Source organism: Kitasatospora sp. NPDC054768 (genome assembly GCF_053612025.1).
Genome location: NZ_JBSHBN010000019.1, coordinates 37,531 through 79,019, shown reverse-complemented (window position 1 = coordinate 79,019; position 41,489 = coordinate 37,531). Strand labels below are relative to the sequence as shown.

Annotated in this window: 40 protein-coding genes; 25 read left to right on the top strand and 15 right to left on the bottom strand. The window is 74.5% G+C overall.

Annotated elements, in window-relative coordinates; translation table 11 throughout:
• Positions 1-217: 217 nt before the first annotated feature.
• Entirely contained in the window at positions 218-1,099 is an 882-nt protein-coding gene (locus tag ACWGKU_RS08680; protein ID WP_452178128.1) for a DMT family transporter, read from the bottom strand.
• Between the two features lie 277 nt (positions 1,100-1,376).
• Here ACWGKU_RS08680 and ACWGKU_RS08675 point away from each other — a divergent pair, with 277 nt between their 5' ends.
• Both ACWGKU_RS08675 and ACWGKU_RS08670 read left to right on the top strand, forming a co-directional pair.
• On the top strand, positions 1,377-2,297 hold the full coding sequence (locus ACWGKU_RS08675; RefSeq protein ID WP_387688069.1) for a serine/threonine dehydratase: 921 nt from the start codon (positions 1,377-1,379) through the stop codon (positions 2,295-2,297).
• Positions 2,298-2,565: 268 nt separating this feature from the next.
• The gene (locus ACWGKU_RS08670) at positions 2,566-4,227 is read left to right on the top strand and encodes an APC family permease (protein WP_401046632.1); all 1,662 of its coding nucleotides are present in this window, start codon (positions 2,566-2,568) and stop codon (positions 4,225-4,227) included.
• A 60-nt stretch (positions 4,228-4,287) separates the two neighbouring features.
• On the opposite strand, the gene ACWGKU_RS08665 is transcribed toward ACWGKU_RS08670, so the two are convergent.
• The gene (locus tag ACWGKU_RS08665; RefSeq protein ID WP_401046634.1) at positions 4,288-5,913 is read right to left on the bottom strand and encodes an FAD-dependent oxidoreductase; all 1,626 of its coding nucleotides are present in this window, start codon (positions 5,911-5,913) and stop codon (positions 4,288-4,290) included.
• Positions 5,914-6,216: 303 nt separating this feature from the next.
• Here ACWGKU_RS08665 and ACWGKU_RS08660 point away from each other — a divergent pair, with 303 nt between their 5' ends.
• From ACWGKU_RS08660 to ACWGKU_RS08620, 9 genes are all read left to right on the top strand, one after another.
• Positions 6,217-7,392 carry a SchA/CurD-like domain-containing protein gene (locus tag ACWGKU_RS08660; protein ID WP_401046637.1) on the top strand — a complete coding sequence of 392 codons (1,176 nt, stop codon included), beginning with the start codon at positions 6,217-6,219 and terminating at the stop codon, positions 7,390-7,392.
• A 27-nt stretch (positions 7,393-7,419) separates the two neighbouring features.
• Positions 7,420-7,845 (top strand): cupin domain-containing protein, encoded by a 426-nt coding sequence (locus ACWGKU_RS08655; protein WP_401046639.1) that lies wholly within the window; start codon positions 7,420-7,422, stop codon positions 7,843-7,845.
• Positions 7,842-9,098 (top strand): beta-ketoacyl-[acyl-carrier-protein] synthase family protein, encoded by a 1,257-nt coding sequence (locus tag ACWGKU_RS08650; RefSeq protein ID WP_401046641.1) that lies wholly within the window; start codon positions 7,842-7,844, stop codon positions 9,096-9,098. Before ACWGKU_RS08655 ends, ACWGKU_RS08650 begins: the two co-directional genes overlap by 4 nt.
• Before the next feature lie 5 nt (positions 9,099-9,103).
• Positions 9,104-10,342, top strand: coding sequence for a beta-ketoacyl synthase N-terminal-like domain-containing protein (locus ACWGKU_RS08645; RefSeq protein WP_452178127.1), 1,239 nt, complete (start codon positions 9,104-9,106; stop codon positions 10,340-10,342).
• A gap of 29 nt (positions 10,343-10,371) precedes the next feature.
• Entirely contained in the window at positions 10,372-10,632 is a 261-nt protein-coding gene (locus tag ACWGKU_RS08640) for an acyl carrier protein (protein ID WP_401046645.1), read from the top strand.
• Position 10,633: 1 nt separating this feature from the next.
• On the top strand, positions 10,634-11,089 hold the full coding sequence (locus ACWGKU_RS08635; RefSeq protein ID WP_401046647.1) for an SRPBCC family protein: 456 nt from the start codon (positions 10,634-10,636) through the stop codon (positions 11,087-11,089).
• Positions 11,086-11,415, top strand: coding sequence for a TcmI family type II polyketide cyclase (locus tag ACWGKU_RS08630; protein WP_401046649.1), 330 nt, complete (start codon positions 11,086-11,088; stop codon positions 11,413-11,415). Before ACWGKU_RS08635 ends, ACWGKU_RS08630 begins: the two co-directional genes overlap by 4 nt.
• 359 nt (positions 11,416-11,774) lie before the next feature.
• Positions 11,775-12,347, top strand: coding sequence for a hypothetical protein (locus ACWGKU_RS08625; protein WP_452191387.1), 573 nt, complete (start codon positions 11,775-11,777; stop codon positions 12,345-12,347).
• Positions 12,348-12,450: 103 nt separating this feature from the next.
• Positions 12,451-13,137 carry a class F sortase gene (locus ACWGKU_RS08620; protein ID WP_452178125.1) on the top strand — a complete coding sequence of 229 codons (687 nt, stop codon included), beginning with the start codon at positions 12,451-12,453 and terminating at the stop codon, positions 13,135-13,137.
• A gap of 113 nt (positions 13,138-13,250) precedes the next feature.
• Here the strand turns inward: ACWGKU_RS08620 and ACWGKU_RS08615 are convergent, their stop codons facing one another.
• The 3 genes from ACWGKU_RS08615 to ACWGKU_RS08605 form a co-directional block, all read right to left on the bottom strand.
• Positions 13,251-14,285: a methyltransferase gene (locus ACWGKU_RS08615; protein ID WP_452178124.1), complete on the bottom strand. Its 1,035-nt coding sequence runs from the start codon at positions 14,283-14,285 to the stop codon at positions 13,251-13,253.
• A 121-nt stretch (positions 14,286-14,406) separates the two neighbouring features.
• The gene (locus tag ACWGKU_RS08610) at positions 14,407-15,489 is read right to left on the bottom strand and encodes a right-handed parallel beta-helix repeat-containing protein (RefSeq protein WP_401051552.1); all 1,083 of its coding nucleotides are present in this window, start codon (positions 15,487-15,489) and stop codon (positions 14,407-14,409) included.
• 341 nt (positions 15,490-15,830) lie between these two features.
• On the bottom strand, positions 15,831-17,159 hold the full coding sequence (locus ACWGKU_RS08605; RefSeq protein WP_452178123.1) for a cytochrome P450 family protein: 1,329 nt from the start codon (positions 17,157-17,159) through the stop codon (positions 15,831-15,833).
• A 230-nt stretch (positions 17,160-17,389) separates the two neighbouring features.
• Here ACWGKU_RS08605 and ACWGKU_RS08600 point away from each other — a divergent pair, with 230 nt between their 5' ends.
• A complete protein-coding gene (locus tag ACWGKU_RS08600) occupies positions 17,390-18,382 on the top strand; it encodes a deoxyribonuclease IV (RefSeq protein WP_452178122.1) in 993 nt (330 codons plus the stop codon).
• A gap of 43 nt (positions 18,383-18,425) precedes the next feature.
• Here the strand turns inward: ACWGKU_RS08600 and ACWGKU_RS08595 are convergent, their stop codons facing one another.
• Positions 18,426-18,641, bottom strand: a complete 216-nt coding sequence (locus ACWGKU_RS08595; RefSeq protein WP_359912359.1) for a hypothetical protein — start codon at positions 18,639-18,641, stop codon at positions 18,426-18,428.
• Between the two features lie 440 nt (positions 18,642-19,081).
• Between ACWGKU_RS08595 and ACWGKU_RS08590 the strand changes: the two genes are divergently transcribed.
• Both ACWGKU_RS08590 and ACWGKU_RS08585 read left to right on the top strand, forming a co-directional pair.
• Entirely contained in the window at positions 19,082-20,482 is a 1,401-nt protein-coding gene (locus ACWGKU_RS08590; RefSeq protein WP_452178121.1) for an amino acid permease, read from the top strand.
• A gap of 189 nt (positions 20,483-20,671) precedes the next feature.
• Positions 20,672-21,319, top strand: a complete 648-nt coding sequence (locus ACWGKU_RS08585) for an HNH endonuclease family protein (protein WP_380545740.1) — start codon at positions 20,672-20,674, stop codon at positions 21,317-21,319.
• 134 nt (positions 21,320-21,453) lie between these two features.
• Here the strand turns inward: ACWGKU_RS08585 and ACWGKU_RS08580 are convergent, their stop codons facing one another.
• The gene (locus tag ACWGKU_RS08580; RefSeq protein ID WP_452178120.1) at positions 21,454-22,335 is read right to left on the bottom strand and encodes an SDR family NAD(P)-dependent oxidoreductase; all 882 of its coding nucleotides are present in this window, start codon (positions 22,333-22,335) and stop codon (positions 21,454-21,456) included.
• A gap of 81 nt (positions 22,336-22,416) precedes the next feature.
• On the opposite strand from ACWGKU_RS08580, the gene ACWGKU_RS08575 reads away from it, so the two are divergent.
• From ACWGKU_RS08575 to ACWGKU_RS08545, 7 genes are all read left to right on the top strand, one after another.
• Positions 22,417-23,094, top strand: coding sequence for a TetR/AcrR family transcriptional regulator (locus ACWGKU_RS08575; protein WP_401054492.1), 678 nt, complete (start codon positions 22,417-22,419; stop codon positions 23,092-23,094).
• A 137-nt stretch (positions 23,095-23,231) separates the two neighbouring features.
• Entirely contained in the window at positions 23,232-23,420 is a 189-nt protein-coding gene (locus ACWGKU_RS08570) for a YegP family protein (protein ID WP_359898239.1), read from the top strand.
• 109 nt (positions 23,421-23,529) lie between these two features.
• Positions 23,530-24,747: a glycosyltransferase family 4 protein gene (locus tag ACWGKU_RS08565; protein ID WP_452178119.1), complete on the top strand. Its 1,218-nt coding sequence runs from the start codon at positions 23,530-23,532 to the stop codon at positions 24,745-24,747.
• Positions 24,744-26,048 (top strand): glycosyltransferase, encoded by a 1,305-nt coding sequence (locus ACWGKU_RS08560; protein WP_452178118.1) that lies wholly within the window; start codon positions 24,744-24,746, stop codon positions 26,046-26,048. Before ACWGKU_RS08565 ends, ACWGKU_RS08560 begins: the two co-directional genes overlap by 4 nt.
• Entirely contained in the window at positions 26,029-26,907 is an 879-nt protein-coding gene (locus tag ACWGKU_RS08555) for an SGNH/GDSL hydrolase family protein (protein WP_452178117.1), read from the top strand. Before ACWGKU_RS08560 ends, ACWGKU_RS08555 begins: the two co-directional genes overlap by 20 nt.
• 27 nt (positions 26,908-26,934) lie before the next feature.
• A complete protein-coding gene (locus ACWGKU_RS08550; RefSeq protein WP_452178129.1) occupies positions 26,935-27,294 on the top strand; it encodes a DUF6210 family protein in 360 nt (119 codons plus the stop codon).
• Positions 27,291-28,442: an NUDIX domain-containing protein gene (locus ACWGKU_RS08545; protein WP_452178116.1), complete on the top strand. Its 1,152-nt coding sequence runs from the start codon at positions 27,291-27,293 to the stop codon at positions 28,440-28,442. Before ACWGKU_RS08550 ends, ACWGKU_RS08545 begins: the two co-directional genes overlap by 4 nt.
• 147 nt (positions 28,443-28,589) lie before the next feature.
• Here ACWGKU_RS08545 and ACWGKU_RS08540 read toward each other — a convergent pair whose 3' ends face one another.
• The 5 genes from ACWGKU_RS08540 to ACWGKU_RS08520 all read right to left on the bottom strand — a co-directional run bounded on the left by ACWGKU_RS08540 (position 28,590) and on the right by ACWGKU_RS08520 (position 32,292).
• A complete protein-coding gene (locus ACWGKU_RS08540) occupies positions 28,590-28,964 on the bottom strand; it encodes a hypothetical protein (RefSeq protein ID WP_359898244.1) in 375 nt (124 codons plus the stop codon).
• Positions 28,965-29,044: 80 nt separating this feature from the next.
• Positions 29,045-29,440: a roadblock/LC7 domain-containing protein gene (locus ACWGKU_RS08535; protein ID WP_359898245.1), complete on the bottom strand. Its 396-nt coding sequence runs from the start codon at positions 29,438-29,440 to the stop codon at positions 29,045-29,047.
• 82 nt (positions 29,441-29,522) lie between these two features.
• On the bottom strand, positions 29,523-30,659 hold the full coding sequence (locus ACWGKU_RS08530) for a hypothetical protein (RefSeq protein ID WP_452178115.1): 1,137 nt from the start codon (positions 30,657-30,659) through the stop codon (positions 29,523-29,525).
• Positions 30,660-30,663: 4 nt separating this feature from the next.
• Positions 30,664-31,047 carry a hypothetical protein gene (locus ACWGKU_RS08525; protein ID WP_380545757.1) on the bottom strand — a complete coding sequence of 128 codons (384 nt, stop codon included), beginning with the start codon at positions 31,045-31,047 and terminating at the stop codon, positions 30,664-30,666.
• A 636-nt stretch (positions 31,048-31,683) separates the two neighbouring features.
• Positions 31,684-32,292 (bottom strand): TetR/AcrR family transcriptional regulator C-terminal domain-containing protein, encoded by a 609-nt coding sequence (locus tag ACWGKU_RS08520; RefSeq protein WP_452178114.1) that lies wholly within the window; start codon positions 32,290-32,292, stop codon positions 31,684-31,686.
• Between the two features lie 205 nt (positions 32,293-32,497).
• On the opposite strand from ACWGKU_RS08520, the gene ACWGKU_RS08515 reads away from it, so the two are divergent.
• Both ACWGKU_RS08515 and ACWGKU_RS08510 read left to right on the top strand, forming a co-directional pair.
• A complete protein-coding gene (locus ACWGKU_RS08515) occupies positions 32,498-34,144 on the top strand; it encodes an amidohydrolase (RefSeq protein WP_452178113.1) in 1,647 nt (548 codons plus the stop codon).
• A gap of 163 nt (positions 34,145-34,307) precedes the next feature.
• On the top strand, positions 34,308-35,855 hold the full coding sequence (locus tag ACWGKU_RS08510; RefSeq protein ID WP_452178112.1) for an APC family permease: 1,548 nt from the start codon (positions 34,308-34,310) through the stop codon (positions 35,853-35,855).
• A 116-nt stretch (positions 35,856-35,971) separates the two neighbouring features.
• Here ACWGKU_RS08510 and ACWGKU_RS08505 read toward each other — a convergent pair whose 3' ends face one another.
• The 3 genes from ACWGKU_RS08505 to ACWGKU_RS08495 all read right to left on the bottom strand — a co-directional run bounded on the left by ACWGKU_RS08505 (position 35,972) and on the right by ACWGKU_RS08495 (position 39,105).
• Complete coding sequence (locus ACWGKU_RS08505; RefSeq protein ID WP_359898257.1) at positions 35,972-36,979, bottom strand: LLM class flavin-dependent oxidoreductase; 1,008 nt, start codon at positions 36,977-36,979, stop codon at positions 35,972-35,974.
• Between the two features lie 71 nt (positions 36,980-37,050).
• Positions 37,051-37,752 (bottom strand): DUF2269 domain-containing protein, encoded by a 702-nt coding sequence (locus tag ACWGKU_RS08500; protein ID WP_452178111.1) that lies wholly within the window; start codon positions 37,750-37,752, stop codon positions 37,051-37,053.
• Between the two features lie 159 nt (positions 37,753-37,911).
• Positions 37,912-39,105, bottom strand: coding sequence for a peptidoglycan-binding protein (locus ACWGKU_RS08495; protein ID WP_452178110.1), 1,194 nt, complete (start codon positions 39,103-39,105; stop codon positions 37,912-37,914).
• A 358-nt stretch (positions 39,106-39,463) separates the two neighbouring features.
• Between ACWGKU_RS08495 and ACWGKU_RS08490 the strand changes: the two genes are divergently transcribed.
• Positions 39,464-40,810 carry a DUF6271 family protein gene (locus ACWGKU_RS08490; protein ID WP_401055487.1) on the top strand — a complete coding sequence of 449 codons (1,347 nt, stop codon included), beginning with the start codon at positions 39,464-39,466 and terminating at the stop codon, positions 40,808-40,810.
• The gene (locus ACWGKU_RS08485; protein WP_401055489.1) at positions 40,807-41,304 is read left to right on the top strand and encodes a GNAT family N-acetyltransferase; all 498 of its coding nucleotides are present in this window, start codon (positions 40,807-40,809) and stop codon (positions 41,302-41,304) included. The genes ACWGKU_RS08490 and ACWGKU_RS08485 overlap by 4 nt, the downstream gene beginning before the upstream one ends.
• Positions 41,305-41,489: the final 185 nt, after the last annotated feature.

Genomic DNA, 41,489 nt, shown 5'->3' with positions numbered 1-41,489 from the left:
CCGCTCCTGCCCGGCGCGGGGGTGCCCCCCCGGCCCCGGGCGCCCGCCGCCCCCCCGCGGCCGGCCCCCACGGCCCCGGCGGCGGTGGTGAGCAGGAGGACGGAGGCGGTCGCGGCGGCCACCCGGGCCGGGAGTGAGCTGTTCATGCGGACCACGACAGCACGCCGCCGGGCCCCCGGCGACCACAGGGCGCCCGCCCGGGTGGCCGCCCGCCCGGCTACTCCCGCGCCAGCACGGCGATGGCCGCGAGCAGCAGCGCGGAGCCCGCCAGCAGGCCCGCCGTCAGCGGCTCGCCGAGGAACAGCACGCCGATCACCGCCGCGGTCGCGGGCTCCAGCAGGACCAGCACCGCGGCCGTGGTGCTGGGCACGGTGGTCAGGCCGGTGAAGTACCAGCGGTAGGCGAACAGGGTGGGCACCGTGCCGAGGAAGAGCAGCGCGGGCACGGTCACCACCGGGTCGCCACCGGTCGGCAGGAGGCCGTGGAGGCCCTGGACGGCCGCGAGCGGGAGCAGGCAGAGCAGGCCGGTGGTGAAGGCGCCGGTGCCGGCCCGGGCCGAGCCGCCGCTGCGGGCCCAGAGGGTGAGGCCGCTCTGGCCGGCGCCCGCGAGGACGGCCAGCGCGACGCCGAGGGCCGGGCGCGGGCCCGCCGCCGGGGCGGCCACCAGGAGGGCGAGGCCGGCCAGGGCCAACGCCACCGCGGCCGCCGCTCGACGGGTCAGCCGCTCGCCGAGCAGCAGGTGGGCGCCGAGGCTGGTGAACACCGGCCCGGCGCCGATGGTGATCAGCGTGCCCAGCCCGAGGCCCGCCCAGCGCACCGAGCCGAAGTAGGCGCACTGGCTGACCGCGAGGCCGAGCCCGGTCAGCGCCGCGGAGTGCCACCGGGCGGCGCCCCGGTCGGCGCGGGGCCCGCGGCTCGGCAGCAGGGCCAGGCAGAGCGCGGCGACGCCGAAGCGCCAGCAGGAGACGCCCACCGGGCCGAGCCCGCCGGTGCGCATCAGCAGCGCGGACACGGCGCCGCCCACGCCCCAGGCGACGGCGGCGGCGGAAATGGACAGGAGGCCGTGCCGGAAGGGCACAGCGGTGTACGAGGGGGTCATGCGTCGGTGCTCCACGATGAGGTGCCGGTTCGGGTCCGCCGGGTACGCGGGCGGCAGCCATCGCCCCGGCCGCGGGCAGGTCCCGTCGGGCCGGAGTGGGTGGAGTGGGCCGCCCGCTAGCGGGCCGGCGGGGGGAGGATCACAAGACGCACGGGGCCACCCTACGCCGCCCGGCCGCGGTGTTCGCGATCTTTTCCTCGCCCACGAACGGGACGTACGGTCGACCGGGCCGGGGGCTCCCGGTGGAACGCCCCACTCGACGAAGGAGCAGTACACGATGGACCAGCTGACGTACGACGAGGTCGAGGCCGCCGGGAAGCGGATCGCCGGGCGGGTGCGCCCGGTGGCGGTGGCGCCGGGGGACGACGGCGGGCGGACCTGGCTGGCCCTGGAGTTCCTCCAGCACACCGGCAGCTTCAAAGCCCGCGGCGCGCAAAACTTCCTGCTCGCGCACGCCGAGGCGGGCACCCTTCCGGACAGCGGGGTGACCATCGCCTCGGGCGGCAACGCCGGGCTGGCCTGCGCCTGGGCGGCCCGTGAACTCGGCGTCCGGGCAACGGTGTTCCTGCCCGAGACGGCCTCCCCGGTGAAGCTGGCGCGGCTGCGCTCGTACGGCGCCGAGGTGCGGTTGGCGGGCCGGGAGTACGCGGAGGCGCTGAGCGCCTGCGAGGAGTTCGCGGCCGGCAGCGGGGCGCTGTCCTCGCACGCGTACGACCACCCGCTGATCGCCGCCGGCGCCGGGACGGTGCTGGCGGAGATGCGCGCCGGGGTGCCGGGGCTGGACACCGTGGTGCTGTCGGTCGGTGGCGGCGGGCTGTTCGCCGGGGTGGCGGTGGCGGCCCGTGAGCACGGCGTCCGGGTGCTCGCCGTGGAGCCGTCGGGCAGCCGCGCGCTGAACGCCGCGCTGGAGGCGGGCCGCCCGGTGGACGTCCCGGTGGACTCCGTCGCCCAGGACGCGCTCGGGGCCCGCCGCGCCACCGTCCTCGCCGTGGACGCGGCCGCGCACGCGGGCGTCCGCTCGGTGCTGGTCGACGACGAGGCCATCGTGCGCGCCCGTCGGCAGCTCTGGGAGGACCGCCGGATCGCCGTCGAGTACGCGGCCGCCACGGCGCTCGCCGCCGCCGGCCTGGCCGAGGGCGAGCGGGTCGCCGTCCTGCTCTGCGGCGCCAACACCGACCCGTCCGATCTGGTGGATTAGCACCGCACCGCTATACGGAGACCACTATTCCCATCATCGAAAGGACCGTCTATCATGCCGCCCCACTCGGCGCCGATCGAATTCCGAGTGGGTCGATCGAATACGTAAGAGATCGGGGACAACGACGCCCCCTACCTGCAGGGACGTCCATAAAAGAATGTAAACATTCAGTAATGAAATCTGTGCAGGGGGCCCTGAAAAGTCCTAGTGTGTGGCAACTCTCATCGCTCCGCCCACCCCGGAGCCCCCACCCACAGAGAGATCGTTCATGGCTTCCCTCAACCAGATCTCGCCGCCCGACCAGGGCACCGACTCCTCCTCCGGGACTCCCCACCGCTCACTGCGCCGCCACGTCGGGCTCATCGGCCTCATGTGGGCCTCGGTCGGCTCGATCATCGGCTCCGGCTGGCTGTTCGGCGCGAAGGAGGGCGTGATGGCGGCCGGTCCGGCCGCCGTCCTGTCCTGGGGCATCGGCACGGTCGCGATCGTGCTGCTCGCGCTCGTGCACGCCGAGCTCGGCAGCATGTTCCCGGTCTCGGGCGGCACCGCGCGGTACCCGCACTACGCCTTCGGCGGCCTGGCCGGCATGTCCTTCGGCTGGTTCTCCTGGCTGCAGGCGGCCACCGTCGCGCCGATCGAGGTCGAGGCGATGATCGGCTACGCCCGGCACTGGTCCTGGGCGGGCGGCCTGCTCAACGACAACAACACCCTCACCGCCAGCGGCTTCGCCGTCTCCACCGTGCTCATGGCGGTGTTCGTCGCGGTGAACTTCCTCGGGGTGCGCGTCCTGGCCCGCACCAACAACATCGCCACCTGGCTGAAGATCTTCGTCCCGCTGCTCACCATCTTCGTGCTGGCCGCGACCAACTTCCACGGCTCCAACTTCACCTCGCACGGCTTCGCGCCGTTCGGCGCCCAGGGCGTGCTGGCGGCGATCAGCACCAGCGGCATCATCTTCGCCCTGCTCGGCTTCGAGCAGGCCATCCAGCTCGCAGGTGAGAGCCGCAACCCCAAGCGCGACATCCCCCGCGCCGTGCTCGGCTCGGTCGCCATCGGCAGCCTGATCTACACCCTGCTCCAGGTCGTCTTCATCGGCGCGCTGCCCGTCAGCGCCTTCGCCAACGGCTGGGACAAGCTCGACTTCCCCGGCATCGACGGCCCCTTCGCGGGCCTCGCCACCGTGGTCGGCCTCGGCTGGCTGGCGTGGGTGCTCTACATGGACGCCGTGATCTCCCCCGGCGGCAGCGGCCTGATCTACACCACCTCGACCTCGCGCATCTCCTACGGCCTGAGCCGCAACGGCTACGCCCCGCAGAGGTTCGAGGAGCTCGACAGGAACGGCGTGCCGTGGTTCGGCCTGGTCATCGCCTTCGTCACCGGCGTGATCTGCTTCCTGCCGTTCCCGAGCTGGCAGGAGCTGGTCGGCTTCATCACCTCCGCCAGCGTGCTGATGTACGCCGGCGCCCCGCTGGCCTTCGGTGCGATGCGCCGCCGCCTGCCCGCGCACGAGCGCCCCTACCGGCTGCCGGCGGGCGAGCTGATCTCCCCGGCCGCGTTCGTGGTCTCCAGCCTGATCATCTACTGGTCCGGCTGGCACACCCTCTCGCGCCTGGGCATCGCGATCGTGCTCGGCTACGTCCTGCTCGGCAGCTACGCCGCGTACGCGATCAAGAAGGGTCTGCCGAACGCGCCCCGGCTGAGCTGGAAGTCCGCCCAGTGGCTGCCGCCCTACCTGGTGGGCCTCGGCCTGATCTCCTGGCAGGGCAGCTTCGGGGACGGCACCGGCAACATCCCGATGTGGGCCGACATGGCCCTGGTGTCGGTGTTCTCGCTGGTCATCTACTACTGGGCGATCCGGGTGGCGCTGCCGACCGACGCGATCGAGCAGGAGATCGCCGACGTCGAGGTGGTCGACGAGGGCGGCCACTGACCGCCGACGACCGACAGGAAGGGCCCGCCGGCCGTGCGACCGGCGGGCCCTTCCGCGTCCTCAGAGGCTCAGCACCGTCCGCAGCGCCGTGACGAGCTCGGCCTCCGCGTCCTGCGCCGGGCCGGGCGAGCGCCAGGCGACGAAGCCGTCCGGGCGGACCAGCACCGCCCCCTGCGGGCCGATGCCGTGCAGCGCGGCGAAGTCCGCGCCCGGCTCCGGCGCCAGATCGTCCTCGGCGCCGTCGCCGATCCGGAAGCCGTCCAGCGGGACGGCCAGCCGGTCGGCCGCCCGCCTGCCGCCCGCCTGCCAGGCCCCGCCCTCGGGGCCGGTGAGCAGCACCATCGCCTGCTCGTACAGGTCCAGCGTGGAGAGCTTCACGCCCGCGCGCCGCAGCCACTGGTGCGGGGCCCGGCTGCCCGGTTCGCCCGCCGACTCGAACTGCTCGGGGACCACCGGCCCGGTCCGGTCCGCGCCGATCACCGCGCCCACCGGGTAGCGGTAGCCGAGCGCCACCGCCAGCACCCCGGCCTGCCGGCCCACGCCCGGCGCCACCGCGTAGCCCGGGTGGCTGTGCTCGGCGGACCGGGCCGAGGCCCGCTCTCCGGTCACCCGGGCCACCGGGAGGCGCTCCTGCCCGTACGTCTCCAGCAGCCGCGGCCCGGCCCAGCCGCACAGCACGGCGGCGACCTTCCAGGCCAGGTTGTGGGCGTCCTGGATGCCGGTGTTGGAACCGAACGCCCCGGTCGGGGACATCTCGTGGGCGGAGTCCCCGGCGAGGAAGACCCGCCCGGCGCCGTACCGCTCGGCCACCCGCTCGGCGGCGTGCCAGGGAGCCCGGCCGGTGACCTCGACGTCCAGCTCCGGCAGGCCGACGGCGGTGCGGATGTGCCGCTCGCAGCGCTCGTCGGTGAAGGCCTCCAGCGGCTCGCCGTGCTCGGGGTGCCAGGGCGCGTGGAAGACCCACTCCTCCTGGTTGTCCACCGGCAGCAGCGCGCCGTCCGCCTCCGGGTTGGTCAGGTAGCAGGCGATGAAGTGCCGGTCGCCGACCACCTCGGCCAGCCGCTTGGCCCGGAAGGTGATGCTGACGTTGTGGAACAGCTCGCCCTTGCCGGACCGGCCGATGCCCAGGCTCTCCCGGACCGGACTGCGCGGGCCGTCCGCGGCGATCAGGAAGTCCGAGCGCACCACCCGCTCCTCGCCGCTCTCCCGGCTGCGCAGCACCGAGGTGACGCCGTCCGCGTCCTGCTCGAAGGAGATCAGCTCGGTGCCGAACCGCAGGGCGCCGCCCAGCTCGCGGGCCGCCCGCCGCAGCACCGGCTCCAGGTCGTTCTGGCTGCACAGGCACCAGGAGCTGGGGCTGAACCGGGCCAGCCGGCCGCCCGGGTCGATCTCCCGGAACAGCCACTCCTGCTCGGCCCCGGTCAGCGAGGGCGCCTGGAGGATGCCGTGGTTGGGGGCCAGGATCGAGGCCGCCTCGCGGATCGCCGGCTCGATCCCGGCCACCCGGAACAGCTCCATGGTCCGCACGTTGTTGCCGCGCCCCCGCGGGTGGTGCGAGGTGTCGGCGTGCTTCTCGACCAGCAGATGCCGGACCCCGAGCCTGCCGAGGAAGAGTGAGGCCGACAGCCCGACCAGCGAGCCGCCCACGATCAGGACCGGCACCCGGTCGTCAACCTTCGGATTCATCGATTGCTCCGCCCTGTCAGGGGATTCCGCGGCCCGGCCATTGGGCTCGGCGCCGCCCTCGGCGGGCCCGCTCAGCCGGGGCCCCGCTCTTCCATCCCCCGCCGGAGGCGGCCCGTGCCGCCCCTTCGCCCGGATGGCCCGCAAATCTCGCGCCGCGCCCGGTGCGCCGCCCACGATCGACCTCAGGCCTGGCGCCGACTCGCCCGGCCGAACCGCCGTCGCACCGCCCTCCCAGGCCGGGGAGCACCCGCCGGGCACGGCCGACACGGCCCGCAGCGTGCGGCCCAGAGCAGAAAGTGGATCATGACAACTCTGTCCGAACCCCAGCCGAAGCAGCAGGACGAGGCCGACACCCGGCTGCGAGTGGTGCTGATGCTGGAGATCCAGGACGGCGCCCAGCAGCGCTTCCTCGACGTGTACGAGCAGCTGCGCCACCAGGTGGCCTCGGTCCCCGGCCACGTCAGCGACCAGCTGTGCCAGTCGATCAACGACCCGCGCCAGTGGCTGATCACCAGCGAGTGGAAGGACCAGGAGACCTTCCTGGAGTGGGTGGACAGCCCGGCCCACCGGGAGATGGTCAAGCCGATGCACGGCTGCGTCAGCGACAACTTCCGCTCGCTGCGCTACACCGTGCTGCGCGAGACCTCCGCCGCCGGCTCCACCGGCACCCGGGCACCCATGGAGGTGCCGCCCGGACTGCCGCGCACCACCCCGGCCGGGCACGTCGGCCCGCCCAAGGCCCCTCCGGGCCCGGACGGCGTGGTCCGCCACGCGCTGACCTTCACCGTCAAGCCCGGCAGCGAGCCCGAGGTGGCCCGCATCCTCTCCGGCTACGCCTCCCCCCGGGCCGAGGTCGACGAGCACACCCGGCTGCGCCGCACCTCGCTGTTCATGCTCGGCAACCGGGTGGTCCGCGCCGTCGAGGTGATCGGCAACCTCGGCGACGCGCTGCGCCACGTGGCGATGCAGCCCGAGGTGCGGGCCGTCGAGGAGGCGCTGAACCCGCACCTGGAGGAGGCCCGGCAGCTGGGCGACCCGCAGGCCGCCCGGGCGTTCTTCGCCAGGGCCGCGCTGCCCGCCCGGCACCAGGCGATCGCCAGCTCCCCCGCCTCCGCCCGGCTGCACCGGCACGCCGTGCTCTACCCGGTCCGTCCGGGCCGCGGACAGGACGTGGCCGAGCTGCTGGCCGAGCACGACAACCTGGCCACCGCCGACCCGACCGGGCCGGTCGCGGCCGCCACCGTCTTCCACCGCGAGGACGTGGTGGTGCGCCTGGTCGACCTGCGGGTGCCGGCCGAGGCCGACCCGGCCGCCGCCCTCGGGGTGGCCGACGACCGGCAGGCCGCCGTGCTCGCCGGGCTTCTGGACCTCGGACCGCAGGGCGACCTGCGCACCGCCACCGGGCTCGGCGCCTTCCTCGCCGCCCGCGCCATGAACCCGGTCACCGACCGCAGTTCCGCCGACCCGATCAACAACTGACGCTCCGTCACTTCACGGGAGAACTCCATGACCACCCAGTCCCCACGGATCGTCAGCGTCCACGACGCACCGGAGAACCGCCGCCACGGCGCCGAGCTGCGCACCATGCTCACCCCGACCAGCTGCGGCGCGACCAGCGGCTTCATGGGCCTGGCGATCGTCAAGCCCGGCGAGCGGATCCGCGAGCACTACCACCCGTACTCCGAGGAGTTCGTGTTCGTCGTCTGCGGCGACCTGGAGGTGGACCTGGACGGCGAGGCCCACCCGCTCAAGCCGGACCACGGCCTGATGATCCCGATCAACATGCGCCACCGCTTCCGCAACGTCGGCGACACCGAGGCCCGGATGGTCTTCCACCTCGGCCCACTCGCCCCCCGTCCCGACCTCGGCCACGTGAGCACCGAGGGGACCGCGGCGTCCGGACCGCCGGAACACGCCAAGGTGGTCTCGTGACCCGGCGCGTCGCCGTCACCGGGATCGGTGTGGTCGCTCCCGGCGGGGTCGGCGTCCCGGCGTTCTGGGACCTGCTGACGGCCGGCCGCACCGCGACCCGGGGCATCACGCTCTTCGACCCCACCGGGTTCCGCTCCCGGATCGCCGCCGAGGTCGACTTCGACCCGGCGGCCCACGGACTGAGCCCCGAGGACGTCCAACGGGCCGACCGCTACGTGCAGTTCGCGATGGTCGCGGCCGACGAGGCGCTCGCCGACGCCGGCCTGGACCTGGCCGCCGAGGATCCGTGGCGGATCGCCGTCTCGCTCGGCACCGCCGTCGGCGGCACCACCCGTCTGGAGCACGACTACGCCCTGGTGAGCGCGGCCGGAGCCCGCTGGGACGTGGACCCCCGGCAGGCCGAGCCACAGCTGCACCGGGCCTTCGCGCCCAGCACCCTGGCCTCCGCGGTGGCCGAGCGGACCGGCGCGCACGGCCCGGTGCAGACCGTCTCCACCGGCTGCACCTCCGGCCTGGACGCGATCGGCTACGGCTTCCAGGCGGTCGAGGAGGGACGCGCCGACATCTGCGTCGCCGGCGCCTCCGACTCCCCGATCTCGCCGATCACGGTCGCGTGCTTCGACGCCATCAAGGCCACCAGCGAGCGCAACGACGACCCGGAGCACGCCTCCCGCCCCTTCGACGCCGGCCGGGACGGCTTCGTGCTCGGCGAGGGCGGCGCCGTCCTGGTGCTGGAGGAGCTGGAGCACGCCCGCCGCCGCGGCGCCCGGATCTACGGCGAGATCGGCGGCTTCGCCACCTTCGGCAACGCCTACCACATGACCGGCCTCACCAAGGAGGGGCTGGAGATGTCCCGGGCGATCGACCACGCGCTCGTCCACGCCCGGGTGGACCGCACCGAGGTGGACTACGTCAACGCGCACGGCTCGGGCACCAAGCAGAACGACCGGCACGAGACGGCCGCGGTCAAGCGCTCGCTGGGCGCGCACGCCTTCAGGACGCCGATGAGCTCGATCAAGTCGATGGTCGGGCACTCGCTCGGCGCGATCGGCGCCATCGAGGTCGTCGCCTGCACCCTGGCGCTCGCCCACGGCGTCGTGCCGCCGACCGCCAACTACGAGACTCCGGACCCGGAGTGCGACCTCGACTACGTGCCGCGCACCGCGCGCGAGCTGCCGCTGAGCCACATCCTCTCGGTCGGCAGCGGATTCGGCGGATTCCAGTCCGCCGTCGTGCTCAACAGAACGGGGTGAGTTCCATGACGTCACGTCAGCAGGGCCGCCGGGCGGTGGTCACCGGCCTCGGCGTGGTGGCACCGAACGGGGTCGGGGCCGACGCCTTCTGGAAGGCCACCAGGCAGGGCGTGAGCGTCCTCGACCGGATATCCCGCGAGGGCTGCACCGGGCTTCCGCTCCGGATCGCGGGCCAGGTGAACGGGTTCGATCCGCAGTCGGCGATCGACAACCGCTTCCTGGTGCAGACCGACCGTTTCACGCACTACGCGATGGCCGCCGCCGACCTAGCGGTGGCGGACGCCGGGTTCCGGCCCGACCCGGAACAGCCCTTCGCGATCGGCGTGGTGACCGCGGCCGGCTCCGGCGGCGGCGAGTTCGGCCAGCGCGAACTCCAGCAACTCTGGGGCCAGGGGCCGAAGTTCGTCGGCCCCTACCAGTCCATCGCCTGGTTCTACGCGGCCAGCACCGGCCAGATCTCGATCCGCGGCGGCTACAAGGGCCCCTGCGGAGTGGTCGCCAGCGACGAGGCCGGCGGGCTGGACGCCCTCGCGCACGCCGTCCGCACGATCCAGCGCGGCACCGACGCGGTGGTGGCCGGCGCCGCCGAGGCCCCGCTGGCGCCGTACTCGATGGTCTGCCAGCTCGGCTACCCCGAACTCAGCCTGGCCGAACGGGCCGAGCTGGCGTACCTGCCGTTCACCGCGCAGGCCTGCGGCTTCGCCCCCGCCGAGGGCGGCGCGATGCTGCTGCTGGAGGACGAACAGGCGGCCCGCCTGCGCGGCGCCCGGGTCCGGGCAGTGCTGGCCGGGCACGGCGCCACCTTCACCGGCGCCTCCCGCTGGGCGGAGTCCCGGGAGGGGCTGGCGGCCGCCATCCGGATCGCGCTGGACGAGGCCCGGATCGCGCCCGAGGAGATCGACGTGGTCTTCGCGGACGCCCTGGGCGTGCCGGCCGCCGACCGGGCGGAGGCCCTGGCGCTGGCCGACGCGCTCGGGCCGGCCGCCGAGCGGGTCCCGGTCACCGCGCCCAAGACCGGTACGGGGCGGGCCTACTGCGGCGCCCCGGTGCTCGACGTGACCGCCGCCGTGCTGGCCATGGAGGACGGCGTGCTGCCGCCCACCCCCAACGTCACCGAGGTCTGCCACGACCTCGCCCTGGTGACCGGCCGCGCCCGCCCGGCCGAACTGAACACCGCCCTGGTGCTCAGCCGCGGGCTGATGGGCTCCAACTCCGCGCTGGTGGTCCGGCGCGTGCGGCCCTGAACCACCCACACCTTCGAAGGGAAACACCCGTGAGCAACACCCTCAGTTATCCGGAACTCGCCGAACTGCTCCAGGCCCGGGCGGGCGTCGCCGTCGACCCGGGCGACCTGGCGCGCCCGGGCGCGGAGTTCGACACCTTCGGCGTCGACTCGCTCGGCCTGCTCGGCGTGGTCGGCGAGCTGGAGAACCGGCACGGCCTCAAGGTCACCTCGGGCGCCGAGTCGGCCAAGACCCCGGCCGAGTTCCTGGAACTGGTCAACTCCTCCCTCGCCACGAAGGCTGGTGCCTGAGATGCCCGGACACACCGACAACGAGATCGTCATCGCCGCTCCGCTCGACCTGGTCTGGGAGATGACCAACGACCTGGAGAACTGGCCGCAGCTGTTCAGCGAGTACGCCTCGGTGGAGGTCCTGGACCGGCAGAACAACCTCGTCCGGTTCCGGCTCACCATGCACCCCGACGAGAACGGCCAGGTGTGGAGCTGGGTCTCCGAGCGGGAGACCGACCGGGACACGCTCTCGGTGCGCGCCCGCCGGGTCGAACCCGGCCCGTTCGAGTTCATGGAGATCCGCTGGGAGTACGCCGAGGTGCCGTCGGGCACCAGGATGCGCTGGATCCAGGACTTCGCGATGAAGCCCACCGCCCCGGTCGACGACGAGGGCATGACCGGCCACATCGACCGCAACTCGAAGATCCAGATGCAGCTGATCCGGGAGAAGGTCGAGAAGCGGGCGGCGGAGCTGTGACCGGCGTCCACCGGGCGCTGATCGTCGCCCGGATGAAGCCCGAGGCCGCGCCGGACATCGCCGAGGTGTTCGCCGAGTCCGACCGGGGCGAGCTGCCGCACCTGATCGGCGTCACCGGCCGCAGCCTCTTCCAGTTCGGCGACGTCTACCTGCACCTCATCGAGGCCGACCGCCCGCCGGGCCCGGCCGTCGCCAAGGTCGTCGGGCACCCGGACTTCCGGACCGTCAGCGACCGCCTGACCGCCTACGTGCAGGCCTACGACCCGGCCACCTGGCGGGAGCCGAAGGACGCGATGGCGCGGGAGTTCTACCGCTGGGACCGCTGACCCGGCGCCGCCCCGATGGGCCCGCCCCCGGCCGTGTGCCGGGGGCGGGCCCACGCATGCCCGGCGGGACCGCCCCGCCGCGGACCCGGCCGTCTCGGACCCGGCCGTCTCGGACCCCGCTCCGCTCGGAGCCCCCGCCCCGGGTTCGCCCGACTCGGATTCACCCGGATCACCCGGCCGTACGAGTGAACACACCCGCGGACTCCACCCGAAAAGCTCACTCTCCGTACCTACAATGTCACGCTCCGATGGCAATCGGGCCCACGGTGGATGACTGTGGATCAGGCGCACCCCTGCGACTCCCCTTGCCCGGCACCGTGCCGGCAGTCGCGGTCGTGCGCACCGGAAGGATCATCCTCATGCGTTCTGCACGCACACTGCTCGCCGGGGCGGCCGTCGCCGCCGTACTCACTGTCGGTACCCCCATGGCCTTCGCCGACGGCGCCGCCAACCAGGCCAAGAACCTGACCTGGCAGGAGAAGCAGGACAACCCCGAGAAGATCTCCGAGGACCACAGGGGCTCCGGCGAAGGCCGGGGCAACGACGAGCACAAGGGCAACGACGAAGGCAGGGGCAACGGCGAGCACAAGGGCAACGACGAAGGCAGGGGCTCCGGCGAAGGCCGGGGCAACGACGAGCACAAGGGCAACGACGAAGGCAGGGGCAACGGCGAGCACAAGGGCAACGACGAAGGCAGGGGCAACGGCGAAGGCCGGGGCAACGACGAGCACAAGGGCAACGACGAAGGCAGGGGCTCCGAAGGCCGGGATGAGGACCACAAGGGCCCGCACGGCGGCGTGCACACCGGTGGTGGCGGCATGGCGCTGGCCGGCGGCGGGCTCGCCTCCGGCGCGGTGCTGCTGATCGGCGGCCTCGGGGCGGGCGCGTACGCCCTGCGCCGCGGCCGCCGCGCGTCCGGCGCGGTCGCCTGACGCCAAGCCCTCTGATTCCACCGCCTCCGGGCGCCTCCCCGCCCGGGGGCAGGCGCACCGGGGGCGGTGGGCCGTCGTGGAACAGATCGAGCGGAGGACAGGAATGACGGGCGGTCCCACCTCTGGAGCATCCCGGCTGCTGCGCGCGGGGATGGGCACGGCAGCGGTCGGGCTGCTGCTGATCTACAACTCGGTCGGCACCGGCACGGACTTCGGCGCGGAGGACGGCAGGCCCGTTCCCCCGGCGGCCACCGCGCCGGCCGTCCCCGGTCCTGCGGGCGCCGCGGACGCGGACGCGGACGCGGCATCGCGCACGCCGGCGCTCGGACGCGCCAAGCCGACCCGGCTGCGGATCCCGCAGATCGCCGTGGACGCGCCGTTCACCGAACTGACCGTCAACCCGGCCGGCCAACTCGACGCGCCACCACCGAACGACAAGAACCTGGTGGGCTGGTACCGGGACGGCGTCACCCCGGGAGAGCGCGGCAGCGCGGTCCTGGCCGGGCACGTGGACACCACCACCGGCCCGGCGGTGTTCCTGCTGCTGAGCTTCCTGCAGCCGGGCAACAAGGTCGAGGTGAGCCGCGAGGACGGGACGGTCGCGGTGTTCTCGGTCGACTCGGTGGAGACCTTCGCCAAGAACGCCTTCCCCGACGCCAAGGTGTACGGCAGGACCCCAGACGCACAGCTCCGGCTGATCACCTGCGGCGGCGCCTACGACAAGAAGCAGCGGGACTACCTGAACAACGTCGTGGTCTTCGCCCACCTGGAGTCCTCGCACCCGGGCTGACCGGCGCACACGACGACCGCCGGCCCCCTTCGCTCGGGGCCGGCGGTCGTGCGTGCCGGTGGCCGTACCGCCGTACCGTCATACGGCGGATGGCGGTGGCGGGTGGCGGTGGCTCAGCCCGTCACGACGGCCTCGAAGGCGTGCAGGTAGGGGTTGACCGGGCGGACCGCGGTGACCGTCAGCCCGGCCTCCGCCATCAGCCCGACCATGCTCTCCTCGGAGTGCTTGGCACCGCCCACGTTGAGCATCAGCATCAGGTCCATCGCGGTGGTGAACCGCATCGAGGGGCTGTTGTCGACCAGGTTCTCCACCACCACGACGCGGGAGCCGGAGCCGGCCGCCTTGACCACGTTGGCGAGGGTGCGGCGGGTGCTGTCGTCGTCCCACTCCAGGATGTTCTTGATGATGTAGAGGTCGGCGCGGACCGGGATCTCCACCCGGCAGTCGCCCGGCACCAGGCGGGCCCGGGCGGAGAAGGCGCCGCCGTCCTGGAGCCGCGGGTCGGCGCCGGCCACCACCTTGGGCAGGTCCAGCAGGGTGCCGTGCAGCGCCGGGTGCTTCTCCAGCAGGCTGGCCAGCACGTGGCCCTGGCCGCCGCCGATGTCCGCCACCGAGTCGATGCCGGTGAGGTCCAGGTACTCGGCGAAGTCCTCGGCGGACTGCCGGCTGGAGGTGGTCATCGCCTTGTCGAAGACCTTCGCCGAGTCGCCCGCGTCGCTGTGCAGGTAGTCGAAGAACTCCTTGCCGAACAGTTCGGGGAAGACGTTGCGGCCGGAGCGCACGGCCTCGTCCAGCCTCGGCCAGGCCTCCCAGGTCCAGGGCTCGGTGCACCAGAGGGAGATGTAGCGCAGCGAGTTGGGGGCGTCCTCGCGCAGCAGCCGGGACATCTCGGTGTGCTCGAAGCGGTCGTCGCCGCTCGCCTCGAAGATGCCGTAGCAGGCGAGCGCGCGCAGCAGGCGGCGCAGCTGGCGGGGCTCGGTGTCGAGTGCGACGGCGAGGTCGGTGACGGTGGTCGGGGTGTCGCCGAGCACGTCGGCGACACCGAGCCGGGCGGCCGCGCGGACGGCGGCGGCGCAGGCGGCGCCGAAGACGAGTTCGCGCAGGCGCATCGCGGCCTGGGGGCTGGTAAGGGCGGGTGCGGTGGTCATGGCGGGTTCCTCGGGTCCTTGGGGGTTCCTGGGGCGGCGGGCGGCGAGGGGCGACGGGCCGGCGGCGGGAGTGGGAATGGGGAGCGACGGGCCGACGGCCTGGGTGAGGGGGCGCCGGGGCTCAGCAGCGGCCGGCCGGCTCGGAGCGCTCGCAGGTGTTGCGGGCGAAGGTGTTGTCGGCGCCGGCGTCGCGGTCGGCGAGGTCGGCCGGACCGTTGCCGCTCAGTTCGTTGTCGGTGATCACGGCGCGGGCGTTGGAGACCCCGACGACGCTCCGGAAGAGGACGATGCCGCCGGAGAAGTCCGAGGTGCCCGTGTTGTCGCGGACCTCGTTCTCCGTCACCCGGGTGTCCTCGGTGCCGGTGAGCACGATGCCGGCGCCCTGGATGGCGCCCAGGCGCGGGTTGGCCGGGCAGAACTTGTTGTTGCCGACGACGGTGTTGCGCCGGACGTCGAGGTTCCCGGCGCGGGGCACGCCCTCGTCGCCGACCACGAAGACGCCGGCGCAGTTGCCGCTGATCCCGTTGTCCTGGACGGCCAGTCCGCGCAACCGGCGGACGGTGACGCCCACCCGGTTGCCGGTCAGCTCGTTGCCCTCGACGACGGTGCCGCCGGTGTCGGGCGAGCCGCCCTCGCGGTAGGCGTAGTTGGCGAGGAAGACGCCGGACTGGCCGTTGTCGGTCGAGCGGTTGCCGCGGATGACGGCCCGGGTGGACATCTCCTGGCTGATGCCCTGCTGGGCGTTGTCGTGGACGTAGGTGCCGCTGACGGTCAGACCGGTGGTGCCGCTGGCGTCGATGCCGTTCTTGCGGAAGCCGGTGACGGCGAGGCCGTGGACGGTGACGTCGGACAGCGGGTGCTCCTCGGTGCCGACCACGCAGATGCCGTGGCCTGCGGCGGCGCAGGCGTTCTCGGTGCCGTCCCCCGGGACGATCACGCTGTTCCGGCCGGCGCCGCGCAGGGTGATGCCGGGGGTGGTGATGCGGACGCTGCCCCGGTAGGTGCCCGGGAACAGCTGGACGATGTCACCGGGCCGGGCGGCGTCGACCGCCCGCTGAATCGATTCTCCTGGCCGGACGTGGTGCAGCGGGAGGCCACCGTCGGCGCGGGCCGCGGGGGCGGCGGCCAGGGCGGCGAGGACGGTGGTCAGGGCGGTGGCGGCGGCGGTGGCCGCGGCGAGGTGGTGGACCCGTCGCGTGGACATGAGTGGTGACCTGTTTCTTTCGGCGCGCGCGGTGATCGTGCGGGTGTCGTGGTCCCCCGCACGGGCCGGCGGTATGGGCTGACGCGCTGTGCGCGGGCGGTGACGGCCGGTGGGTGCGGCCGTGTCGACGGTACGGGCGGCCGGATGGGCCCGCCACCAGGGCTGGGCTGCGGGACTGACGGGGCGTCGACCGGAGGTGGGACGGCCCGGCGTGGCGCGGGGTGGTGGGGGTCGGGCGTGCCGTGCGGCGGGTGGGCGGCGGCGGCAGTCGTGGCGACGCGCCCGACCACGGGGGCGGTCGGGCGCGTCGGGCGCTTCGGCAGCGGGCTCGGCGGCCCGGGTCAGCCCGCGGCCGGGGCCTGCGGCCCGAGGCGGACGGGCAGCGCGGCGAGGTGCCAGGCGGCCGGGTTCGGTCCGCGCTCGACCGCCTCCGGGCCGACCGCGAGAGCCAGCTGCGGGTACGTCCGCAGCAGCGTGTCGAAGGCGACGACGGCCTCCTGGTGCGCCAGCACCGAGCCCAGGCACCGGTGGGTGCCGTGGCCGAAGCCCAGGTGCGCCTCGTGGTGCCCCGCGCGGTCCGGCGCGCTCGCCCGGCGGACGTCCAGGCGCTCCGGGTCGGCGTAGGCCCGCGGGTCGTGGTTGGCCCCGGCGAGGATCGGCATCACCGCCTCGCCCTTGCGGATCGGGGTACCGGCCAGGGTGAGGTCCTCCGTCGCGTAGCGCGGCACCCCGCCGATGGTCGGGCCGCACCAGCGCATCAGCTCGTCGACGGCGGCGGGCAGCAGGCCCGGGTCGGACCGGACCAGTGCCAGCTGTTCGGGGTGGGCGAGCAGCGCGGCCGTGCCGTTGCCGATCAGGGTGGCGGTGGTCTCGTGGCCGGCCACGATCAGGTTGAGGATCAGCGAGACGGTCTCCACCGGGGCGAGGGTGTCGCCCTCCGCGGCGGCCAGCCGGGAGAGCAGGTCCTCGGCCGGTTCGGCCCGGCGGCGCTCCACCAGGTCACGGGCGGCGGTCACCATGGCGCGCAGCGCCTCGTCCAGGCCGGGCCCGGCGCCCCGGCCGAGGTAGGAGCTCCAGCGGCGCCACTGCGGGCGGTCGGCCTCGGGGATCCCGAGCAGCTCGCTGATCACCGTGACGGGCAGCGGGTAGGCGAAGTGCGCCACCAGGTCGACCACGCCGTCCGGGCCGGCGTGCCGGGGCAGCGCCCGGGCGTACTCCTCGGCGAGCCGCTCGATCCGGGGCCGCAGGCGCTCCACCGCACCGGCCGTGAAGGCGGGGTGCACCAGCCCGCGCATCCGGCGGTGCCGGGCGCCGTCCGCGCCGAAGACCCCGGCGCGCAGGTACTTCGCGCACTCCGGCGGCATGCCGCGGGCGCGCCAGACCTGCTCGGTGCGGTGCCCGGGGACGGGCGCGGGGGCGGGGGCGGGGGCGGCGGCGAGCTCGTCGTCGACGGGGCCGTCGACGGCGTTCACGTCGTTGACGAAGCGCGGGTCGGACAGCACGGTGCGGACGTCCTGGTAGCGGACGGCGATCCAGAAGGGCTCCACGCCGGGGATGGTGGCGCGGGCGAGCGGGGCGCGCTCGCGCAGGTCGGCGAAGGCGGTGAAGGGGTCGCGGATCAGGTGGTCGGCGCGCAGGTCGACGGTCTCGACCGGTTCGGCGGTGCTCACGGCTGCCTCCTCAGGAGTCGCGAAGTCCATCTGGTCACGGATCGTGACGGAGGCGGGTGGGGTGGTCCCCGGATTCCGGCCCGGATTCACTCGATCGAGCACAGTGCATCGTTTCTCCGGACCCCGGCCGACCCTCCCGGGCCACCCCGCCCCGGCCACCCCGTCCGCTCCGCCCGGCCCGGCCCGGCCCGCCCGACACCCCGGTCCGGGCGCGTGGCATGCTCGGGGCCATGACCACCGTGCACGTACCGCCCGTCGCCGCCCTCCGCAACCCGATCGGTGCCCACGTCCCGGTGGCCGCGCGCGGACTGGCCGGCACCGGCCTGGCGTACGCGGCCCGGGTCGGCGCGGAGACGGTGCAGGTGTTCGTGGCCAACCCGCGCGGCTGGGCCACTCCCCCGGGCAACCCGGCCCAGGACGAGGAGTTCCGCACCGCCTGCGCCGAACAGGGCGTCCCGGCCTGGGTGCACGCGCCGTACCTGATCAACTTCGGCTCGGACAACCCGGCCACCCGCGAACGCTCCGCCGAGTCGCTGCGGCACTCGCTGCGCCGCGGCCACGCCATCGGCGCACTCGGCGTCGTCCTGCACACCGGCTCGGCGGTCGGCACCGCGCCCGGCGGCGGCTCGCGCCGGGCCGAGGCGATGGCGCAGGTCCGGACGGACGTCCGGCCGCTGCTGGAGGAGCTGGACGGGCTGGGCGACGACGCGCCCTGGCTGCTGCTGGAGCCGACGGCGGGCCAGGGCAGCTCGCTCTGCTCGCGGATGGAGGAGCTGGCCGCGTACATGGCGGCGCTGGACCATCACCCGAAGGTGGGAGTCTGCCTGGACACCTGCCACGCCTTCGCCGCCGGGCACGACTTGGCGCAGCCGGGCGGGGTGACGGCCGCACTGGACGCCCTGGCCGCCGCGGCCGGTCCGGGCCGGCTGCGGCTGATCCACGCCAACGACTCCGAGGACGTGGTCGGCGCCCGCAAGGACCGGCACGCCAACATCGGCGCCGGGATGATCGGCGCCGAGCCGTTCCGCGAGCTGTTCGAGCACCCGGAGACGGCCGGGGTGCCCCTGGTGGTGGAGACCCCGGACCGCAAGCACGGCGGGGACGGCACCGGGCACGCGATGGACATCGCGGTGCTGAAGGAACTGCGGGACCGGGCGGCGGTCCGCGGCCCCGGAACCCGTCCGACGGACCTGCGGGAGCCGGCCGCCGCGGGACGGCCGTGAGCCCGGAGACCGACGGGCGGCCTCCGGGCTCGGGGGGCGGGGATCAGCAGCCGCAGTCGCTCTCGCTGTGCTCGGAGTAGTTGAACCAGGTGGCGTGCGGGCCGACCAGGCCGACGCCCGCGGAGCCGGACTCCAGGTGCTGTCCCTCCGACTGCGTCGGAGCGAAGCCCCCCGCCATGGCCGAGGTCGGGACCGCCACCACGGCACCGGCCACGGCGACGATCACGGCGAGCTTGCGGATCTTCCCACGAAGCGACATCTGATGTCCTTTGGTTCGTCTCTGGTCCTCAACCCGCGCCCCCGACCGGCCTGTTCGGCCGCCCGACGGGCCGGGCGGCGCCCCACCGGGGGCGCCGCGCCAACGTTGGCACACGAACGCGCGGCTTCGGGCGCACGCCGCAACCGGGCTGAGGCGTTCGGGTGAGGCAACTCCCCCGGCCGGGCGAATCCGGGCGTACGTCGAGGAATGCGGGCGTACCCGCGTCAATCCGGTCGAACGGCCGGACGGAGGGGGCCGGACGAGTACCCGTCCGGCCGCCCCGCGGCCGCAAGTCTTGCGGCGATGGACCGGGCGAACTGAACAAATCCCGGCGATTTGGTGCAAGGTGCAGCCCGGTCCGAGCATGAACGGTCGCTCCATGACGCTCCACCGAGCGCGAGCACCAGCAGGAGCAGCACCACGAAAGGCGCACCACCCTCATGCAGACCAGTCCCGCCGCACCCCGGCAGGCGACCCGACCGAGCGGCCCGGAGACCCCGGGACCGGTCGGCTCCCCGCCGGACGGCCCCGCGCCCCGGACCACCGACCGCCGTTTCGGGCTGCCGACCGCCACCGCCCTGGTGATGGGCAACATCATCGGCGGCGGCATCTTCATGATCCCCGCCGCCGTGGCCCCGTTCGGGACGGTCAGCCTGGCCGCCTTCGGAGTGCTCACCGTGGGCGCGATCGCGCTGGCGCTGGTCTTCGGGCAGCTCGCCCGCCGCAACCCGCGCACCGGCGGGCCGTACGTCTACGCCCGCGAGGCCTTCGGGGACTTCGCCGGCTTCCTGTCCGCCTGGTCGTACTGGATCACCACCTGGGTCAGCAACGCCGCGCTCGCCGTGGCCGCCGTCGGGTACCTGGACGTGCTGCTGCCGCTCCACCACTCCATCCCGCTGGAGATCACCGCCGCGCTGGCCTTCCAGTGGCTGCCGGCCCTGGCCAACCTGGCCGGCACCCGCTACGTCGGGGCCGTCCAACTCGTCTCCACCGTGCTGAAGTTCATTCCGCTGCTGCTGGTCTCGGTGGGCGGCCTGTTCTTCTTCGACCCGAAGAACCTCGGGCCCTTCGACGCCACCGGCCACGGCTGGGCGGGCGGCATGACCGCCGCCGCGGCGATCCTGCTGTTCAGCTACCTGGGCGTGGAGTCGGCCGCGATGAGCGCCGGCAAGGTCCGCGACCCGGAGCGCAACGTCGGCCGGGCCAGCGTGCTCGGCACCACCGGTGCGGCGGTGGTCTACCTGCTCGGCACCATCGCGGTGTTCGGCACCGTGGCGCACCAGCAACTCGTCCACTCCGCCGCGCCGTTCTCGGACGCCGTGGACGCCATGTTCGGCGGCGGCTGGGGCGGCACGGCGATCGCCGTCGCCGCGCTGGTCTCGATGACCGGCGCCCTCAACGGCTGGACCCTGCTCTCCGCCCAGGCCCCGTACGCGGCCGCCAAGGACGGCCTGTTCCCGGCCGCCTTCGGCAAGGAGCGGCGCGGGGTGCCGACCTTCGGCGTGCTGGTCGGCGTGGCACTGGCCTCGGCGCTGACCGTGGTCAACTTCGCCAGCGGCGCGAAGGGCGCCTTCGACATGCTGGTGCTGGTCACCACCTTCACCGCCACCGTGCCGTACCTGCTCTCCACCGCCGCCCAGCTGTACTGGCTGGTGCGCGGGGCGGGCGAGAAGGTCGACCGCGGGCGGCTGGTGCGCGACGCCGTCCTCGGCCTCGGCGCCTTCGCCTTCTCGCTCTGGCTGCTCGCCGGGGCCGGCTACGCCGCCGTCTACCAGGGCGTGCTGTTCCTGTTCGCGGGCATCCTGGTCTACGTCTGGATGGCGGGCCGCCGCCGCGACTGAAACCCCCGGCGGCAGCCGGAAAACCGGACACACCACCCCGAACCCCCGTGACGTACGCCGGACTTGTCCGGTGCACGTCCGATGTGCACGAGGATTTCACTTCCCGGGTCTACCCGCGTAGGTGACCGGATCGCCACACTGGCGCACGCAATTCAGCAGTTCTTCCGATCTGATGATGGAGCGTCCGCCATGGCCCCCACCGCACCCGTGCGCCGGTTCCTGTCCTGCATACCGGCTGCCGCCGCCCTCGCCGCCGCGACCGTGCTCACGGCCGGCACCCCCGCCCAGGCCGCCCTGCCGACCCCGATCTCCGCGGCCACCGCCCGCAGCTACCTCGCCGCGATGCCCGCCACCGCGGAGACCCACGGGGACACCTACGACCGCACGCTGTTCCCGACCTGGATCACCATCAGCGGCACCTGCGACACCCGCGAGTGGGTCGTCAAGCGGGACGGCAGCAACGTCGCCACCGACACCTCCTGCAAGGCGACCAGCGGCAACTGGTCCTCGCCGTACGACGGCGCGACCACCACCAACGCCTCCTCCTTCGACGTCGACCACCTGGTGCCGCTCTCCGAGGCCTGGGCCTCCGGTGCCTGGGCCTGGACCACCGCGCAGCGCCAGGCCTTCGCCAACGACGTCACCCGCCCCCAGCTGCTGCTGGTCTCCGCGAGCAGCAACCGCTCCAAGGGCGACCGCGACCCGGCCGAGTGGCTCCCCCAGGCCTCCTACCGCTGCACCTACGCCCGCGCCTGGGTGCAGGTGAAGCAGTACTACGGCCTGGACGTGGACAGCGCCGAGAAGACCGCGCTCACCGGCATCCTCGCCAACTGCTGAGCCGAGAACCCCTGCGGCCCGGCGCTCACCCCGCGCCGGGCCGCAGTGCCGAGCACGGGTGCGGCGGTGGTGCCGGGCGGGCGCGGCGGTGGTGCCGGGCGGCTCGACACGCTCAGTCGGTCGAGTCGGCACGGTCAGTCGATCGAGTCGGCCGGGAAGTCGACCGGGTAGGCCTCGGCGAAATCGGCCGAGCGGGCCACCTCGCGCCACCTGGTGTCCTCCTCCAGGAGCCGCCGGTCCATGGCGATCGAGCCCTCGACGGCGTTGACCCCGAGCGGCAGGTGGTGGGGGATGTCGCGCCGCTTGGCCACCCGGACCAGGATCTCGGCGGCCCGGACCGGGTCGCCCGCGGCGCCGTCGCCCCCCTGCCGCAGCCGCCTGTTCACGGCGCCGACCGTCTCGTCGTAGGCCTCCGGGACGTCGTGGACGACCATCGAGGAGCCGGCCCAGTCGGTGCGGAAGCCGCTGGGTTCGACCACCAGCACCCGCACGCCGAACGGCGCGGTCTCGGCGCGCAGCACCCGACTGAACCCGTCGATGGCGAACTTCGCCGCCTGGTACGAGGCGATGCCCGGGGATCCGCCGACCCGGCCGCCCATCGAGGAGAACTGCACGACCAGACCGCCCTTCTGCTCGCGCAGCAGCGGGAGCGCGGCCTTGGTGACGTGGTAGACGCCCCAGAAGTTGGTTTCGAATTGGGCGCGGAAGTCGGCGTCCTCGGTGGTCTCGATCGGCGAGACGTTGGCGTATCCGGCGTTGTTCACCAGCACGTCGATCCGGCCGAAGGCGGCGTGCGCCTCGGCGAGGGCGGCCCGGGCGGCCGCCGGGTCGGTGACATCCAGCGCGATCGGGCGGATCCGGTCGCCGAACTCCTCGGCGAGGTCGGCGAGTTGCTCGGGGCGGCGGGCGGTCGCGGCCACCCGGTCGCCGGCTTCGAGCGCGGCGCGGACGAGGGCGCGACCGAAGCCGCGCGAGCTGCCGGTGATGAACCAGGTCTGTTCCGTGTTCTGCTCCATGCCATCTAGTAAAACACCGTTGCATTATTAGCGCAACGGTGTTGCGGTATTACGGCAACGGTGTTGCCCTACCATGGGCGGGTGGATGCAGCATCGGAGTTCCAGCGCGCACGCTCGCCCGAGGCCAAACGCCGGCGCGAGGCCGCGATCCTGGCCGCGGCCCGCTCGCTCGGCCACGAGCACGGCATCAGGGACGTCACCCTGACCGACATCGCCGCCGCGGTGGGAATGCACAAGTCGGCGCTGCTGCGGTACTTCGAGACCCGCGAGGAAATCTTCCTGCGGCTCACCGCCGAGGGCTGGGCGGAGTGGTCGGACGCGCTGACCGCGCGGCTGCGGGAGAGCGCGGAGCCGGGCCCGGCCGCCGTGGCGCGGGCCTTCGCCACCACGCTCGCCGCCCGCGGGATGTTCTGCGACCTGCTCGCCCACGCCCCGCTCAACCTCGAACGCAACGTCTCGCCCGACGCGGTGCGCGACTTCAAGCTCGCCACGCTCGCCGCCCGCGAACCGATCGGCGCGGCCGTCCGCGAACAACTGCCCGCACTGGACGACCAGGACGTCACCGACCTGATCGCCACCGCCGTCTCCCTCGCCGGGGCCATGTGGCAGATCGCGAACCCGGGCGCCGAGGTCGCCGCCCTCTACCGCACCGACCCCCGGCTGGCGCACGCCGTCATCGAGGTCGAACCCCGGCTCGCCCGCATCCTGACCGCCACCGCCACCGGGCTGGCCGCCGGCCGGGCCGAGCCGCGCGGCTGACCCGCCCGCCCGGACCGTTCGGCCCGCGCCAACTCCCGTTCCGGTGCACTCGGATGGATCATCTGACGTGCCGCACAAGGGATTTGACCCTAGGTTCCGGTGCCAGGGGGTCAACCGAGCGGAAGGCTGTTTCTGGCATGGCTGGCAAATTCGAGCTGTACGTGGACGAGGGCGGCATGCACCGGTTCCGACTCAAGGCGAGCAACGGGGCGATCGTGGTGACCGGCGACCCGCAGGAGAGCAAGGACGACTGCCTGAGGAGCATCGAGTCGATCCGCAAGCTCGCGCCGTACGCGGAGCTCAAGGAGACCGCCGGGTCCGTGTGACCGGACGCGAACCGCGCCGCGGGTCGGCAGTGCAAATCGCCGACCCGCGTTCTCCTCTACGACAGATCCCTTTGGCCGGGTGCACGCCGGACGCGGACAGAACACTGGCATGCGCGTCGCCATCGTCACCGAATCCTTCCCGCCCGAGGTCAACGGAGTCGCCCACAGCGTGCTGCGGACGGCCGAGCACCTGGTCCGCCGGGGCCACCGGCCCCTCGTCGTCACCCCCGCACCGGCGCGGGGCGCCGAATGCCCGCCGGAGACCTTCGGCGGCACCCCGGCGGGCGAGATTCCCGTGGTGTGCATCCCGTCCGTCCCGCTGCCGGGATACCCGCAGGTGCGGATCGCCCTGCCCAGCCGGCAACTGTCGGCCGCGATCGCCGGGCACCGTCCGGACATCGTTCACCTGGCCAGCCCCTTCGTGCTCGGCGCGCGCGGGATGCAGGTCGCGGCGCGGCTCGGGGTGCCCGCCGTGGCCGTCTACCAGACCGACCTGGCCGGCTACGCCCACGCCTACCGGGCCGGGCGGGGGCTCGGGGAGGCCGCCGCCTGGCGGCGGATCCGGGCCGTGCACCGGGCCGCCGCCCGCACCCTGGCGCCCTCCACCCCCGCCGCCCAGGACCTGACCGCGCACGGGGTGCCGCGGGTGCAGCTGTGGCCGCGCGGGGTGGACTCGGTGCGGTTCCACCCCCGGCACCGGGACGAGGCGCTGCACCGGGCGCTCGCCCCCGGCGGGGAGGTGCTGGTCGGGTACGTCGGACGGCTGGCCCCGGAGAAGCGGGTCGACCTGCTGGCCGCGGCCTCGGCACTGCCCGGAGTACGGGTGGTGGTCGTCGGGGACGGCCCCTCGGCGCCCGGGCTGAAGGCCTCGATGCCGGGCGCGGTGTTCCTCGGCCGGCGCACCGGTGACGAACTGGCCCGCTGCTTCGCGACCCTGGACGTCTTCGTGCACACCGGCCCGCTGGAGACCTTCTGCCAGACCATCCAGGAGGCGATGGCCAGCGGCGTACCGGTGATCGGCCCAGCGGCGGGCGGACCACTGGACCTCGTCGCCCACCACCGCACCGGCCTGCTGGTACCGCCCCGGGACGGCACGGCGGTGGCCCGCGCGGTGGCCGAGCTCGCCGCCGACCCGGCGCGGCGGGCCGGGTACGGGCAGGCCGGCCGGGCCGAGGTGACCGCACGCACCTGGGAGGCGGTCGGGGACCTGCTGCTGCGGCACTACGCCGAGGTGCTGGCGGAACACCGCGGGCTGCCGCTGCCGGCCGCCGCCCCCGCGCCGGTCGAACCGGTGGCGCCTGTCCTGCCGGAGGAGCTGCCGGCATGACCCCCGTTCCCGACGGCAGCGCACGGACGACCGGCGGGGCTCGGCCGGCCGGCGGGGCTCGGCCGACCGCCGGGGCGCCCAGGGCCGACGACGCGCCGAGGGCGGACCACGCGCCCAGGGCCGACGAGGCGCTGACGATCGTCCGGCTGGCCAACTTCGTCACCCCGGTCTCCGGCGGCCTGCGCACCGCGCTGCGCCACCTCGGCGCCGGGTACCGGGCGGCCGGGCACCGTCCGGTGCTGATCGTCCCCGGGGAGCGGCGCTCCGAGGAGGAGACCGAGCAGGGGGTGGTCGTCACCCTGCCCGGCCCGGTGCTGCCGGCCGCCGGCGGCTACCGGCTGCTCACCGACCGGCGGGCGGTGGCCGCCGAACTGACCAGGTTCTCCCCCGACCGGCTGGAGGTGTCCGACCGCACCACGCTGCGCTGGACCGGCGCCTGGGCACGGCGGCACGGGGTGCGGTCGGTGATGGTCTCGCACGAGAGCGCGGCCGGGGTGCTGCGCACCTGGGGCCTGCCCGGCCCGCTGGCGGGCACGGCGGCCGACCGGCTCAACGCGGCCACCGCCCGCGCCTACGACGCAGTGCTCTGCACCACCGACTGGGCCGCCGCGGAGTTCCGGCGGATCGGCACCCCGAACCTGGTCCGGGCCCCGCTGGGGGTGGACCTGGAGGCGATGCGACCGCTGCCGCCGGCCGCCCGCGCCGCCGAGCGGGCCCGCTACGCCGCTCCGGACGAGACACTGCTGGTGCTCTGCTCGCGGCTCTCGGCGGAGAAGCGGCCCGAGCGGGCGATCGAGGCCCTGGCCGAGCTGCGCGCGCGGCGGCACCCCGCGGTGCTGGTGGTCGCCGGGACCGGCCCGCTGCGGGAACGGCTGGCGGCCCGGGCCGCACGGCTGCGACTGCCCGTACGCTTCCTCGGGCACCTGGGCGGGCGTGCCGAGCTGGCCCGGCTGCTGGGCTGCGCGGACGTGGTGCTCGCGCCCGGGCCGGTGGAGACCTTCGGCCTGGCCGCGATGGAGGCCCTGGCCTGCGGAACCCCGGTGGCGGTCAGCCGCTCCTCCGCGCTGCCCGGCCTGATCGGGCTCGCCGGGGCGACGGCCGTCGACACGGGCAGTGGATTCGCCTCCGCGGTACGGCAGTTGCTGGGGCGGCCGGAGGACCTGCGGCGGGCCGCCGCCCGGGCGCGGGCCGAGCGGTACGGCTGGCCGGCGGCGGTGGCGGCGTTCCTGGCGGCGCACGGCGCGCACCACGACGAGGCGGTGGACGGGGGTCGGGACGAGCATGCTGGAAGCCGGGCGTGACCGGGCGGCGCGGGAGCGCCCCGCGGCGGCCGAACCACTGCGCTTCGTCGCACTCGGGGACTCGCTGACGGAAGGGGTCGGGGACCGGGTCGGCGAGGGCTGGCGCGGCTGGGCCGCCGTCCTGGCCGACGCGCTGGCACCCGAGGGGCGGGACGCGGAGTTCACCAACCTGGCGTACAGCGGGGCGCTCACCACGGAACTGACGATCCGTCAACTTCCGCAGGCGCTGGCGCTGCGGCCGCGGCTGGCGGCCGTGGTGGTCGGCGGCAACGACACCCTGCGCACGGGCTTCGACATCCGGCGCGCCACGCTGGAACTCGACGCCACGATGGGGGAACTGTCCGGCCACGGCGCCAGGCTGTTGACCGCCTGCCTGCCCGACCCGGGCAGCCTGCTCCGGCTCCCGGCACCGCTCGCCCGGCCGCTGGCGCGCCGGATGCGGGCGGTCAACACCGTGGTGCACGCCCTCACCGAGCGCCACCGGGCGATACACCTGCACATCACCGAACTGCCGTGGCTGGCCGAGCGCCGGCTGCTGAGCGTGGACCGCCTGCACCCCAGCGCCGAGGGCCACCACCTGATCGCCCTGCGGTTCCACGACCTGCTCACCGAGGCCGGCCACCCCCTCGGCCCACCCCCGGCCGCCGCCCCCGCCGAGGCCCCGCCGGGCCTGGCCGCCGACCTCTGGTGGATGGCCACCCGGGGCACCCGCTGGCTCGCCGCCCGCAGCACCGACCTGCTGCCGGGCCTGCTCGCCCTGGCCGCCGCCGAGGGCGTCGCCCGCCTGCGCGGCGGCAGCGGACGGCACGACGAACAGATGGCGCGCGCGGCGGCACAGGCGCTGGCCTCCCTGGTGTGAGGGGCCCGCGCCGGCCCGGAACGACGGCTGTTCGAGGAGGAGTTCACCGGCGCGGGCACGTGGAACCGCGCGTGGTCCGAGGAGGAGCGCGCGACACTGCGCGGAATCGTCGGGAGCATCCCCTGCCGGGCGTCCGGCGGACACCCGGAGGGGCCGCACCGCCCGGGTCCGGACGGGAGCCGGCTTCGAGACGTCGACGGGGCCCGGGTGCCGGTGACCACGCCGGACGGCCCCGGTGTACCGCCGTGGGCCGACTCGGACCGAACGCCGCGAGCGGCCGAACCGGCCGGCGCCGGGCCTCCCGATCGCCCGACCGTGGGGGGTCGGGAGTGCCGCCCGGTGGGAACCGTAGAGGTGGGCCCGGTTGTCGTGTCCGGAAGAACATGACGGAGGGAGTCGGGGTGGAGAGCGCGGGCACGGCCGGTCGGGAAGTCCTGGCGGCGGCGGGGGTGCTGTTCCCGGACGGGGCCGGGCGGGTGCTGGTGGTGCGGCTGCCGTACGACCGGAAGCACCCGGTGGCGATCCCGGGCGGCGGGTGGGAGCCGGCGGACCGGTCGCCCCGGGAGACCGCCCTGCGGGAGATCCGGGAGGAGCTGGGCTTCACGCCCCGGCTGGGACCGCTGGCCTGCGTGGACTGGGCGCTGCTGCGCCACGGCGACCTGCCGATCGTCGCGTACCTGTACTGGGCCGAGCCGCTGACGGCGGCGCAGGCGGCGGCGTTCCGGCCGGACGCGGCGGAGGTCGGCGGCTGGACCTGGCTGACGACGGAGCAGGCCGGGCACGCGCTGCCGCCCCGGTTGTCGCGCCGGGTGACGGCCTGCCTGCTGGCGCCGCGGGACGACGGGCCGCTGGAGCTGGAGGACAGCCGGCCGGTCGGGCACACGCTCCGGCTGCTACCCGCCGACGGGCCGGTGCCCGCGTACACCGGGCTGACCGCGGCGCCGGGGCTGACGCCGCAGACCGAGGAGCGGCCGGAGCCGCCGATGGACCGGGAGACCTACTACGCCACCCGGCCGCGCATCCGGGCCAAGGCGCGGGCGCTGTTCACCGATGCCGCCGGCCGGGTCCTGCTGGTGCGGCTGCGGCCGTGGGACGGGCCGCGCGGGCAGGTCCCGTACTGGACGCTGCCGGGCGGCGGGGTCGAGGCGGACCGGGAGATGCCCCGGGCGGCGGCCCGGCGGGAGGTCCGCGAGGAGCTCGGCTGGGAGGCCGAGCCGGGGCCGCTGCTGGCGCTGGACTGGCAGCCGGGTGCGGCGGCCGACCCGGCGGCGGACCCGGCGACCGGCCGGGACACCGCCGTCCTGGTGTACGTGTTCGACGGCGGCACGGTGACGGAGCGGATGCTCGGCTCCATCGTGCTGCCGGAGGAGGAGCTGGTGGAGTGGCGGCTCTGCGATCCGGCCGAGGCACGGGCGCTGCTGACCGGCCCGTCCTGGGACCGGACGGCCGCCGCGCTGGCCGCCCGGGAGCGGTCGGGCGGGCCGGCCGAGCTGGTGCGCGGGCAGGCCGCCGGGCCGGACCTGCCCCGGGGGTGAGCCCCGCCGGACGGAGCCCGGCGGTGGCCCGAACCACCGCCGGGGCCTCGCCCGTGACCCGCGCGGCCATGGCTCGCGCACCCGCGACCCGCGCGCCCGGGCGCCGCGCCGGGGTGGCGTCCCGGGGCGGTGTCCCGGGGCTGCGCGTCAGACCTCCAGCTCGGCCTCGATCCGGCCCAGCTGGTGGCGGGCCATCGCGAGGTTGGCACGCGCCTTGTCCAGCGCGAGGTAGAGGAACAGGCCCTTGCCGGTACGGCCGGTCAGCGGGCGGATCAGGTGGTACTGGCTGCTCAGGGTGATCAGGATGTCCTCGATCCCGTCCTGGAGGCCGAGCATGTCCATGGTGCGCATCTTGGCGCGGACCACGTCGGTGTTGCCGGCCGCGGCGACGTTGAGGTCCAGGCCGCCGGGGCCGTCGAGGGTGGCCAGCGCCATGCCGCTGTTGTAGTCCACCAGGGCCGCGCCGATGGCGCCCTCGATGCTGGTCATGGCCTGCTTGAGCGCGCCGGGTGCGTCGGTCATCTGGGTAACTCCCGTTCGGTGATGGGTGGTTCGTGACGGATGGGGACAATGGTTCGGTGGTCGGTCCGGGTCGGCCCGGGTCAGCCCGTGTCGCGCGGATCCTTGGGCACGAGGGCGTCGTTGAGCAGCCCCGCGATGCGCTGGGCGCTGCGGCGGGCCTCCAGGTGCAGCCGGCCGACGTTGACGTCGGGGTGCGCCAGCAGGGTCAGCACGCAGCTGCCGCCGGCCGCGTACGTGGCGACGTAGCCGTTCTCGCCGCGCACCAGCGACTCGCGGAACTCGCCCTGACCGGTGGTGTCGGCGAGCCGCTGGGCCAGCGAGAGCGAGGCCGCCGTCATCGCGGCCAGTCCCGAGGGTTCGGTGCCGTGGGTGTCGTGCGCGACCAACAGGCCGTCCACGCTGGCCACCAGACCACCCGCGAGGTGCGGTACGCGGTGTTTGACGGCACGCAGTTCGGCGAGCAACTCGGTCTCCAAGGCGATCAGTTGTCTCCTTCCGACACGCTGCTTGAGTGCCCGCCTCATGGCCGGAACGACGGGGTCGCGGGCGGGGAGTGGGTCAAAGTCGGGCCTCCAGAAGGTCTCGGATCCGGGTCAGCAGCGCGACGTCCGGATCGGGGACGGCCAGCGGGTGGGCCGCTGCCGTGATGGGTGGGCGTTCGGGGCAGGTGGGGGCGTCGGTCCCGCTGCGGGCCGCCTCGGGGGCGGAGGCGGGAATGGAAGCGGCGGCGGGGGCGGGAACGGCCGTGACCGGGGCGCCGGGGAGGTCGGCGCCCCGGAGGCTGGCGCCGGGGACCCGGCGGTGCAGCCCTCCGGCCGGTCCGCTCGCGGTCGGCGGGGGGACTTCGGGCCGGGGAGCGGTCGTCTGCCGCGCCTCGGACACCGGGGCCTCCACCGGGGCCTCCGGCGCCGCGGGTGCCGCGGGTGCCGCGGGTGCTGCGGGTGCTGCGGGTGCCGCGGCGGGCGGGCGCGGCGCGGCGGACGGGCGCGGGGCGTCCAGCAGTCCGGCGGCGGCCAGTCGACGGACATCGGCCGTCACCCCGAAGCCGGAGCGGCCGAGCAGCCGGGCCAGGTCCGCCGGGGTCCTGCGACCGTCGGCGTGGTCCAACAGCTCACGTCGCCGGCGGCCGCACGAGCGGTGGGACGACCGGCGGCCGCACTCGGCCGGGCGGACGGGCGCGGTGTCGAGCTGCGCCCACGGCCAGATCCCGTCGAGCAGTTTCCGGCAGCGTTCGACCTCGCGGCGGATCCGGGCCGGGTCGACCTCCGCGACCGGCCCGAGCCAGTGCCGGGCGTCGGCCTCGAACCGCCAGACGCCGCCGACCGGGTCGGCCAGCACGAAGAACGCGGCGTCGAACAGCGTTCCCAGGTGGCCGAGTTCGAGCTCTCCCCGGGTGAGCAGCCGCCGTTCGACCAGCGCCTCGCCGACCCTCGACCTCGGGCCGTGAGCCCGGAGCAGTTCCGCCCAGTCCTCGGGGGTGATCCGACCGCAGCCGATGAGCAGGTCGGCCAGTCCGGGCGCCCGGAGGGACTCGGCGGCGGCCACCCGCCCGTCGATCAGGTGGAGGCTGCCGAGCGGCCCGCGCAGGGCGCCGGTGGCGCGGCGGTCGGCGAGCAGGGCGAGCGCCTCGCCCGGGGACCTCGGGGTGGCGACCTCCGCCGGGGGCGGCGGCACGGTGCCGGTCGCGGCGGTCACGCGCTCACCCCAGCACCAGCTCCTCGGCGAGTGCCTGGAGGCGGAAGCGGGCGGCGGCGAGGTTGCCCTCCGCGCGGTCCAGCCAGAGGTGCAGGACGAGCCTGTTGTCGAAGACGGTGTCGATGAAGCGGATCAGGTGGTAACTGCGGCCGGCGGTGACGATGATGTCCTCCAACGGGGCCCGCCGGTCCTCCGTCACGGTGAAGGTCTGGCTCTCAACGGCCGCCCGCACCAGGTCGGTTGCCTCGGCGGCGGAGGTCTCGTGCTCTCCGGTCGGGCTGTCCCCGAGGCTGCCGAGGGCGAGCCCGCTGCTCCAGTCGACCAGGCTCGCGGCACGGGCCCCGGGGATCGCCATCGCTCCGGAGAGGCATTCGTCGATACCGGGCACACCGGCTCCTTCGCGGGGTCTGGGCGGTCGGCCGCAGCGCGGCACCGACCGGTTCACCACCAGCAGTGGCTAGTTCGACACGGAAGGCTACTGCCGGATTCCATATGACGAACATTCCAATGGCATATTCACATCAGTAACAGCCAGTTCCAGCCAAGAACTGACGGAACATCAGACCGGATGCGACCCCCGCCCCCACCGGTCGGCCAGGGAGGTTGGAGTACCGTTCACCGGCCACCTGGCACGGCACCTTGGCCGGTATCGAGCCCCAAGGGAGGGTTTCGAGCCCGAAAGTACGATAAGAGGGCGCGGGCACGGAAGGCGAACACGACGAAGGGGCCCGTTCCGCTGGACGGAACGAGCCCCTTCAATGGGAGCGCCAGGCCCGGATCGCACGGACTCTCCCTACTGAAAGTAGGGCGTGCTCTGGTAGCACCGCTGACGCCTGTTCGAGATTCCGTTTCCCGGAAGATCACTTCCTCTCGACGGGATGAACACTAGCAGGACATCACGCCCGGTCAGAAATCGTGGCCGGGCGAACGGCAGCGACCCCGGGGCGAACGGGGCGAGGCCGGGCCGAGGGGCGCACCGGAGCCCGACCGGGGCTGCGCGCCGGGGCCGGACCGGGGCCCCGGGTCAGCCCAGCAGCACCCGGTAGCCCTCGATCAGGGCGGTGAGCCCGAGTCCGAAGGCCCGGTCGGCGCGCTCGCGCCCGGCGGGGACGGCGTCCAGGGCGTCGGCCAGCCGCGGGGTGGCGGCCCGGTCGACGGCGTCGACCATGACGTCCGGGGCGACCAGGTCCAGCGCCGAGCCCAGGACGAAGCTCTCCAGGGCGGTGATCAGTCCCATCACGTCCCGTGCGGCGAAGCCCGCGTCCTCCAGGGTGGCGACGGCCCGCTCGTACAGCTCGTGCATGAACGATTCGGCCAGCGGCGCGGTGGCGAGCAGCCGGACGATGCCGGGGTGTTCGGCGAAGGCGTCCCGGTAGGCGTGCGCCCAGGTGCGCAGCGCGGCGTCCCAGGACTGGTCCCACATCGACTGCTCGCCGATCGTGCGCACCAGCTCGGCGCGCATCAGGGCGACGATCTCGGCCCGGCCCGTGACGTGGTGGTAGAGCGCGGAGGGGCTGACCTTGAGCGCACCGGCCAGCGCGGGGATGGTGAGGTCCCCCGCCTCGTCGACCAGCCGCAGCGCGGTGTCCACGATGCGCTGCCGGTCCAGCAGGGGTGTGCGCGGCCTGGGCATGCCCGGCTCCTCACCTTCGGGGTCGCCGAGCGGCCCGTCGGCACCGGCAGACCAAGATCGTCGTTATCCAAGCGTTACTGAACGGCTTTCAGTAAAACTCTTCCGCACCCGCCGGTGCCGCGCCTACGGTAACCGAACCCCATTCGGTTGGGCAGGCCGCGCACCCGTCGGCCCGCCCTGCCCCGGAGAGGACGCACACCCCCGCATGCGTGCCGAAACGATCTTCACCGGCGGCCGGATCCACACCGGAGACCCCGCCCTCCCCCGCACCCACGCCCTCGCCGTCGGCGCGGGGCGGATCGCCGCCCTCGGCGACGCCGCCCTCGCCCTGCGCGACGAAGGCACCGAGACCGTCGACCTCGACGGCGGCGCCCTGCTGCCCTCCTTCGGCGACGGACACGTCCACCCGCTGCTCGGCGGCATCGGCCTGCGCGGCGCGCCGGTCCGCGACTGCACCAGCCTGGAGCAGGTCGTGGCGGCCGTCCGCGACTGGGCGCGGCGCCACCCCGAGGCCGAGTGGATCACCGGCGACGCCGTCGACCCGTGGCTGGCCGAGGGCGGACTGTTCGACGCCCGACTGCTCGACGCCGCCGTCCCCGACCGCCCGGTGCTGCTGCGCACCATGGACCACCACACCGGCTGGGCCAACAGCGAGGCGCTGCGCCGGGCCGGGTACGGGCCGGACACCCCCGAGCCGGTCGGCGGCGAGATCGTCCGCCGGCCGGACGGCAGCCCGCTGGGCACCCTGCGCGAGTTCGGTGCGCTCAACCCCGTCCTCGCGCTCGTCCCGCCGCCGCCGTTGGCCGAGCAGGTCGCCGCACTGCGGGAGAGCACCGCCGCGCTCGCGGCCGCCGGGATCACCTGGCTCCAGGACGCCTGGGTCGAGCCCGCGCAGGTGGACACCTGGCTGGCGGCCGTCGCCGAGGAGGGCCTGCCGGTCCGGGCCGGGCTCGCCCTGCTGCTCGAACCGGACGGCTGGCGCGAGCGGCTCCCCCGGCTGGCCACCGACCGCGACCGGGTCGAGGCCGCCGGGCACGGGCGGCTCACCGCGCGGGCGGTCAAGTTCTTCGCCGACGGCGTCATCGAGTCCGGGACGGCCGCGCTGCTGGAGCCGTACAGCGACTGCCCGCACTCCCACGGCGTCGCCAACTGGACCGGCGCCGAACTGGCGGAGGCCGTCACCGCCGTGGACGCGCTGGGCTTCCAGCCGCACATCCACGCGATCGGCGACCTCGGCGTACGGATCGCGCTGGACGCCGTCGAGGCCGCCGCCCGCCGCAACGGGCCGCGCGCCCGCCGTCCGGTGATCGCCCACGTGCAGCTGGTCCACCCCGACGACCTGCCGCGCTTCGCCGAGCTCGGCGTGATCGCCAACTTCGAGCCGCTCTGGGCACAGACCGACCCGCTGATGACCGAGCTCACCCTGCCCCGCATCGGCCCGGAGCGCGGCTCCCGGCAGTACCGGATCGCCGCCCTGCTGCGCGGCGGCGCCCGGGTGTCCTTCGGCAGCGACTGGCCGGTCACCCGCTACGAGCCGCTGGCCGGGCTGGCCACCGCCGTCACCCGGCAGACCCCGGACGGCCTGCCGGACGGCGGCTGGCTGCCCGAGGAGCGGATCGGACTCACCGAGGCGCTGGCGGCGTACTCGGCGGGCGTGGCGCACCAGGCCTTCGAGGAGGCCGAGTGGGGCGTGCTGCGGCCGGGCATGCGGGCCGACCTGGTGCACCTGGCCACCGATCCCTACGCGGTGCCGGCCGGTGAGCTGGCCTCGATCGGGGTGGCGGGCACCTGGCTCGGCGGGCGGCGCACCCACGGCGGCCCGCCCGGTGGCGCCGACCGCTCGACCCGCTGAGGCGCCCCGCTCCCCCGGCAAACCCCAGCCGCCCCGACGGACTTCCCGACCGGTTCCGGCCGTCCCCCACGGCGGCCGTGCCTCGTTCCCCGGTCGGCGGCCGGCGCGTGTCCGCCGCCGACCGTCGCTTCCTCGTTCGCCCGACCTCAGGAGAGCTTCCCCCATGAACCCGCCCTCCGACGCGGCCTCCTCCTCCGCGCTCCGTCCCCCCAGCTCCGGCTCCGCTTCCGGCTCCGCCACCTCCACGTCCGCCTCCCCCGGCTCCCTGGGCTCCCCCGGCGGCTCCGGCGGCCTGGGACGCGGGGTGCTCGGTACCGGCGACATCGTCTTCTTCGTCGTGGCCGCCGCCGCGCCGCTGACCGTCATGGCCGGCGTGGCACCGTTCGCGATCTCCTTCGGCGGCATCGGCACGCCGGTCGCCTACCTGGCCACCGGCGTGGTGCTGGCGCTCTTCGCGGTCGGGTTCACCGCCATGACCGCGCACATCCGCAACGCCGGCGCCTTCTACGCGTACGTCACCCGCGGCCTCGGCCGGGCGGCCGGGCTGGGTGCGGCGCTGCTCGCGGTGCTCTCGTACAACGCCATCCAGATCGGGATGTTCGGCGCCTTCGGGTTCTTCGCCCGCACCACCGCCGCCGACCTGCTCGGGCTGGACCTGCCCTGGCCGGTCTGGGCGCTGTTCGGGGTCGCGGTGGTCTGGTTCCTCGGCTTCCGCTCGATAGACCTCGGGGCCAAGGTGCTCGGGGCACTGCTGATCGCCGAGACCGGCATCCTGCTGGTGCTCGCGGTGGCGGTGCTGGTCAAGGGCGGGGCGCACGGGCTGAGCCTGTCCTCGTTCGCCCCCGAGCACGTGTTCTCCGGGGGGATGGGCGGCGTGCTCGGACTCTCCTTCGCCGCGTTCATCGGCTTCGAGGCCACCGCGATCTACCGTGAGGAGGCCCGGCGGCCGCACCGGACCGTGCCGCGAGCGACCTATGCCGCGATCGCCTTCCTCGGCCTCTTCTACACCTTCGTCACCTGGATGATCGTGCAGGCCTTCGGCGACACGGAGGCCGTCGCCGCCGCCACCGCCGACCCGGCCGGGATGTTCTTCACCGCGATGACCGACTACGTCGGCGGCTGGGCGACGGAGGTGCAGCGGGTGCTGATCGTCACCAGCCTGCTCGCGGCACTGCTCGCCTTCCACAACACCATCACCCGGTACGGCTACGCGCTGGCCAACGAGCGGGCCGCCCCGGCCGCCCTCGGCCGGATCCACCCGCGCCACGGTTCGCCGTGGATCGGCGGCATCGCGCAGTCGGTGCTGGCGGCGGTGGCCGTCGGGGTGGCGGCGCTGATCGGGGCGGATCCGTACAACCAGTTCTTCCTCTGGGTGAACTCCCCCGGGGTGGTGGGCATCCTGGTGCTCCAGGCGCTGGCCGGCCTCGCCGTGTTCGCCTTCTTCCGCCGCAACCGGGCGGCCGCCGCGAGCGCCGGGGCGTTCCGTACGGTCGTGGCACCGCTCGCCGCCACCGTGCTGCTGTGCGGGGCCACGGCGCTGGTGGTGTGGCGGCTCGACCTCTTCACCGGCGCCGGCCCGGAGGTCAACTGGCCGCTGGTCGCGATCGTGCCGGTGGTCTTCCTGATCGGCGTCGGGATCGCCCTGCGGCTGCGGGCCCGGCGGCCGGAGGTGTACGCGCGGCTCGGGACGACCGAGGTCGACGCGGGCTGAGCCGCGGGCGACGGGCCGGGGGCGGCCGGGCGGCGGGCGGGCGGGCGACGGGCGGCGGGCGGCGGGGCCCGGTGACGACCGGGTGGCGAACCGGCTCCGCCCCGGCCGTCGCCTGGTCAGATCTGGCCGACGGCCTCGGCGAGGAGCCGGTAGGAGTCGAGCAGCGCGGTGCGGTCGTAGGTGCTGGTGGTGACCAGGAACTCGTCCGCCCCGCTGCACTCGACCAGCTTCGCCAGCTCGGCGGCGGCCTGCTCCGGGGTGCCCGCGATGTGGCCCTTGAGCGACTGCTCGAACGCGGCCCGCTCCCGGGCGGTCATCGCCCGGGCCCGGATCTCGGCGGCGGAGGTCAGCGGCGGGAACTCGCCGTGGGTGCGGGAGTACGCGCCGGACCAGGCCTCCGGGACGAGCAGCTCGCACGCCCGCTCGGCCGTGTCGGCGACGGCCACCGTCCCCGAGACCACCACGTACGGCTCGGCGGCCTGCGCGGAAGGACGGAAGCGGGCGCGGTAGCGGTCGATCGCCTCCAGCATCCGGTCCACTCCGCGCGGGGCGGCGATCACCAGCGGCAGTCCCGCGTCGGCGGCCAGGTCGGCGCCCGTGCCGGTGGCCAGGACGAAGGCCGGGACGTGCAGGCCTTCGGCCGGCCGGGCGTGGACCCCGCGGTTCGCCGGCTGCGAGCCGTCGAAGTAGCCGAGCAGTTCGGCCAGCTGGGCACCGAACGCGTCCGCGGCGTCCTTCTCCCGCCCCAGCGCCCGCCGGACACCGTCGGTGAAGCCCACCGAGCGCCCGAGCCCCATGTCGATCCGCCCCGGGAACAGTGCGGCCAGCACCCCGAACTGCTCGGCCACCACCAGCGGCTGGTGGTTGGGCAGCATCACCCCGCCGGTACCGACCCTGATGCGCGTGGTGGCGGCCGCCACCGCCGCAGCGAGCACGGTGGGCGCCGACCCGGCCACCCCCGGCACGCCGTGATGCTCGGAGACCCAGAACCGGTGGTAGCCGAGCCGCTCCACCTCACGGGCGAAGGCCACCGTGCTCCGCAGTGCCTGGGCCGGTTCCTCGCCCTGTCGGGTCCGGGAGCGGTCGAGCACGGAGAGCCTGGTCGTGGGCGCGGCGGTGGTCACGTCGTTGGACAACGCCTGCGCCCCGCACGGGCATTCCCCGAGCGACCGGGCCGCGGCCGACGGCCCGTCGGTCAGTCGCCCGCTCCGGGTATTCGGCCCGGACGGGTGTCCGTGGCCTCGGCCGCAGCCTCGGCCCTGACCGGGGCCCTGACCGGGGCCGGTGCCGGGGCTGTGACCTGGGCCGGGGCGGTGACTTTGGCGTGGGCCTTGCGGCGGCCCCAGGGCTTGTACACCGACAGGATCACGTTGAACAGGTAGAGCGTCAGCGCCACCGCCGGAACGATCACCGTGTTGTAGCGGACGAAGCCGAGGTCCGCCACCGTGATCGGACCGATCGGATGCGCGTCCACCACCCGCACCGCGTCGTGCAGCCGGTCGGTGAGGGCGAGGACGGAGGCCGTCATCGCCCCGAGTGTCAGCCAGAACTTGGTACTCACCCAGTAGTACCGGAACAGCCCCCAGGACGTGCCGAGCCCGAGCGCCACCCCGCTCAGGAAGGTGAGCAGGCTCAGCGGCAGGATCAGCGCGTCACCGAGCAGGCCCATCGCCCGGTAGGCGGTGCGCAGCCGGTCGGCGTCCCCGGTCGTCAGGGCCGTCACCGCCAGGGTGAGCAGGCAGAGCATCAAGGCCAGCCAGCTCACCGAGGCGACGACGTGCAGGACGACCAGCGGTTTGCGCACCGCCGGCGGCAGGCGGCGGCCCCCGGACACGGGTGTCGCCACCCGCCGTGGCGTCGGTTCGGACGCCGCGACGGCGCCGGTGGGCGAGCGCACGGGTACCTCCTTCGAGTCGGGGTCACCAGGACGGCCCCAGGCTCTCCCGCCCCTGCCTCATCCGGCATCTGACGGTGGAAGTAACCTCGCCTACTCCCGAGCGAGTACACAGCCTCGGCGCAGCACCGGCCACGCCTCCCCCGGGAGCAGCACCGCCCCTCAGTCGGTCACCGCGAACCCCTGCGCCGCGCCCAGCCGCTGCAGCGAGGCCGGGCCGGGGATCCCGTCCGCCGCCCCCGCCTCGTACCCGCAGCTCCGCTGCCAGGCCGCGTACGCGGAGACCGTCCGGCTGCCGAACGAGCCGTCCACCCAGCGCTGGTCGAGCAGTCCCTCGTCCACGAGCGCCTGCTCCACGATGGCCGCCTCGGCCGGGTAGGTCAGGTGCCCCTGCTCGGCCCCCGGGTCGGTCCGGGCCGCCTCGATCACGTGGGCCACCGAGACCGTCCGCTGCCCGGGCAGGTAGCCGAGCAGCCGGCGCAGCGAGCCCGCGCCCGGGACGCCGTCCGCCGCCTGCCCGGAGTAGCCCAGACTCCCCTGGTAGTCCGCGTAGTTCTCGGTGTCCGCGTCCGTCCAGTTCGGGCCGGGGCCGGAGCGGTAGTGGTCGCCGAAGCCGTGCGCGACCAGCGCCCGCCCGACGGCCGTCACCTGGTAGCCCTGGGCCCCGTAGCCGTACGCCAGGCCGTTGATGCTGACCTGGTAGCGGGCGGGCGCGGCGGGGGGCACCGGGTGCTGCTGGGAGGGCGGGATGTCCGGGGAGCCGGGCCCGGCCGTGAAGTCGGGCCAGGAGCCCGGGTCGGTGTGGTCGTTGTAGGGCACGTGGGCGTGCGCGTACCAGCCGCCGAAGGCCTCCCAGGTCCGCTCGTCGCGGTGGCCGGAGAAGTCGGTGGGCCGGCCCATCGGCCAGATGTCGGGCACGCCCCAGGAGGTGATCCAGGCGTGGATGCGGTCCCAGCCCGCGCACGGGGTGTCGACCAGCCGCGGGTAGACGCCGCCCTGGTAGCGGCAGTAGGGGAAGAAGACCGCCTCGATCTGGATCACCACCCGCCCGGCCCGGTTGGTGCGGGTCGGGCTCTCGGCGGGGCTGAGCAGGCTCTTCGAGCGGGAGTCGGCCGGGAACAGCTGCGCCGTGCGGCCGCTGAACGGGTCCCAGACCAGGTGCGGCGCGCTGCCGGCGCCGCTGCCGGTGAAGTAGCCGACCAGGTCCTCGTAGGGGCACCAGTCCTGCGGTGCGGCGGCGGTCGCGTTGCGGTCCCAGGTGATGTGGGCGATGGCCTTCGGCGGGTACTGCTGATCGGTCGGCGCGTGGTCGCCGAGGTCGTGGATCTCGGCACCGGGCAGCCACGGTTCGGGCATTGCGGGCTCCTCCGAACGGCGTAAGGGCATCACTTCCGGTATCGGCAGGTACGGCTCGCGGATTGACCCCGACGGCGCAAATGCCCGGCGATGAACCCCCCGCACCCGCCCGGACGTTCGACTCTGCAGGGGGCGTTCGCCCCCGCGTGCGATTCCGGCGCCCGTGCGGGGGCGGTGGATCGCGCGGGAGGGGGCGTATTGCACCCCGTCGGGGCGCCGCTGTCAATCGTTGACATCAAAAGTGGTCTAGTCCACGGTAGTCCGGCGGACCGGCACCAGCCCGCGCCCGGGTCCTCCCTGTGCGCCCAACTGGCCTCCGTGGAACCGAATCTGACGATCCGATGGAGAAATCCGCACCATGCAAAGAGTCTGTCTCGCCCTGCCCACCATGCGGCCCTGCCCCGACACCATCGCGGAACTCGCCGAGGAGGCGGCCTACGCCGTCGCGACCTTCGGGGTCGAGGTGCACCTCCTCGTCCTCGACACCACCGACGCCGTCGGGTTCGCGGAGAACGCGGGCGCCGTGGCCGCGCTGGAGCCGACCCCCGGCGTGGCCGTCCACCACCTGGGCGAGGCGGGGCAGCGGGAGTTCCTGCGCCGGGTGTCCGAGCGCTCCGGCGCCGCCGACCCCGAACTGCTGCTCGACCTGATGCTCCCGCGGGCCGTCGCGTACGGTTCCTGCGTCAACCGGCTCTTCCTCGGCGCGGCCGCCCTGGGCTGCACCTCGGCGCACCTGCGCAACGACGACGCCGACTTCCAGGTCGTCGACGGCCGGAAGGTCTTCCCGATCCACCACGAGCTGCTCTCGATCGGCCGCCCGGCCGGCGAGGCGGTGGCCGGCGTGTCCCGCTCCGAGCTCGACCCGGCCGACGCGGACAAGCCGGTGATGCTGGTCAGCGGCTCCTTCATCGGCGAACTCAACGTGGACATCAGCGAGATCCACGAGATGGACCCGGCCGTCTACCGCGACGTGGTGCGCCTGTGGACCCCACCGGTGTGGTCGGAGGAGGAGAGGGACGCGATGGTGGACGTCTCCTTCAAGGGCGCCGGCTCCGAGCCGTTCAGCACCGACGAATCCGTCCTCGGCGTGCCCGACATCTGGGACGTCTACATGTGCAACATCGCCCTGGACCACCGGGCCTACGAGGTGCTGCCGCTGCTGCCCTCGATCGAGACCATCGGCAGCGACTACGCCCTGCTGCACGCCATGGTCCACTCCCGGCTGCCCGGCGTCGTCCACAACCGCCACATCGTCAACTACTACACGCCCGAGCGCCGCACCGGCACCGGCTTCGTCTCCTACCAGATGCGGTTCGTCAAGTTCCTGCTCTCGATGCTGTACCTGTACCCGGTCTACGGCGGGATGATCGACCTCGGCCGCGGGCTGCTGGACGAGCGGCACGGACTGAAGGTCGAGCCGATCCTCGACCTGGTGCGGGGCAGCGTCGACTGGGACCCGGCCGGGAACGTGCACTGCCTGGACGTCCTGGACCGCTCCTACCGCAAGCTGGGCGGCAAGTACGCCGAGCTCGCGGACGTGGTGGCCGGGCAGCGGCAGCAGCTCCTGGACGAGGCCCGGCAGGACGCCGAGCGGTGGGCGGTGCTGGTGGAGGCCTGGGCGCCGATGGTGGCCGCCGCCCGCGCGGAGGGACTCGACACCGGCACGGACGGCACGGACGCCGGCACGGAGGCGCCGGCTCGGTGAGCGAGGACCTCCGGATCCGGCAGCTGGCCGACGACGACTGGGACGCCGTGGTCGCGCTGGAGCACGACGCCTACGCGGCCGACGACCTGTCCGAGGGCCGGGAGGCGCTCCAGTCGCGCGCCCGCAGCTCGCCCGGCACCTGCTTCGTGCTGGAGCAGCACGGCGTGGTGCGCGGCTACCTGCTGAGCCTGCCCTACCCGCCGCTGCGCTGCCCGGACCTCAGCCGCCCGGAGGAGCAGGCCTTCCGCTCGACCAACCTGCACGTGCACGACCTGGTGATCGCCGAGGACCTGCGCGGACGGGACGTCGCGCTGGGCTTCATCCGGCACTTCCGGGAGCACGCGAGCGGGCAGGGCTACGAGCGGATCTCGATGGTCGCGGTGCGCGGGGCGGACATCCTGCTGCGGCTGCTCGGCTACCGGGCGCACCGGGAGGTGCCGGTGCCCGCCTGCTACGGGCGACGGGCGGTGTACATGTCGATGCCGGTGCGCTGACCTGCGCGGATACGCGGACGGATGATCACTCGTTCGGCCTAGTTCGACCGGCGAAGATCACCCCATCGGGTGAAGCTGGTGGCGGGGGGGGCCCCCCCCCCCCCGCCGCACGACCCCCCGACCCCCCCGGTACTACGAGGAGGAGCCCCTGAAAGCCGCCGGCGGACGCGAGTTAAACGCCCCGC

Excerpts from the sequence above, each read along its gene's own strand:
- ACWGKU_RS08515 (WP_452178113.1), top strand. The coding sequence starts at position 32,498 with ATGCGTGCCGAAACGATCTTCACCGGCGGCCGGATCCACACCGGAGAC.
- ACWGKU_RS08680 (WP_452178128.1), bottom strand. The coding sequence starts at position 1,099 with ATGACCCCCTCGTACACCGCTGTGCCCTTCCGGCACGGCCTCCTGTCC.
- ACWGKU_RS08555 (WP_452178117.1), top strand. The coding sequence starts at position 26,029 with ATGCTGGAAGCCGGGCGTGACCGGGCGGCGCGGGAGCGCCCCGCGGCG.
- ACWGKU_RS08670 (WP_401046632.1), top strand. The coding sequence starts at position 2,566 with ATGGCTTCCCTCAACCAGATCTCGCCGCCCGACCAGGGCACCGACTCC.
- ACWGKU_RS08565 (WP_452178119.1), top strand. The coding sequence starts at position 23,530 with ATGCGCGTCGCCATCGTCACCGAATCCTTCCCGCCCGAGGTCAACGGA.
- ACWGKU_RS08600 (WP_452178122.1), top strand. The coding sequence starts at position 17,390 with ATGACCACCGTGCACGTACCGCCCGTCGCCGCCCTCCGCAACCCGATC.
- ACWGKU_RS08545 (WP_452178116.1), top strand. The coding sequence starts at position 27,291 with ATGACGGAGGGAGTCGGGGTGGAGAGCGCGGGCACGGCCGGTCGGGAA.
- ACWGKU_RS08675 (WP_387688069.1), top strand. The coding sequence starts at position 1,377 with ATGGACCAGCTGACGTACGACGAGGTCGAGGCCGCCGGGAAGCGGATC.
- ACWGKU_RS08570 (WP_359898239.1), top strand. The coding sequence starts at position 23,232 with ATGGCTGGCAAATTCGAGCTGTACGTGGACGAGGGCGGCATGCACCGG.
- ACWGKU_RS08610 (WP_401051552.1), bottom strand. The coding sequence starts at position 15,489 with ATGTCCACGCGACGGGTCCACCACCTCGCCGCGGCCACCGCCGCCGCC.
- ACWGKU_RS08585 (WP_380545740.1), top strand. The coding sequence starts at position 20,672 with ATGGCCCCCACCGCACCCGTGCGCCGGTTCCTGTCCTGCATACCGGCT.
- ACWGKU_RS08520 (WP_452178114.1), bottom strand. The coding sequence starts at position 32,292 with ATGCCCAGGCCGCGCACACCCCTGCTGGACCGGCAGCGCATCGTGGAC.
- ACWGKU_RS08615 (WP_452178124.1), bottom strand. The coding sequence starts at position 14,285 with ATGACCACCGCACCCGCCCTTACCAGCCCCCAGGCCGCGATGCGCCTG.
- ACWGKU_RS08580 (WP_452178120.1), bottom strand. The coding sequence starts at position 22,335 with ATGGAGCAGAACACGGAACAGACCTGGTTCATCACCGGCAGCTCGCGC.
- ACWGKU_RS08645 (WP_452178127.1), top strand. The coding sequence starts at position 9,104 with ATGACGTCACGTCAGCAGGGCCGCCGGGCGGTGGTCACCGGCCTCGGC.
- ACWGKU_RS08540 (WP_359898244.1), bottom strand. The coding sequence starts at position 28,964 with ATGACCGACGCACCCGGCGCGCTCAAGCAGGCCATGACCAGCATCGAG.
- ACWGKU_RS08655 (WP_401046639.1), top strand. The coding sequence starts at position 7,420 with ATGACCACCCAGTCCCCACGGATCGTCAGCGTCCACGACGCACCGGAG.
- ACWGKU_RS08595 (WP_359912359.1), bottom strand. The coding sequence starts at position 18,641 with ATGTCGCTTCGTGGGAAGATCCGCAAGCTCGCCGTGATCGTCGCCGTG.
- ACWGKU_RS08660 (WP_401046637.1), top strand. The coding sequence starts at position 6,217 with ATGACAACTCTGTCCGAACCCCAGCCGAAGCAGCAGGACGAGGCCGAC.
- ACWGKU_RS08560 (WP_452178118.1), top strand. The coding sequence starts at position 24,744 with ATGACCCCCGTTCCCGACGGCAGCGCACGGACGACCGGCGGGGCTCGG.
- ACWGKU_RS08490 (WP_401055487.1), top strand. The coding sequence starts at position 39,464 with ATGCAAAGAGTCTGTCTCGCCCTGCCCACCATGCGGCCCTGCCCCGAC.
- ACWGKU_RS08625 (WP_452191387.1), top strand. The coding sequence starts at position 11,775 with ATGCGTTCTGCACGCACACTGCTCGCCGGGGCGGCCGTCGCCGCCGTA.
- ACWGKU_RS08510 (WP_452178112.1), top strand. The coding sequence starts at position 34,308 with ATGAACCCGCCCTCCGACGCGGCCTCCTCCTCCGCGCTCCGTCCCCCC.
- ACWGKU_RS08620 (WP_452178125.1), top strand. The coding sequence starts at position 12,451 with ATGACGGGCGGTCCCACCTCTGGAGCATCCCGGCTGCTGCGCGCGGGG.
- ACWGKU_RS08635 (WP_401046647.1), top strand. The coding sequence starts at position 10,634 with ATGCCCGGACACACCGACAACGAGATCGTCATCGCCGCTCCGCTCGAC.
- ACWGKU_RS08495 (WP_452178110.1), bottom strand. The coding sequence starts at position 39,105 with ATGCCCGAACCGTGGCTGCCCGGTGCCGAGATCCACGACCTCGGCGAC.
- ACWGKU_RS08590 (WP_452178121.1), top strand. The coding sequence starts at position 19,082 with ATGCAGACCAGTCCCGCCGCACCCCGGCAGGCGACCCGACCGAGCGGC.
- ACWGKU_RS08665 (WP_401046634.1), bottom strand. The coding sequence starts at position 5,913 with ATGAATCCGAAGGTTGACGACCGGGTGCCGGTCCTGATCGTGGGCGGC.